The sequence below is a fragment of the Acetobacter estunensis genome, assembly GCF_011516945.1.
Taxonomy (GTDB): domain Bacteria; phylum Pseudomonadota; class Alphaproteobacteria; order Acetobacterales; family Acetobacteraceae; genus Acetobacter; species Acetobacter estunensis.
Genome location: NZ_WOTH01000021.1, coordinates 1 through 50,098, shown reverse-complemented (window position 1 = coordinate 50,098; position 50,098 = coordinate 1). Strand labels below are relative to the sequence as shown.

Sequence of the window (50,098 nt, the reverse complement as noted above, 5' to 3'; positions counted from 1 at the left end):
ATCTGCCTCCAGAGGCAAAATGCCGTTGTCATTCCAGATCAGACGCACAGGACACAGCTCTCAGAACAGAGAATAACACTCTTCAGACAAAATGTGAGAAATCCGCGTCGAGACCGTTGAGGCAGGGGCTTGGCGCTCTCCACAGAATCAGCTCTCACACATCATGACCGCGCCCGGCATGAATCTTGCAGGGCATCCCACCCAACCTGCGAATCCTGCTTTTTGCCGCGTGGCCCTCACCCTTCGTCCTTCTTCGGACTCCCAGATACGCACGGAAGTCTGGCTGCCTCTGAAAGGGTGGAACGGCAAGCTGCTGGGTGTCGGCAATTTCGGCTGGGCCGGTTCGCTGATGTATGACGGAATGATCACGGGTGTGGGTGAGGGATATGCCGTCGCCAGCACCGATACCGGCCATGATAGCGCCACGCCGGAAGGGCAGGGTGGACGCTTTACTCTCGGTCATCCGGAGAAGCTGATTGATTACGCGTATCGCGCCGATCATCTCATGACGACCACAGCCAAATCCCTGATTCACGCTTTCTATGGAAAAAATGCGTCCCACGCTTATTGGATCGGCTGTTCTCTCGGGGGACTGGAAGGTCTGATCGAAGCGAAACGCTATCCGGACGATTACGATGGCATCGTCGCGGGTGCGCCTCCCAATCCGATCGTCAATTTCAATGCCGAACAGCTTTGGGCGGGCTGGATGAGCTATCACAACCCGGCTTTGCGGGTGGCGCGTGAGAAATTCCAACTGCTCAATAAGGCGGTGATGAATGCCTGCGCCACGCCGGTTGGGAAAAAGCAGGGCTTTCTTGATGAGCCAGATGCCTGCACCTTCACGCCCAAGCAGCTTCTCTGCACAGGCGCGGACAGTTCTGAGTGTTTGACCGCATCGGAAGTTCAGGCGGCGGAACAGATCTACCGTGGTCCGGTCAACCCGCGTACGGGAGAGGTGATTTTCCCCGGACCGGCAAAAGGCAGCGAGGACGGTTTTTCCGCCGATGGAAAAGCGTTTCCAGTAGCGCTCGATCTTTTCAAATATGCCGCGTTTCAGAATCCGAATTGGGACTGGACGACTCTCAACTGGGACACGGACATCGCTGAGGCGACCAGAAAGGTCGGGCCGCTGCTGCACGTCGATGACAATCTGGAACCGTTCTTTCGTCATGGCGGCCGGTTGCTGATGTATATTGGCTGGAATGACGGCCACAATCCTGAGCAACTGGCAGGATATTATCAGTCCGTGCTCAAACATGCCGACCCGGCCGCAAAGGATGCGATGCGGCTCATTGTCATCCCCGGCATGGGTCATTGTTACGGCGGAGCCGGTTGCGACACGTTCAGTAAACTTGGCGCCATGGACAACTGGGTCAGCCGTCATCAGGCTCCGGAAAAACTCATCGCGTCCCGTGTGATGGATGGTAAAGTCGTGCGCACCCGTCCGCTCTGCGCGTGGCCGAGTGTCGCCCGCTATGACGGTCATGGAAACATGGACGATGCGGCGAGTTTTGCCTGTGTCGTGCCTGCGCGTCAGCCATAAGGGACACGGCGTTGCTCCGATAAAAAAAGGGCATCGGAAGGTTTCCCCTCCGACGCCCTTTTTCACAACCTGCGGCAGATCTCAGAGCTTGCGCTCGACCTGCAACTCCTTGATCCGGCCAATCGCCTTGGCCGGGTTCAGACCCTTCGGGCAGGTCTGCGTGCAGTTCATGATCGTGCGACACGCATAAAGCTTGAACGTGTCTTCCAGCGAGTCCAGCCGGTCTCCCTGATGCTCGTCACGGCTGTCCGCGATCCAGCGATAGGCCGCGAGCAGCGTAGCCGGGCCGAGGTAACGGTCCCCGTTCCACCAGTAGGACGGGCAGGACGTGGTGCAGCAGAAGCACAGGATGCACTCCCACATGCCGTCCAACTTGGCGCGTTCTTCCGGCGACTGACGGCGCTCGCCATCGGGCGGCGGAGCGCTGTCGGCTTTCATCCACGGCTCGATGGAGCGGAGCTGGGCGTAAGCACCGTCGAGGTTGGACACCAGATCCTTGACGATCGGCATGTGGGGAAGGGGGTTGATGAGAATGTCCCCCTTCATGTCGCGGATCGGCTTGAGGCACGCCAGCGTGTTCTCGCCATCGATGTTCATCGCGCACGAACCGCAGATGCCCTCACGGCAGGAGCGACGGAACGTCAGCGTCGGATCGACGTCGTTCTTGATGTGGATGAGCGCGTCCAGCACCATCGGTCCGATGGCGTCGATGTCGATCTCATAAGTGTCCATCACCGGATTGCTGTCGTCGTCCGGTGTCCAGCGATAGATCTTGAACGTCCGCACGTTCTTCGAGCCGGCGGGGGCAGGGAAGAACTGTCCCTTGCCCACCGTGCTGTTCCGCGGAAGTCTCAGTTCGACCATGTCCAGTCTCCCTTGGTCTGACGGCGGGTCAGTAGACGCGCTTCTTGGGCGGGAAGACCTGCACCTCATCGGTGAGGGTCTTCATGTGTACGGGGCGATACGTCATGTTCGTCTCACCCTTGTCGTTGAGCCACGACACGCTGTGCTTGAGCCAGTTCACGTCGTCACGATCGGGGTAATCGTCGCGGGCATGGGCGCCGCGGCTCTCGTGGCGAACAAGTCCGCTTTCCAGCGTCACGGTGGCGTTGGCAAGCAGGTTGTCGAACTCAAGCGCTTCCATCAGGTCACTGTTCCAGATCAGCGAGCGGTCAGCCACCGACATGTCGTCCTTGGCCTTCCAGATGTCGCGGATCTTGTCGCAGCCTTCCTTGAGGCTTTCTTCCGTGCGGAAGACAGCGGCGTGCGTCTGCATGTCACGCTGGAGGCGATCGCGCAGTTCGGACACGCGGGTGCCACCCTTAGCGTTGCGCACACGATCCAGACGATCCAGCGCTTCCTCGCCCGCGCCAGCCGGCAGCGGCTTGACGAAGTCGCTCGGCTTGACCACTTCGGCGGCGCGCTTGGCGGCGGCACGACCGAAGACGATCAGATCGAGCAGCGAGTTCGTGCCCAGACGGTTCGCGCCATGCACGGACACGCAGGCAGCCTCACCCACGGCCATCAGGCCCGGCACCACGGCGTTCACGTCGTCGGGGGTGGGACGCACCACTTCGCCGTGAATGTTCGTGGGGATGCCGCCCATGTTGTAGTGAACGGTCGGCAGCACCGGCACAGGCTCTTTTGTCACATCGATGCCGGCGAAGATGCGCGAGGTCTCGATGATGCCGGGGAGGCGTTCGTGCAGCAGGTCCGAGCCGAGATGCTCAAGATGCATCATCATGTGGTCTTTCTTCGGGCCACAGCCACGGCCTTCGCGAATTTCCACCGTCATGGCGCGGGAGACAACGTCACGTGACGCCAGATCCTTGGCCGTCGGTGCGTAACGCTCCATGAAGCGCTCGCCCTCGGAATTGGTGAGATAGGCGCCCTCACCACGACAGCCTTCCGTGAGCAGGCAGCCCGCCGGATAGATGCCGGTGGGGTGGAACTGCACGAATTCCATGTCCTGTGTCGGCAGGCCGGCACGCATGACCATGCCGCCACCGTCACCCGTGCAGGTATGGGCCGAGGTGCAGGACTGGTAGGCGCGGCCATAACCGCCTGTCGCCAGCACTACCATCTTTGCGTTGAAGCGATGGATCGTGCCGTCGTCCTGACACCACGCCATTACGCCACGGCACGCGCCTTCGGCGTCCATGATAAGATCGAGCGCGAAGTATTCGACGAAGAACTCGACGTTGTGCTTGAGGCACTGCTGATACAGCGTGTGCAGGATCGCATGGCCTGTGCGGTCGGCAGCGGCGCAGGCGCGGGGCACGGGGGCCTTGCCGAAGTCGCTCATATGGCCGCCGAAGGGGCGCTGATAGATCTTGCCATCTTCAGTGCGTGAGAAAGGTACGCCGAAATGTTCGAGTTCGTGCACGGCGGGGACCGCCTCGCGGCACATGAACTCGATCGCGTCCTGATCGCCCAGCCAGTCCGACCCTTTCACGGTGTCGTACATGTGCCAGCGCCAGTTGTCCTCGGCCATGTTGCCGAGCGACGCTCCGATCCCGCCTTGAGCGGCGACAGTGTGGCTTCGTGTGGGGAAAACCTTGGTGACGCAGGCGGTGGAGAGCCCTGCGGCGCCCATGCCCAGCGTGGCGCGGAGGCCCGAGCCACCGGCGCCGACCACCACCACGTCATAGGCGTGATCGACAATGCGGTAGGCTCCCCGCGAAGGAGAGGAAATTGCGTTCATCGTGACGGCGCTCCCGTTGTCTTGCGACCAGTCATAAGCAGCATGAAAGTCCGGCGATGCACGCCGGACATGATGGCGATCAGCCCTTGCGTCCGAGTGCGAGCTTCAGCACGGAGACGAGGCCCAGCAGACCGAAGATGCCGCAGCCAAAACGCACCAGCAGCTTTGCAGGCGCTGTGGCCTTGCCGTGCACGTAGTCGTCCACGATCACCTGAAGTCCGGCTTCGGCATGATAGAAACTGGTGGCGACGAGGGCTGCGAGCAGTGTGGCGTTGACGGGCTTGCCGCCCCATTTCGTCACGTCCTCGTAATCCGCGCCGCCAAGGCGGAACATCTGGATCACGAACCAGCCCGACAGCGGCAGCAGGCTGGCGGCCGAGACGCGCTCGACAATCCAGTATTCCGTGCCGGAGTGACCCGAGCCAAGGCCGCGGGCGCGACCGAGCTGGGAGCGCATCACGGTATGATGCGAAGGAGCCGTTGCGTTCATCTCAGGATGCCTTCTTCAGCAGCTTGGCGCGGTGGCGCGCACGGCAGCACGATGTGGCCAGAAGGGCGGTGGCCAGCGTAACGCCGACACCGGCGATCACGCCGATGGCCACGGGGCCGTCCTCGTTGAGTTCCTTCTTGTCGTAGCGGTGACCGGCATCCCAGATGAAGTGACGCAGGCCCCCGACCGTGTGCCACACCAGCGAGACGATCCAGCCGAACAGCACGAGCTGCCCCAGTGGATTGCCTGTTACCTTGCGTGCCTTGGCAAAGGATTTCGGACCGCGTGCAAGTGCTGCGAGCCATACCACTCCAAGCGCGGAACCGGCCGTCGCGACGACACCGGTGATGCGATTGGAAATGGAAAGAAACATCGACAGGCGCATCTTGTAGACCTGAAGATGCGGTGACATGGGCCGTCGTATTAGTTTGCCGTCGCTGCGGCTCCCGACATAGAGCGCTTCCCGAACATCCTGCATCGTCGCCTCGTCGTTTCGTCCAACCAGACGCCGTGCATGAACGGCGTCATTCCGAAATCGGTCCTACGCCCGGGGGTGGGGCGGGTCAATTCGAGGGAGAAACACGAGACCGAGAGGGCAGATCACGTTTCTTGAGAGCATGTATGGGATAGGCGCGAGGAGTGTCCGCCCTGATGGCGGACACATATGTCGCAAATCGAAACGATCAGTGTCGTTTCGGCAACAGATCGAGCGCGATCATGGTCTCGGCAATCTGAACCGCGTTCAGGGCCGCACCCTTGCGCAGATTGTCGGACACACACCAGAACGCCAGACCGTTGGGAACGGTGGGGTCGAGGCGCAGGCGGGAGACATAAGTGGCGTCTTCTCCCACACATTCGATGGGGGTGACGTAGCCACCGTCCTCGTGCTTGTCGAGCAGCACCACGCCCTCGGCTTCGCGCAGGGCTTCGCGGGCGCGGGCAAGATCCACAGGCTCCTCGAACTCTGCCACGATGGCTTCGGAGTGACCGATGAAGACCGGCACGCGCACGCAGGTGGCGATGACGGACACATCCGGGTCGAGGATCTTCTTGGTTTCGACCGCCATCTTCCACTCTTCCTTGGTCGCGCCGTCATCCATGAAACGGTCGATCTGCGGAATACAGTTGAAGGCGATCTGCTTCTGGAACTGCTCGATCACGGGCGGATCGCCCACGAAGGTGCCTTTCGTCTGCTGTTCCAGTTCGTGCATCCCGTCCGTGCCCGCTCCTGCTACGGCCTGATAGGTGGCAACGATCACGCGCTTGAGTGTGAACAGATCGTGCAGCGGCTTGAGAGCCACGACCATCTGGATGGTCGAGCAGTTCGGGTTGGCAATGATGCCGCGCTTGGCCTTCTTGAGATCGTTGGGGTTCACCTCGGGCACCACCAGCGGCACGTCCGGCTCCATACGGAACTGGGAGGTGTTGTCGATGACGATGCAGCCGGCCTTCGCCGCACGGGGGCCATGAATGGCCGACACGCTTGCGCCCGGCGAGAACAGACCGACATCCCAGCCGGTGAAATCGAAGGTCTCGAGATTCTGCACCTTCAGTGTGCGATCCCCGAAAGAGACTTCCCGTCCTGTCGAGCGTGGCGACGCCAGCGCCACGATATCATCGACAGGAAACTCCCGTTCATGCAGCGTCTTGAGGATTTCACGCCCGACAGCCCCTGTCGCGCCCACGACCGCTACGCGATAACCCATGTTCGTTCCTCTCTTCTCCACGTCCGACGCGGAATTGCGAGGTGACACCTATAGCACCGGGGCGTGCGACGAAAGGCCGGTATCCGCCGTCTGCCGCGTCTCCATCGAGGGAGTATCCCGTTCATGACGACCGCCACGACTGCCTCATCCACACCCGCCGCGACTCTTGTCCTGTTCGGCGCGCGGGGTGACCTCGTTCGTCGCCTGCTTGTGCCCGCACTTTACGATTTGCGGAGAAGCGGCCTGTTGCCGGAGGCTTTCCTCATTGTGGGAGTGGATCGGGTTGAGGGTGACACTGGGAACTGGCGGGATTCGCTGCGTGATTTCCTTGCCGAGACCACGCGCGATCCGCTGGCAGAGTTTCAGGCCACGGGCATTGATGCGGAGATATGGAACTGGCTGGCAGGCCGGTTGGAGTATGTGCGGCTCGACTTTGCCGAATCGGACGGGCTGGCGGGATTGCGGCCTCATGTAAGCGGCAATGCCATCTTCTATCTTGCGGTGCCGTCGCGTCTGTTCGGCCCGGTCATCGGAGAGTTGGCGAAGGCGGGGCTTCTGGATGAAACGCCAGCGAGTTTCCGGCGGGTTGTGGTGGAGAAGCCTTTCGGGCTGGATCTGGCCAGCGCGCAGGCGCTCAATCGTCAGTGCGCAGCGGTGATGAAGTCCGAGCAGATCTTCCGCATCGATCACTTTCTCGGGAAAGAGGAGGTGCGCAACATCCTGATCACCCGATTCGCCAATATGCTGTTCGAGCCGGTGTGGAACAGTCGCTTCATCGACAATGTTCAGATCTCCGCCACCGAGACGATCACGGTCGGCACCCGTGGCGCCTTTTACGAATCGACCGGCGCGCTTCGCGATATGGTGCCCAACCATCTCTTTCAGCTTCTCTCCCTCGTGGCGATGGAGCCGCCGACCTCACTGGCGGGAGCGGGATTGTCCGAGGCCCGTCAGGCGCTGTTTGAAGCCATTGAGCCAGTGCAGCCTGGTGATGTGGTGCGTGGACAGTATGAGGCTGGGGTCGTGGCGGGCGAGGCCGTTCCAGCCTATCGGGCAACACCGGGTGTCGATCCGCACAGTCGGGTCGAGACGTTTGTCGCTCTAAAACTGCATGTGGACACACCGCGCTGGGAAGGGGTGCCGTTTTATCTTCGCACCGGTAAGGCGATGGGCAGTCGCGTGACGGAAGTGGTCGTGACCTTCCGGGCCGCAGAAGCACTGGCGGAAGTAAAAGGAGCCGACCGACCGAATCGAATCATCTTCCGCATCCAGCCCGATGGGGGTGTGCGGATCGGATTTGAAGGGCTGGCGCAGGGGCCGGGACTGTCCAAGACGGCTATGGTGGCCCGCATGTTCGAGCGTGAGTTTTCGCCCGTGCATCCGGATGTGGGGTACGAGGCCCTTTTATATGGCTGCCTGCATGGAGACCACACGCTGTTTCAACGTGCGGACAACGTGGAACGGGCGTGGGCGGTGCTGGAGCCGGTTCTTCAGGCATGGAAAGACGGTGGCGCGCCGGAATCCTACAGTGCCGGCTCGGACGGTCCCGCAGGAGCGCGGGAACTCCTCGCGCGTGATGGTCGCGCGTGGGAAAAGGCGACGGAGACAGACGGGCAGGTGGGAAGCTGACATGCCTTCTCACGCCGCCTTTCTGCCGTATTGAACATTCATCACGACTGGCCATAGCGGAAGAGGGGCGCTCCCTGTTCCGGGATCGGTCGGACCGAAAGGATTATATTCATGATGATTCGTCGTTTTGCGGCTTTCGCGCTTGTTGGCGGTCTTGCTCTGACGGGTGCCTCGGCAGCGCAGGCTCAGGGATGGGGGAATGTCGCACAGGGTGCGGCGCAGGGTGCGCTCAACAGCGCATTGGGCGGTGGCAGCACGGCTGCCGGCAGCACAGCGGCCGGTACAACCGCAGCGGGAACCACGGCCGCTGGCACGACCACGGCTGGAACAGCGGCTACGGGAACTTCGGGTGTAGGTGGTCTGCTGCCGACCGGTTCCGGCCTGCTGGGTTCGCTGGGCATCCCGTCGCTCAGCTCGGTGGGCACAAGCAATCTCACGGGTGTGCTGAGCTACTGTGTGCAGAACCAGCTTGTGAGTAGCTCTGCTGCACAGTCCACCCTGAGCGCGCTGACGGGTCAGTCGTCTGTGACCAGCGATTCGTCCTATGCTGCCGGTCAGCAGGGACTGCTTCAGACGGGCAATGGCAATCAGATCTCGCTCGATTCGCTGAAAAGCCAGGTCCGTTCCAAGCTGTGCAAGATGGTTCTCAAGCAGTCCAAGTCGCTTATCTGATAAGTGCGACTGTCCGCCGTTTCTGAGCGGCGGACGGGACAAGAGGGCGCAGCAAGCCAGCATCGTGTCGGTGCTTGGCGGCTACGCCCTTTTTGCATTTTGCGGCGTAGCCCTGCGAAGCGGTGGATAAAGAAAAACCCCCGCGCAACGCACGGGGGCTGTTCAGAATTCTGTGGTGTCGCTGAAACTCAGAGCTTTTCGACCTGACTGTATTCCAGATCGACCGGAGTGGAACGGCCAAAGATCGAAACGCTGACTTTGAGGCGCTGCTTGTCCTCGTCCACTTCCTCAACCACACCGTTGAAGGAGGTGAAGGGACCATCGGCCACACGCACCTGTTCGCCGATCTCGAAGGTGACGGAAGAACGGGGACGTTCCACACCTTCCTGCGCCTGCTTCATGATCCGCTCGGCTTCCGCCTCGGGAATGGGGCTCGGGCGCGTCTTGGAACCGAGGAAGCCGGTCACGCGGGGCGTGTCCTTGACGAGATGCCAGGCTTCGTCCGTCAGTTCCATCTTCACGAGGATATAGCCGGGGAAGAACTTGCGTTCCGTGTTGACCTTTTGGCCGCGACGGACCTCGACCACTTCTTCCGAGGGCACCAGCACCTGTTCGATGTGATCGGAGAGGCCCTTCTGGGCCGCTTCTTCCATGATCTGGGTCGCGATCTTCTTCTCGAAACCCGAATAGACGTGGACGACGTACCAACGCTTGGCCATGCCGGTCTTCCTAGCCTCCCAGCCCGAAAAGTTCACGAACGCCGAGGCCGATGACCTGATCCACGACGAAGAAGAAAATGGATGCGAGCGAAGCCATCGCGAGCACGGCGCCCGTCGTGACCAGCGTCGCTTTCCGTGAGGGCCACGTAACCCGTCTGGCCTCGGCCTCCACGTCACGGAAAAATTTGACTGGACTCGCAGACACGAAAAAACCTTGTCGTTGCGGCTGTCAGGAGAACGGGCACAACGCCCGCACCCGTCAAGGCCGGGAAACCTCGCCCGGACCGGGCGAACCGGTCATCCCGCGGTCGCCTTGCACTGGCCGCCTTACAGGCTGGTCAATGCGCCGCGGATCGCGTCTGGCAGGGGTGGAGGGTCTCGAACCCACAACCTCCGGTTTTGGAGACCGGCGCTCTAGCCAATTGAGCTACACCCCTGCGAACTGCACCCGGTCATCACGCTCGACCCCGCCCGGGAGCGGGGAGCCGATGGTCAACGACCCGGTTACAGTTGGCGGAAAAGAATATGTCGGGAGGTCAAAGTCAAGGGGGTGAAACAAGATTGTCCTTCGAGGCTGCGCACTCTCCATTTGTAGCCTTGGAAAGATGTCGGAAATTTCTGTTTCTCGAATGCAAAGATGTTCGAATGGCTTGCCGTTTTGTGTGAAATGCAGTAAGGACCGCCACAGGATGCGGGCGTAGCATAGTGGTAATGCAGTAGCCTTCCAAGCTTCTGAGGAGGGTTCGATTCCCTTCGCCCGCTCCATTCTCCACCCATTAAAATAGAGGATGCAGGGTCCGTTGCCCGCAGAGCGGGATGCGTGTGGCATCCGGCGATACGAGGCTGGCCGTGTCATCTCCCCCTGTCCGTCCTTTTCTGGTGCTGGGCGCCTGTTGCCTGAGTCTGTTTCTCGTGATGATGGATGTCACCATCGTCAACGTGGCGCTCCCTTCGATCCGGCTGGCGTTCGACGCCGGGATTCCGGCTTTGCAGTGGATTGTGGATGCCTACACGCTGGTGGTGTCGGCCCTGCTCATGATGGCGGGCACCCTTGCCGACCGTTTTGGCAGGCGACGCATTTTTCTGACCGGAATTGTCGTTTTCTGTCTCGCCTCCGCGCTTTGCGGTATGGCGACCTCCAGCGGCGCTCTGATCGCTGCGCGCGCTCTGCAAGGGGTAGGGGGCGCCATGCTCAATCCCGTGGCCCTGTCCATCATTGCCAATACTTTCACGCAACCGGCGGCGCGGGCGCGAGCAATTGGGGTGTGGGGGATGATGTCGGGGGCCGCGCTCGCGATCGGACCTGTGGCCGGCGGCGCGATCAGTGATCTCTTCGGCTGGCGCATGGTGTTCTGGATCAACCTGCCCATTGGCGTGATGGCGCTGCTTCTGACGCTTCGTTTCATCCCGGAATCGCGGTCTCCGGTGCCTCGTCGATTCGACTTTCCGGGGCAGAGTCTTGCTGCATTGACGACGGTGGCTCTTGTAGCGGCTCTGATCGAAGGACCGGGATTCGGGTGGGGGTCGTTTCCGATTCGGGGGCTATTCGTTCTCGCGGCTGTCGGGAGCGTGAGCTTCGTGCTGATCGAGGGGCGCCGCGCCGAACCGATGCTGGATCTGCGCTTTTTCCGTTCGCCGCCCTTTGCTTCCTCCGTGGTTCTGGCTGTTCTGTGTTTTGCGATTTTCGCGTCGTTGCTGTTCCTCAATACACTCTATCTTCAGGAATATTGCGGCATGACGCCGGGGCGGGCTGGGCTTGAATTGATGCCGCTTGCCGTCGCGGTCATGATCGGTGCACCTCTGTCAGGCCGTCTGGTGGCCGCACGGGGGGCGCGTCTTCCGCTGTTGCTGGCAGCCGGAGGCCTTACTGTAGGGCCGCTGATGCTGACGGGATTGGACGCGGCGGTCTCATGGGAATGGCGTGCGGCCGGTTATGCTGTGCTGGGTGCGGGATTCGGGCTTTGTAACGCTCCGATCACCAATGCGGCGGTGTCCGGCATGCCGCGTCGTCAGGCGGGCGTGGCGGCGGCTGTTGCTTCCACAAGTCGCCAGATCGGGACGGCGCTGGGTGTGGCTATTGCGGGAAGCGTTGGTGCGGCTGAGGCGCTGCACGCATCTGTTGGTGGACGCCTTTCTGCGGATTTCCTTGGTCTGATGCGGTCAGTGTGTTGGCTGGCTGCGGGGGGCGGTGTCCTTGTGGGTGTGATTGCGCTTCTTGGAACAAGTCGTCACGCGCAGCGGGTGGCGCGCCGCATGGCGGATGGATTCGATTCTTCGCCGCAGGGCTGAAAAACCCCGATCACGGTGTTTCTTGGGGGAAATCAGTGCGTGCGCTGTCTGTTCTGTTGCGCCTCCGAAAGCTCCATGCTAGAGGCCGCGTCAATTAAGAATTGCGGCCGGGCGCGTTATCGGGCCCGGAAAAGAGCCGGGCCGGGAGCGCGTCTGCAGACGCCCCTGGGGAACGCAGAAGGAAGAAGCCGACAGTGGCCACTGCTGTTACAAGTACCCAATCCGCTGCCCGGTCCCCTGTCGGAACGGGTGGTCTCGCGGGTCGGTATGCGACTGCGCTTTACGATCTTGCGGCGGACCGTCGCAAGCTGGACGAGGTTCTGCCTCAGGTCGATATGCTGGCGCGCCTTATCGACGAAACGCCCGAGTTTCAGACGGTTCTGAGCGACACACGCCTCGACATCCGTGATTCGCGCAAGGCTGTCCTTGCCGTGCTGGAAAAGCAGGGTTTCGACACCTTGCTGAGAGATTTTGTGGGTGTGGTCGCGGACAACCGTCGTCTTCCGCGCCTTCGTCAGATTCTTGCGGCTGTGCTGGCTGTGGCTGCCGCCCGTCGGGGCGAGATTACGGCCGAAGTCGTCAGCGCAGAGCCGCTTACCACGACGCAGCGTGCCCAGTTGCAGGGCAAGCTGGCCGAAGCCGGTTATTCGCGTGTCAATCTTGATGAGCGGGTCGATCCCCAGATCCTCGGTGGTCTCGTGGTGCGCGTCGGTCCGCGTCTTGTTGACACCAGCCTGCAATCCCGCCTTGTTCGCTTGCATTATGCCATGAAGGGAGCCGCGTGATGGAAATCCGTCCCGCCGAGATTTCGGATATCCTCAAGCAGCAGATCGCTTCGTTCGACACGACGACCGAGACGGCCGAGACCGGCACGGTTCTGTCCGTGGGCGACGGTATCGCGCGCGTCTATGGTCTGCAGAATGTCATGGCGGGCGAGTTGGTGGATTTCCCCTCCGCCGGTCAGAAGGGCATGGCCCTTAACCTTGAAGACGACAATGTCGGTGTCGTGATTTTCGGCTCCGATGTCGAAATTCGTGAAGGTGACTCGGTCAATCGCTCTGGCACTGTCGTGGAAGTGCCTGTCGGCAAGGGGCTTCTGGGTCGTGTGGTTGACGGTCTCGGTAACCCGATCGACGGTAAGGGGCCGCTCACCGATGTAAAGATGACGCCGGCCGAGGTGAAGGCGCCGGGCATCATGCCTCGCCAGTCGGTCAGCGAGCCGATGCAGACCGGTATTAAGGCGATCGATGCGCTGGTGCCGGTTGGGCGTGGACAGCGCGAACTGGTCATCGGTGACCGTCAGACCGGTAAGACGGCGATTCTGCTGGATACGATCCTTGCGCAGAAGAACGTCAATGCTCTGGGTGACGACAAGAAGTCGCTCTATTGCATCTATGTAGCAATCGGACAGAAGCGTTCTACAGTGGCGCAGCTTGTTCGCACGCTGGAAGAGCAGGGCGCGATGCCTTACTCCATCGTTGTGGCCGCTACGGCTTCCGAGCCGGCTCCGTTGCAGTATCTGGCCCCTTATGCCGCCTGCGCGATGGGTGAGTTCTTCCGTGACAACGGCATGCACGCCCTGATCTGCTACGACGATCTATCCAAGCAGGCTGTGGCCTATCGCCAGATGTCCCTGCTGCTCCGTCGTCCGCCGGGACGTGAGGCTTATCCGGGTGACGTGTTCTACCTGCACTCCCGTCTTCTGGAGCGTGCGGCGAAGATGTCCGATAAGTTCGGTGCGGGTTCGTTGACGGCGCTGCCAGTCATTGAGACGCAGGCCGGTGATGTTGCCGCCTACATCCCGACCAATGTGATTTCCATCACTGACGGTCAGATCTTCCTTGAGACGGATCTGTTCTATCGTGGCATCCGTCCGGCTGTGAATGTCGGTGGGTCGGTGTCGCGTGTCGGCTCGGCCGCGCAGGTCAAGGCGATGAAGCAGGTTGCGGGCAAGATCAAGCTCGAACTGGCTCAATATCGTGAAATGGCCGCATTCTCGCAGTTCGCTTCCGATCTCGATCCGGCGACCCAGAAGCAGTTGGCGCGCGGCGCGCGTCTGGTCGAACTGCTTAAGCAGCCGGAATCTTCTCCGTTGGCATGGGAAGAGCAGGTGGTTGTCCTGTTCGCTGGCACACGCGGCTTTATCGACAATGTCGCTGTCGATCAGGTGGTGCCTTGGGAGACGAAGTTGCTGAGCGAACTGCGCGGTCCGGCAAAGGACATCATTCAGTCGCTGCGGACCGAGCGTCAGGTGACGAAGGATCTCGAAGCGAAGATTGGTGAGTTCCTGACGGACTTCAACCGTCGCTTTGCGGCCTGATAGCGAGTATCGCTCATGGCTTCCCTAAAGGAACTCCGCGCCCGGATCGGCAGCGTCAAATCGACGCGAAAGATCACGAGCGCGATGAAGATGGTCGCGGCGGCGAAGCTCCGTCGCGCCCAGTCACATGCTGAGGCAGCACGTCCCTACGCAGCGGCTATGCGCCAGATGCTGGGGGAGCTTGCAGGGGCGATGGCGGGTCAGGATGGCGCACCGCAGCTTCTGGCAGGCACGGGTAATGACCGTGTGCATCTGCTCATTCCGATCACGAGTGATCGTGGTCTGGCAGGTGGCTTCAACTCGAACATCAATCGCACGACAAAGCTGACGATCCGTCGCCTTCAGGCCGAAGGCAAGACGGTCAAGCTGCTTCCTGTCGGACGCAAGGGGTTCGATTTTCTTTCGCGCGATTACGCTGATCTGATCATTGATCACGTGATCGGTGTTGGCGGGAAGGAAATCCCTTTCTCGGCAGCAAGCGACCTTGGCGCGAAAATCACGAAGCGTCTTGAAAATGGCGAGTTTGACGTCTGCACTGTCATCTACAACCAGTTCCGCAATGTCATGTCGCAGGTGCCAACCCCCCTGCAACTGATTCCGCTGGGGCTTGACGCGACGGAAGCGAAGCCGGATCCGGATGCCGCCCAGTACGAGTTCGAGCCAGATGAGCAGACACTTCTAGAGCGTTTGTTGCCGCGTAATCTGCAGGTGCAGATTTATGCAACGCTGCTTGAATCCGCCGCTGGTGAGCAAGGTGCGCGCATGACCGCCATGGACAACGCGACCCGCAATGCTGGCAAGGCGATCGACCGGTTGACCCAGACCTACAACCGGACACGTCAAACCAACATCACCAACGAACTTATCGAGATCATTTCGGGTGCACAGGCGCTCTAAGCGTCTTCATCCGATCCCGCCCCATCCAGACCGTATTTGCCCGCAGGAGCTGATCCCATGTCGGACACCACCACCCAGACCCCGGCCCAGTCTTCAGCCTCGGGTTCCTCGAACAATGTTGGCCGTATCACGGAAATTCGTGGTGCAGTCGTTGATGTGCAGTTCGAGGGCACGCTGCCCAAGATTCTTGGCGCTTTGCACACGAAGCTTGGCGAACATACGCTGGTGCTCGAAGTGGCGCAGGAAATTGGTGAGCACGAGGTTCGTTGCATTGCCATGGACACCACGGACGGTCTCGTTCGTGGACAGGAAGTGGTTGACACCGGTGCGCAGATTTCCGTGCCTGTCGGTCCCGAGGTTCTTGGCCGGATCATGAACGTGATCGGTGAGGCCATCGACGATCAGGGGCCGATCAAGACGGCTCGCCGGGCTCCGATCCATCGTGAGGCTCCGTCTTTTGAGGATCAGGCTGCCGCGTCCGAAATTCTGGTTACGGGCATCAAGGTGGTCGATCTGCTTTGCCCCTACCTGAAGGGTGGCAAGATCGGACTGTTCGGCGGTGCTGGCGTTGGCAAGACCGTTATTATTCAGGAACTGATCAACAACATCGCCAAGGCCCATGGCGGTGTGTCAGTGTTCGCCGGTGTGGGTGAGCGTACCCGTGAAGGCAACGACCTGTATTACGAAATGCAGGACGCGGGCGTCATCAAGATCGGTGAGAATGGCGACACCGAAGGTTCCAAGGTGGCGCTGGTCTACGGCCAGATGAACGAGCCGCCGGGAGCACGTGCCCGTGTTGCTCTCTCCGGCCTGACGCAGGCGGAATATTTCCGCGATGAAGAAGGTCAGGACGTCCTGTTCTTCGTGGACAACATCTTCCGCTTTACGCAGGCGGGTTCGGAAGTGTCCGCTCTGCTGGGTCGTATTCCTTCGGCTGTTGGTTATCAGCCGACGCTGGCGACGGAAATGGGCGCCCTGCAGGAGCGCATCACCTCCACGAAGAAGGGTTCGATCACCTCGGTTCAGGCCGTTTACGTGCCGGCTGACGATCTGACCGATCCGGCTCCTGCCGCGACCTTCGCGCATCTTGATGCCACGACGGTTCTAAATCGTTCGATCGCGGAAATGGGCATCTATCCTGCGGTCGATCCGCTGGATTCCACGTCGCGTTCGCTCGATCCGAAGATCGTGGGCGAGGAGCATTACAAGGTTGCGCGTGATGTGCAGCGTATCCTGCAGACCTACAAGTCACTGCAGGACATCATCGCGATCCTGGGCATGGACGAACTGTCGGAAGACGACAAGCTGATCGTTGCTCGTGCGCGTCGTATCCAGCGCTTCCTGTCGCAGCCGTTCCATGTGGCCGAAGTCTTCACCGGCGCACCGGGCAAGCTGGTGGCGCTCGAAGACACCGTTCGCTCGTTCAAGGCGATTGTGGCTGGCGAATATGACGATCTTCCCGAAGGTGCCTTCTACATGGTTGGTTCCATTGAGGAAGCAGTCGCCAAGGCCGAAAAGATGAAGGAAGCGGCGTAAGACCGCGCACGTCGGAAGGGACCGTTCAGAATGCCGATCAAGGTCGAAATCATCAGCCCCGAAAAGGTTCTGGTGTCCCGCGACGTGGATATGGTCGTGATGCCGGGCGAGGAGGGCGACATCGCCGCCATGCCCGAGCATGCGCCCATGATGCTCCTTCTGCGTGGCGGCATTGTCACGCTGTATGATGGCGAGACGCCGAAAGAGCGCTACTTCGTGGGTGGTGGTTTCGCGGATATGACGCCAACACGCTGCACCATTCTCGCGGATGAGGCTGTGCCGGCTACGGAAATTTCCATTGATGAGGCGACGGCGCGTCTGGAGGAATTGACCGAGGCTTGGGGTGCGGCGGACAAGACCGATGTTGCCCGTCTGGAAGGACTCATGGCCAAAATCCAGTCGGTGCAGGCGGAGATCGACGCGGGCAGCGGCAATCATCCCTGATCCACTTTTCTATAGCGGTAGAGTTTAAAACCCCGAAGCGGTGTACCGCTCCGGGGTTTTTCTTTGAGCGTCAGCCGCGCCCTCGATAACCCGGTACATCCTGATCTGGAATCCACACGCCTTCTGGCGGGGCTCCTGTTTGCCAGAAGACATCGATGGGCATGCCGCCGCGTGGATACCAATAGGCTCCGATCCTCAGCCACTCCGGGTCGAGGAGATCCACAAGTGTCTTGGCGATGGTGACGGAGCAATCCTCGTGGAAAGCCCCATGGTTGCGGAAGCTGGTGAGATAGAGTTTGAGGGACTTGCTCTCCACGATCCAGTCGCGCGGGATGTAGTCGATCACGATATGCGCAAAATCGGGTTGTCCCGTCACTGGGCAGAGGGAGGTAAACTCCGGCGCCGTGAATCGCACGACGTAGCGTGTGCCTTTATGCGGAGCGGGAACCCGTTCAAGCTGGGCTTCTTCAGGCGAGGCAGGCATGGGAGTGGCGCGACCGAGTTGTGTAAGTGCCTCGGTCCCGTTGTCTTTCGTTGTCATGTGGCGGCTCCATCAGGACGTGTTTTCGGGGATGTGTCACCGGTGGAAAGGTGGGTCAACCCGACAGGTTCTTCCGCTTCGCGGCCTGTCTGTGTATGGAAGCTCATGGCAAGAACTCCGAAGCACAGTTTTCCGGCTCCTCGTCTTGTGACCACATCCGAGGATCTGTCCGCCACCGTGACCCGCTTGCGGTCCGAGCCGTTTGTGACAGTGGACACGGAGTTCATGCGCGAACGCACGTACTGGCCGGAGCTGTGCCTCGTTCAGGTGGCCGGGCGTGAAGAGGTCGTGCTCATCGATGCGCTGGCCCCAGGCCTTGACCTGACACCGCTTGCGGAACTGTTTGACGACCGTGATGTAGTGAAGGTCTTCCATGCGGCCCGACAGGACATGGAAATCTTTCTCCATCTTTTCGACCGTCTGCCTTCGCCAGTGTTTGACACGCAAGTGGCAGCCATGGTGGCCGGTTATGGCGATCAGGTGGGGTATGACAACCTTGTCGGCGCCCTCACGGGAGCGGCGATCGACAAGAGTCATCGTTTCACGGACTGGTCCGCGCGACCTTTGTCCGAAGCCCAGCTTGCTTATGCTGCAGCGGATGTGACGTGGCTGCGGCTCGTGTATCAGGCGCTGGTCAAGCAGTTGGCACGCGAAGGTCGAACGGAATGGGTGGCGGCCGAGCAGGCCGCCATGGCGGACCCGGCGCGGTTGCGTGTGGACCCGCAGAAGCAGTGGGAGAAGCTGCGCGCACGCACGGGCAATCGGCGCATGCTGGGTATCCTTCGTGCCATTGCGGCATGGCGTGAGGAGGAAGCCCAGGCGGCGAATATTCCCCGTCAGCGGCTGTTGAAAGATGAAAGCCTTCTGGAGATCGCCGCGACCGTGCCGCACACGGTCGAGGCTCTGACCCGTGTGCGCGGTGTGTCGCGTGGGTTTGCCGAAGGAAAAATGGGAGCAGCACTCCGAGAGGTCATCGCAAGGGCTGAAGCCCTGCCCGAGTCTGAACTGCCACGTCCCACGCGCGCCAAGGGGCAGGACAGTCCGAAGCCTCCCGCGGCTCTGGTGGCGCTTCTGAAGGTGTTGCTGGTGCATCAGTGCGAGCGGCACGATGTCGCCCCCAAGCTTGTCGCCAGCAGTGATGATCTGGATGCCTTTGCGCTTGATCCCGATCCATCGGGGCCGCTTCTGTCAGGCTGGCGGGCGGAAGTGTTTGGAAAGGAAGCGCTTGCGTTGTGTGAGGGACGGCTTTCGCTGGGAGTGGAAAAAGGACAGCTCTGCCTGAACCATGGACAGGAAGAGGCGTGATCTCCGGATTCCGTGAAGGCTTTCTTGAGTGTGCGGGGTTAAACCCCTATGTGTTCGCCGTAATTGCGGAGTGGCTCGACCGTTCCGATGTTGGGAGACCGTGTCATGGAATGGACTGACGAGACGATAGGCCGCCTCAAGGCGTTGTGGCAGGAAGGTCTTTCGACGGCAGAAATCGGACGTCAGCTTGGAATCACCAAGAACGCGGTGGTGGGCAAGGCGCATAGGCTCGGCCTGCCGCCGCGCCCGTCTCCAATCCGTCGGCAGGATGCCAAGACCGCGAAGAGCGGTGAGAAAAAAGCATCTTCACGTCGTGCGACAAAGACGGAAGCGCCAGCTGATGGTGAAAGTGTGGCTCCCGTAGCGTCTGCGCCAGAGGAAAAAACGGCTGCTCCGGTTGAGGAGGCGGTAAAGAAAGCCCCCGTTGTGTCCTCGGTGGCGGCTGAGGTGGCTCAGACAGTGGTTACGCCTGTTGCGCCATCGCCTGTAGCGGAGAAGAAAGCCGCTGTTTCGGTCGTTGCCGAAGATGTTGCTCTTGAAGAGAAGCCGGCGAGTGATGCGCCTAAAAAGAAAGCGGCATCTCGTCCTGCCTTTCGTCCAACGGCTACGACCAGCGGTGTGGAGCCGCGTCGGCGTGGGGCAAGCTGCTGCTGGCCGATCGGTGATCCGGGCACGCCAGAGTTCCATTTTTGTGGCGCGACACCTTTGCCCGGCAAGCCGTATTGCGCGGAACACGCGGCGCTGGCTTACGTGAAGCTGCGGGATCGGCGCGACAGTTAGGTCGCTGCGTCACATACACTATGGAATGATGGCACAAGGCGCGGATCCGTAGGTTCGCGCCTTTTTGGTCTAAGAGCAATGACATAGAAAAACCCGCCATTGAGGCGGGTTTTTCTAACGATCGCTTCGAATGCCGGACGTTGTTCCGGCATTCGGAAGGCAAATCGGCGTCAGTCAGCTTTCGGGGACGGCGAAGTGCTGTCCTTGGCGGCTTCCGACAGCATTTCCAGCTGACCGGTGATCTGGCCACCGTCTTCAACACGCAAGCGCTTGCAGGTCGCCTTGCCGAGCAGACGGCCTGTGGCTGCAACGGTCAGGCTGCCACGAACCGTGAGCGTGCCGTCGACCGTTCCTGCGATTTCCGCGTCCTCAACCTCGACGCCGCCACGGAACAGACCACCCGGAGCCACCGAAAGCTCCTTGGCATTGATCATGCTGGACTCGACCGTGCCCTCGACAACCAGACGCTCGGCGTCCTGCACGGAGCCCTGAACGCTGATGCCACGGCCCACAACCAGTGTGCGGCGGTCGTCACGCGGAGCGTGTACGGCCGAAGGACGCTGGCCGGGCATGACGCCCTGAGGTGCAGCCGCTGTGGGCGTCGGCCCCGTTGCGGGAGTGCCGGGAGTCGGAGGAAAGGGAGCGCGACCCATGCTTGCGGAATCCTTTGATGGTGTGATGGTGCCAGCCTGACCGGCAGGCGTTGCGGCCGGACGCCCCGAAGGGAAGATGGAACCGTGTCCACTTGATGGCGTCGTGGTGGAGGCGCCCTCCGGCTTGCCGGATGTTGCGGGCCGGACGCTGTCCGTCTTCGGAGACGGGGTGGCCTGACCCTTGGCGGCCGTGCTGGAGGTGTCAGGTTTGTGTCTCTTGAACAGCAAGAAGGAACCCCGTCACTCTGGAATTGAGGGCCACACAGGTGGCCGGACCATCGACGTACAGCGATTGCGAAGATCCTTCTGGAACCCTCACTGCGTCTCTCTGACATCGACTCTGTTCGTTACACGGTTATACGCATAAGGATTGTCACGACAAGCGGCAGCGAGCAATTTTGTGGCGGTTTTCCGCAGGTTTTTGCGATGAAGACGTTAAGTGTCCTTCTGCCGCGCCATGGACGGGATGGGCTGCAAGCGGATAGAGGAAGGCAGCATTCATCATCGGAAGACGCATATGAGCATTCTCTACGACCTCTGCGGCATCGGAAATGCCATCACGGATGTGCTGGCAAAGGTCGAGCCCGAGTTCCTCAGTGAGCAGGGACTTGTGCCGGGCAGCATGACGCTGATCGATACGGACCGTGAAAAAAGCCTGCGCGAACTGATCCATGTGCAGCAGCAGACGGGCGGCGGTTCGGCGGCCAATACCTGTGCCGTGGCAGCGCAGCTCGGTGCGCGCGTGGCGTATCTCGGCAAGGTGGCGGGCGATGCGGCCGGCGAGGCGTTTGCCGATGATCTGCGTGAATGCGGCATCACGTTCCCGTCCGCTCCATTGGACGGGCGCATGAACAAAAATCTCTCCACGGCGAGTTGTCTCGTGCTGGTGACGCCCGACGGGCAGCGTACGATGAACACCTATCTGGGCGCATGCACCGAGTTCACACCTGAAGATGTCTTGCCCGATATCATCGCAGCCTCTTCCATCGTCTACCTTGAAGGTTATCTCTTCGATCCGCCGCATGCGCAGGAAGCGTTCCGTCGCGCCGCGACGCTGGCGCATAAGGCAGGGCGTCAGGTGGCGCTGTCTTTGTCCGATCCGTTCTGCGTGGGACGTCATCGCGAGGCGTTCCTCGATCTCGTACGCGGGCATATCGACATCCTGTTCGCCAACGAAAACGAAATCTGCGCGCTTTATCAGACGGAGAGTTTCGACACGGCCGCGCGTCATGTGGCGCAGGACACAAAGTTCGCGGCCCTCACACGCTCGGAGAAGGGCAGCGTCATTATCCGGGGTGGCGAGAAGATCGTTGTTTCCCCGGTCCCGACACAGGTGGTGGACACCACAGGAGCCGGAGATGCCTATGCGGCAGGCTTCCTCGCCGGGTTGACGTCCGAACGCACGCTTGAGGAATGCGGGCGGTTGGCTTCGGTCGCAGCAGCCGAAGTGATCTCGCATTACGGCGCACGTCCACTGGCGAATCCGTGGAAAGACGCGGGTTTCTGAGAAACCTTTTCAGGGTTCAGGGCGAAAGACCGAACCCTGAAAGAACCCGTGCGGCGCAATCGCGCCATGATGGCGGGGTGAACTCCGCGCGGATGCGGCGGCGCCACTGAGCAAGTCCTTTGGGGGCGTCGAGCAGGGCTTCGATCTGTCGCAACGCATCATGTGCGTCTTCAGGATCGAAATGCCGCGTGAACATGCCACCGGCTTCGGGCATGGCGGTTGTGCTGGAAGCAAGGCAGGGCTGTCCGAAGGTAAGGCTTTCGGTGACGGGCAGCCCCCATCCTTCCGCCAGTGAAGGGAAGAGCGTGAACAGACAGCCATCATAAAGCGCTGCCAGTTCGCCGTCGCCCGGATCGGCCACATGCACGATGTGGCCATCCAGCCAGTTGGCGTTTTCCAACTGCTGCATCAGGTCATTGACCCGCCATCCCCGTCGTCCGGCAAAAACGAGTGTCGGCACAGCGTCCGGCCCCCGCTTGTCCAGAAGCTTTCGCCACACGCGCAGAAGAAGGGCATGGTTTTTTCTTGCTTCGAGCGTGGAGACGAACAGCACGTAGCTTCCGGCGGGCGGAAGGCGTTCAGGGCGTGGCGTGAGAGGAGTGGGGAAGTTCGACACACCCATGCCGATACGTGTGACGGGGTGCGGCAGGGGGATGCCGATGCGTGCGGCATGGGCCGTTACGTCGTCTGCGACGGCGCGGCTTGTGGTGAAGATACGGTCCGCCAGTGGAAGCACAGTAGCGTGCCATTGCGTGAAGGTGCGGATCACGCCGCGATCGCACCATTGCGGATACAGAAGCGGGACGAGGTCGTGGATGAGCAGACCGAAGGCTACCCGTCGGTCGTCGCGCAGCCAGCGCACCGTGTCGGCATAGTCATCCAGTTCCCAAGGTGAACCGGGCACGAAAAAGGCGTCGCCGGGACGCAGCAAGGTGTCAAGAGCTTGTCCGGGACTGCGTGTGCGGTCGGGTGTGACGGAGCGAGACATCCGCTGCCGCAGGGCCTGAAGGCCGCGCTCGGTGGCACGGTGCCCCACACGGCCAATATCCTGCAAGACGCGGGCTTGTGTACGTAAGGATGCGCCCAGCAGCGCAAGGCGGCCTTCAGGTGGCGTGAAGGAGGAAATGCCATCCGTTTCGGGTGTGCGGATCGGACCACGCGGCGTGGTGTTGGTCAGTGTGGCGAAACGGGCGCGGAGGCGGTTCCAGTCGAATGTTTCATACTGGCGCGGACCGCCCGTGCGATGAACGAACCGCACTTGTTCCGGCGCCAGCGTGGCGAGGGCGGTGCCGAGTTCGAACACCACGCGCTGGATGCCGCTGGGGCGGCTGTGACGGTCAAGGTAGTCGCGCAGATCGGTGGCGTCGATCCAGAGTTTCCGGCTCATGACGTTGCGCCTTTCGCATGGACGGCAAGGCAGGCGTCGAGCAGCGCATCGGCTGTGGCTTCCCATGGCACTGGCTGGAAGTCGCGGGCGATATGAGCGCGCCAATGGGCGAGGTCGTCGCGGTTGAGGAGCGTTTCACGGATGACGCGCGTGGCATCCGGCACGCTGTCAGGATCGAAATAGCGGGCGAACGCGCCTCCTGCCTCGGGGATGGCTGTGGCGTGCGAGGCGATGCAGGGCACGCCCATGCGCAGGCTTTCGGTGACAGGCAGGCCCCACCCTTCAAAAAAGGAGGGAAAAACGGTGAACAGGCAGTCACGGTAGAGTTGCCGCAGTTCCGCATCGCTCGGGTCGCGCAGGAGGCGCACGCGGCCGTCCAGCCAGTTTGTCGTTTCAAGTTCCTGCATCAAATCGCTCACCAGCCAGCCTTCACGTCCGGCAAAAATCAGTGTCGGTACCTGCTCCGGCGGCAACTCCCTCAGGAGGCGCTGCCAGACACGCACGAGAAGCGCATGATTTTTCCGGGCTTCGAGCGTGGAGACGAACAGCACGTAGCTGCCGGGTGCGGGCAGGCCGAGTTGGTCCGGCTCCTGTGCGATGGCGTCTTCGCCGGTAAAGCCGGTGCCGATGGGAATGATCTTGATGGGAGCGGTTAGAGGGAGAGCGTTGTCGTGGGCGTAGCGCTCCACGTCCTGCGCAGTCGTGCGGCTGATGGCCAAAAGTTCGGCGCAGTGGGGCAGCGTCGTTTCGATCCAGTGACGGAAATCCCGAACGAGCGAAGGATGGCACCACTCCGGGCGGCGCAGCGGGATCAGATCGTACATCAGCAGAACGGGACGCAGGCCATGACACTCGCGGGTAATGCGCAGGCGCTCACCGAACAGGGGATCGGACCATGCGGCACCGGGAATAAGGAGGACGTCGCCATCCGCTTTTGCGTGAGAGACCGAAGGCTCGCTCGGTAATGACGCGAGATCGGGGGCAGGCTCTTTCCGTGGTGAGGCAGGCGCACGGAAAAGACGGCGCAGAAGCCGCAGAACCCGGATCTGTGACACACCGGCGGCGATCAGGGGGCGACCAAGGTCGGGCGGCAGCGTCTCGAAAAAATCCAGCACGACGCGACGGGGGGAGAAAGCTCGGGGCGGTGTGGGGAGCGGACGAAGCGGTTGTGAGATTTGCACCGGGTGTGCGGGGGAATTGCCGACAAGGCGCGCGAAGAGTGCGGCTATGTCGGCAGATGTCACCTCGACCAGCATCTGATCATTCCGCCCGCGACGCGCGAAACGGATATGAGGGGGCTGTGCCCTGCGAGCGGCGCAGGCTTCCACAACACGCACGATTTCGTAAACCTGTCGCTGGATGCCACTTGGTCTGGGGTTGTTCGTGGCATAGTGGAACAGGTCGTCCACATCGATCCAGATCGTGCAGGAAGAGGAGGTGCGCGTCATGGGGTCCGTGTCCGGCGGCGTGTCAGGATCGGGGCATCCACCACCACCATCAACAGGCCGTCAACCCATGCTTTGCTCCGCACTTTGGTCGTGAAGGGAAAACAGACGCATGACGGCGCGGCAGGAACGCGAGATCATTCTGCGGGTGGCGGCGGTGTTTCGTGTGGGTCTTGGGCGTGATCCTGAGCCGCAAGCGCTTGCGCATTTTACACATCGTCTGAAGTCTCTGCCGGGGGGCGGCCAGGATGAGAAAGGATTGGCGCAACTCGCGGAATGGGTCGTGGCCTCACCGGAGTTTCGGGCGCGTCATGAGGGAACAGATGTCCTCGCGTCGGAATGGGGGCCGGCGGTGTTCAGAGCGGCGACGGGCCGTTTTCCTGTGGCTGAGGAGTACCGGGATTTGCGTGCGTGCATCTCGCCTTCCGCAATCGTCGCGTATGTGGCGGCACGGTCCGAACTGCGTGAAGATATCGATGTCTTTCGGCTTCGTTATTCCTTGGGAGCGCCCCCATGGGACGATGGTGCGTATGCACTGTGGACGTTGCAGCACGCGACTCTGCCGCTTTGCTCCTGCGTGGTGAGACCGGAAATTACGGTGGATCTCTGCCTGAGCGTGCAACCGGGAGAAGAGGCGGCAGCACGGGCAACGCTGGCATCTCTTGCGACAAATTCGGACGTTGGGTGGACACTGTATCTCGTGGGCTCGTTTGCCGTTCTGGCGGCATTGGAGTGGGAATCTGTCGCGTCATGCGGACAAGGGCGCATCGTTCCGATTCTGCCTGACGTGGCTTCGCTCTGTCCCGGTGAGGCGCCTTTTTTCGGGTGGCTGGAAGCGGGTGACCGGCTTGCGGATGGGGCGCTGTCCCGGATCGTGGACGCACTGGCGGCGCATCCACAGGCCGTATTCCTTTTTGCCGATGACGATCGGATCGATGCGATGGGAGACCGTGGGGACGCGCGGCTACATTCCGGGTGGAGCATGGATCAGTTGCTTGTGGGAGAGGCGACGGATGGCTTCTGTCTTTTTTCTCGAACACGTCTGGACGAATTGAGACAGGAGGATTGGCTTTCTGTCGCCTCGGAAGGTGACATGGCGGCAAAGCGACTGCGGCTGGCGCTGGCTGTCACGGAAGAAATCGCACCTGAACGGATCGTCCATTTTCCCGGCGTGGCCTGTCATCGCGCGTCGGACAGGAGAGGGTTGGGCACGGAGCAGGAAATGCATCTGGTGCGGCGGTATCTGGCGTCTCACCGGCCCGAACTGCGGCTGGAGCAGGCGCGGCTTGTCGGGGGACGGGCAGAGCATCCGCGTGTGATCTATCCATTGCCGACACGCAGGCCGCATGTGTCCATCATTGTTCCGACACGTGATCGTGCCGAGTATCTGCGCACGTGTCTGCAGGATGTGCTGCATGAGACGGCTTGGGAAGAACTGGATGTTCTAGTGCTCGACAACGGCAGCCGGGAAGACGAGATGCTCCGCCTTCTGGACGATGTGGCACGTGATCCACGCGTGCGGGTGCTGACATGCGATGAACCGTTCAACTGGTCACGCCTGAACAACGCAGGCGTGGCGGCGACACGGGGTGAACTGGTCCTGCTGCTCAACGACGATGTGGCCATCCGTCACCCGGACTGGCTGGAGGAGATGGTGCGTCAGGCGCTGCGTCCCGGTGTGGGGATCGTGGGCGCGCGACTGCTCTATCCTGATGACACGATCCAGCACGCGGGCGTTGCGCTGTCAGAAGACGGTGCTGCGCATCTTCTTCGGGGGGCTGCGGCGGATGATGCGGGTTATCTGGGGCAGCTTGCGCGACAACGCGATCTCATGGCGGTGACGGGGGCGTGCCTGATGGTGCATCGGGATGCACTCGAGCAGGTCGGTGGACTGGATGAGGAGTTGGAGGTGGCATGCAACGACATCGATCTTTGTCTGCGCGTTATCGCGGCAGGCCGACGCGTGGTGTGGACGCCGTTTGCCACACTCACGCATGTCGATGGCGGCACACGAGGCACCACGCAGACACCGGAGACGATTGTGCGGCACTGGCGCGAGACGGCGCGGCTTGTCGGGCGGTGGGGCGCATGGATGCGGCGTGATGCGGTGGTATCGCCCTTCCTGCGCGTGACGGAACACTCTCTGCTTTTGCGTGAGAATGAATGAGGCGGATGGTTGCGGCGGGTGCGGCGTGCGAGAACCATCTGGTGATGGTTTTGCTCTAGGATGCGCCGCACCGACCATGGAACGAGAACGATGCCCGAGATGACTGCTCCGAACCTGAACGCAGATGCAACCGCTGCCGTGCGCGATGATCGCGGCTTCATGACGGATTATCTCCGGCAGTCTGCCGAAGCCATGGCGGCGTTTGCGCAGGATGCGGCCGCGCAGGAGGTCATGCTGGATATGACCGCGCGGATCGTGGCCGCGCTGGAGGCTGGAGGGCGGCTGCTGATCGCCGGCAATGGGGGAAGTGCGGCGGACGCGCAGCACATCGCGGGCGAGTTTACGGCGCGGCTGATGTATGACCGGCGTCCGTTGAGCGCAGTGGCGCTGACGACCGACACTTCCAGCCTGACAGCCATTGGCAACGATTACGGCTTTGTCGATATTTTCTCGCGGCAGGTGCTGGCGCTTGGACGTCCCGGCGACGTATTCCTTGGTATCACCACCTCAGGAACATCCCCCAATATCCTGCGCGCTTTCGAGGTGGCGCGAGAGGCAGGGCTGGTGGCGGCGGCCTTCACCGGACATGCGGGCGTGCGGGGTTCCCCATGCGATGTGACGCTGGCCGTCCCTTCCGTGTGGACGCCGGTCATCCAGCAGCTTCACATCACGGCGGCGCATATCGTGTGCGGGCTGGTGGAGCGCGCGTTGTGCCCGCGTTCCAGCTAGATCGAACATGACGGGCGAGAGTGGCTTTGCCCTGTCCCCGGTCGATCCGGAGGTGGAAAAGGCGTTTCTGGAGCGGCGTCTGCTGGGCCTGTTGCGTGAGGTCGAAGGATTGAAGGGCCACGCGCACGGGCTTGAGGAGCAGATGGCGCGGCTGGAACGCGAATTGAGGGCGGCACGTGCGGCTCTTGAGGAAGAGCGCACGCGCCCACTCGCCATCACATTGCTGCGCCGCATACGGAGGCGAGCGGGGCGCGTGGTGGGACGCCTCAGAGGGGGGTGAGAATGTGGACTTCCAGTGGCGCGCCCAGAAGCGGCTCGATGATGGCGGCCATCTTCTTGAAGTGCGGGGTCTCCATGTGCGCGGCGAGTGCCTCACGGCTGACCCAGCGCTCAATGAAGATGAATGTGTTGGGATCGTCGAGATCGCGGTGTGGCGTATAGAACAGGTTCGTTGCCTCTGTGCGTGAAGGCGCTTCGCAGGCCTTCATGGCTGCGGCCACGGCTTCGGCCTGACCGGGTTTTGCCTTCACGATTGCAACAACTTCGATCTGTGACATGGGCTGTTCTCCCTCTGGCGCGTGTTTTCGGCGTCGTTTGCGCTCAAAAATGACGGTGTAACGGCGGCCCACTGTGTACCCGACGAAACGGTCTGCCAAGAAGCCGCGCCTTATAGGCGTTGGGTCGTGGGGCACGTATGATCTGAAGTCATCGCTGGGGACAATACGGGATTCTGGCGGTGAGCAGATGCAAGGGAGGGCCCATGGCCACATCACGTAACGGAACAGCTTCATGAGTCAGGACGCGGCCTGTCTGGTCTTTCTCGTGTTCTGCGGTGGCATGGCGGCGCAATGGGTGGCGTGGAAGTTTCATCTCCCCGCCATCGTGCTGTTGTTTGGTCTGGGGCTTCTGCTTGGGCCGGGCTTGGGCGTCCTTCATCCCGATGAGTTGATCGGTCCGCTGTTTCATCCGGTCGTCTCGCTTGCGGTGGCGCTGATTGTGTTCGAGGGCGGACTAGCACTCGATTTTCGCCAGCTTGGGGAGGCGGGCGAGGGGGTTCTGCGGCTCACGCTGGTGGCGCTGCCCATCAACTGGGTGTTGGGTTCGGCGGCGGCGCATTACGTGGGTGGACTGACATGGGGGCCGTCATTCCTGTTCGGCTCCATCGTCGTGGTGACGGGACCGACGGTGGTGCTGCCGCTGCTGCGACAGGCCAAATTGCGGCCTCGGATTGCGGCCTTCCTGCGATGGGAAGCCATCGTGAACGATCCGATCGGCGCGATTCTGGCTACGCTGGTGCTCGAAGTTCTGTTGATGCGGCCGAGCGAGGACACCTCTGTCCATTTCGTCAGCATCTTCCTGCATGTGGTCATCAGTCTGGTGGTGGCCATCGGTCTTGGAGTGGGCGGCGGCTGGAGCGTGCGCGAATTATTCGTGCGCGATCTCATGCCCGAGACGCTCAAGATGCCGCTCCTTCTTACGATGGCGCTGGCGATGTACGGCCTCGGTTCCCTGTTCATGGACGGCGCGGGGCTGGCGGCGGCGACGGTGTTCGGCATGGCGCTGGCGAACATGAAGGTGCCGGGGCTGAATGAGTTGCAGCGAATGAAAGAGAGCCTCGTGGTGCTCATCGTCTCGCTCCTGTTCATCCTGCTGACGGCGGATCTGCATCGGGTCGTGCTGGAGCGACTGTCATGGTCGATCTTCGCGCTCACCTGTGCGGTGACCTTCCTTGTCCGCCCTCTTGGCATTTACCTTGCCACGCTCCGCAGCGGTCTGAGCACGGGCGAGCGCATCTTCGTGGGCTGGATCGCGCCACGCGGCATCGTGGCGGCGGCCGTGGCCGGTGTATCGGGCATCCGCCTGACGGAAGGGGGATTTGCCGACGCGGAATTCGTCATGCCGGCCGTGTTCGCGGTTATCGCGGCGACCATGCTTTTGCATGGATTCTCGTTGCGGCCTCTCGCCCGGAAACTGCATCTGACGCTTTCCAACGTACCGGCTCTGGCGATCGTGGGCGCCAGCCCGTGGTCACGCGATCTGGCGGTGGTCACGCAGAAAGCCGGGACGCCTGTGACGGTGGTGGACACGTCGGCCCGGGCGCTGGTTCCGGCCAAGCGGGCAGGCGTGGCCGTGCTGCATGCTGAGATGCTGTCGGAGGCCGGTGCGGAAAGTCTGGAAGAACTTCCGGCGGATTATCTGATTACCGTAACACCCGATGCCATCTACAACGGCATGGTCTGCGCACATCTCATGCCGCATTTCGGGCGGGCGCGGGTGTATCAGGTCAGCCCCGGCATCAAACGTCTGGATGAATATCGGGGTCTCAGCCGGGATGCGCGCGGCAAGGTGCTGGGCGAACCGGCGTGGAATTTCACGTTGTTGGACACTCTCTGGCAGGACGGCTGGCGCTTTCGCGCCGAGCCTGTGACGGAGGCCAACATGGCGGTGCTGGCTCAGGCTTCCGATGAACGTCTGGACTTTCTCGTTCTCAAACCCGGCTCGGGGTTCAGTATCCGCTCAGTGGAAGACGGTCCTTCTGCATCTCTGACGGAGGGAGATGTGCTGGTGTCCTTCATGCCCCCGGCGGTTGCACCGTGATGGAGGCAAGTCCCATGGCGAGCACCAGCCGCAGATCCGGCTCCGTCAGAGCGATGCAGCCCTCCGTCGGTTTGCGGTCGGGTGACTGGAGGTGAAGGAAGATCGCCGACCCGCGTCCCGGCACAGGTGGGGCGTCGTTGTATCCCAACACGCCCACGAGGTCGTAGAGGTGGTCCTCGCGCCATAAATCTTCATGACGGGCTGGGTGGGGAAGCGCGATCTGCCGGTTGTAATCGGGAGATGTCGGATCGTCGCACCAGCCATCGTGTCGGCCGATGGGTTCAAGCAGAAGGGGGCGCCCGTCCGGTGTGACAGCGCCCATCTCCGGGCGACTGGTACGATCCGCGCGATAGAGCACCTTGCGCAGGGCAAGCAGGCCCACGGGGGTTGCATGATCGCCTTCCTGCTTGTGCAGAGTGACGCCTGCGGCCCCGATCACGGCGGGGAGAATCCGATCCGCGCAATGCAGTCGTGCAGTGCTGCCGCTTTCGGGGATGAGAGTCGCATGTATCATAAGGGAATGATCCGGGCTTTTCTGGGCGATGTTATTCCCGGAAATGTCCGGCCTCCGACGCGCAGAGGCGGAGGAAGACGGTTTGCCGGGAACAAGGCTGATCGCTTTGCAGGCGGAATGGTGGCGGACGGAAATGGCGTTGTCATCCGTTTCGTGCCAGTCTGTCACGACACCGTGATAGGGTGTTGAAGGGCGGTTGTCTGCTGTTTGGTGCGGCAGGGCAACCAGATGCTCTTGTCGCGGGGAAGCAGGGCGCTTAGGTGGGTCCCAAGAAGAAAGAGGTACCGAATGTCGGGCGCACGTCCAATTCTGATCGTCGATGATGACCAGACGCTACGGCAGATGCTTGTCGAGCAGCTCCAGGTCGATGGTGAATTTCAGGCTGTGGAAGCCGCGTCCGTAGCGGAAGCGTGGGAGGCGATCAGAGCTCCCGACTCCCGCTTCGATGCGATCATTCTGGACGTTACCCTGCCGGATGGTGACGGTCGTGACTTCTGCATGGAGTTGCGGCGCGAGGGCATCCGCATGCCCATCATCATGCTGACCGGATCGGACGATGAGGCGGACGTTGTGCGTGGGCTTGATGCCGGTGCGAACGATTACGTCGCCAAGCCGTTCCGCATTGCCGAGTTGCTGGCCCGCCTGCGTGCGCAGCTTCGTATTTTCGAGAACAGCGAGGACGCGGTCTTCACGGTGGGGCCTTACACGTTCCGTCCCTCCGCCAAGCTGCTGGTCGAGACGGCCCGTAACCGCCGTATTCGCCTGACGGAGAAAGAAGCGGCGATTCTCAAGTTCCTCTATCGCGCGGGCACCCGTCCGGTGCCGCGTCAGGTGCTGCTCAACGAGGTGTGGGGCTACAACGCTGCCGTCACCACACATACGCTTGAGACGCACATTTATCGCCTGCGTCAGAAGATCGAGCCCGATCCGTCCAATGCCACGTTGCTGATTACGGAAGGCGGTGGTTACCGTCTCGATCCTGAAGGTGGCGTGCCACCAGCAGTGTGAGAGCGAAAGTTTTTGCATGTCAGCTGTCCTTCCGAAAGGAAGGGCGGTTTTTTTATGTTGTCTGCACGTTTTCTGTCGTCTGAAAAGCTGGTCTGTTGTCGGGTAAGATTGAAGTGACGACGGGGATGCACGCCTATGCCACATATCATCAGCGGTCGGCTCCGACAGGATACTGTCACGCCGGAATATTCGCGCCGAACATTCGGCCAGCTTGCTGGTCTGTTCAGTGTGGGCGCATCCTTTTCCAGTCTCGTGCCGTCAGCCCACGCACAGACACCTCCTTCGCCGACCGACTCTGTTTTCCTGGACAAGAATGAATACTGGACCGGGCCATTTCCGCAGGCAGTTCAGGTGGCGCAGCAGGAAATCCTTCAGGGCAACCGTTACGATCCGGGTCATGTACATGAGGCGTTTCTGAAAACTGTAGCCGTGACCGAACGGGTGCCGTTGGATCATGCTCTTGTCTGGCAGGGGTCGATGGACCCTCTCATCCGCAGTGTGGCATCGTTCGCCTCACCACAGCGCGGATTGGTGACGGTCGATCCCACCTTTGAAGTGCCGTGGGCGGTGGCGAAATATCTCAACATACCGGTGCAGCGCGTGCCGCTGACGGCAGAGGGACGTTATGCGACGCGTGCGAGGAGTTTGCTGACGGCCAATCCGCAGGCTGGCCTCTATTATATATGTTCGCCCAATAACCCGACGGGAACGCCGACACCTCTCGATGAGATCAGGTGGCTTCTGGAGCATAAACCTGTCGATGCGGTCGTTCTGGTGGATGAGGCTTATATCCATTTTTCCGAAAATCCGAGCGCGTTTCCATTACTCAAGGATCGTAAGGATCTGCTGATTCTCAGAACGTTTTCCAAATTGTTCGGCATGGCCGGATTGCGGGTGGGACTGAGTTTCGCGCATCCGGAGTTGCACAGCCGCATGATGCGCTACGATGGGGAGACCGCCACCAAACTGATCAATGTCGCTGCGCTGGCGGGTGCACGGGAAAGTCTTCTGTCACCGGAGAAGATACGACAGCGGCGCGAGGACATGGCGTCGGTGCGCCGGGAGGTGGAAGCGCATCTGACGAAACGTCGCATCGCGTTTGTCCCCGGCAGTGTGGCCAACATGATCATGGTGGATTGGGGCCATCCCGCAAAGAATGTCGCGGCAGCTTTTGCGAAGGAGGGCGTCATCATCGGTCGCAACTGGCCGATCTGGCCGAATGTGTCGCGCATCACTCTCGGGTCACGTGAGGAGATGCAGGTGTTCTTTCAACAGGTGGACCGGTTGTTTCCTGCGTGAAGTCAAAAGAGGGAGCATTACGGCTCCCTCCAAGGTTGGATCAGGCGTGGTTTTGGCTGTAGATACCGCGTGGCAATCCACCTTCAATGCGCTTATCCCAGTAGGACCAGAGAAAAGCCACATCTTCCAATGGAACGAACGTGATGTCGTGAGCATCTGGGAAAGCCTCTTCTGCTTTCTTAAGAACATCTTTTCGTACAAAGCCGAGAAAACGAGGCGGCTTGTCGAAGGACGCAGTGATGGCTGTTTGTTCCAGTTTGCGAAGAATGGGCTGATACCAACGCGTTTCACGTTCTCTAATATTTTTTAGAAGCGTGTTGATGTTCGCGTTTGCTGTTACTTCTACAACAATAATTTCTTTATTTTCGAGGTCAAGAGCCACGAAATCCGGACAAGTGCCGCCCTCTTGACGCTCCTTGTCGTATGCAATGGCAAATTGTGGTGCAATAAAGACCTTGCCGTCTAGCGTAAGGTAGGTAGCGACGTTGCTTTCCCAATCGCACATAATCAAAAGCTCCTGTTGAATTTACGCGCCCAGATTGATCATCACCGGCACATGGTCCGAGGGAGAGGCCCAGTCTCGCGTCTCACGGATCACCTGCATGCCGTGCAGTGACGCGACGAGATCGGGCGTGATCCACACATGGTCCAGCCGCCGCCCGCGGTTGGACGCGCTCCAGTCGCGGTTGCGGTAGGACCACCACGTATAGAGTTTCTCATCCGACGGGATGAAGTGGCGCATGGCGTCCACAAAGCCGGTGTTCAGCCATGCATTCAGACGTGTCGTTTCGGGCGGTGTGTGGCTGACGACCTTGAGGAGCTGTTTGTGGCTCCACACGTCATTTTCCAGCGGGGCAATGTTGAGGTCGCCCACGATGACCGTTCGGGCGAGGTGGTGTGTTTCGAACCACGCCGTCACCTGATCCACAAAGGCCAGCTTGTGGGCGTATTTGGGGTTTTCGTCCTCGTCGGGAATATCACCACCTGCCGGGACATAAAAATTATGAATCTCGACAGGACCGTCTTCGCCCTCGATGCGGGCGGCAGCGTGACGGCAGTCACCTTTCTCGCACCAGTCCGGCGTGTCCAGAACCGGCTCCAGCGCCTGTCGGGCGAGGATGGCCACGCCGTTATAACCCTTCATGCCGCGCCGGACCTGATGCGGATAGCCCAGTTCCTTCAGAGCTTCGTGAGGGAACAGAGGGTCGGGCACCTTCGTTTCCTGAAGGCAGATCACGTCCGGCCGCAATTGCCGGTCGAGTTCGGCCAGCAGCGGCAGACGAAGGCGGAGGGAGTTGATGTTCCAGGTCACGATGCGCATGGGGCGGCGTTGATCGCTCAAACGGGGCCGGGGGGCAAGGGTGATTCCGTCACCTCTGGCCAGCGTCACATGCGTCGGGGCAAGGTGCGGAACTTAGCCCATGTTGCGGGCGCGCCCTTGCAAACCTTCTCGCCGGATACGATTTCCCAGTCATGACCTCTTTTTGCTCTCCCGCGCCCGTCACCGAGGACGTGCTCGCCCTGCATCGTTCGCTGCTCACGCTGGACAGCCACATCGATATCCCGTGGCCGGATCGTGACGATGCGTTTCTCGATACGACAGATCGCTTTGTCGATTTTCCCAAGATGAAGCGGGGTCATCTCTCGGCAGGCTGCTTCGTGGCGTACATCCCGCAGGGGAAGGTCGATGCTCAGGGTCATGCGGCGGCACAGGAGCAAACGCTGGCCATGCTGGATGCCATCAACCGCATGCAGGGCACGCGCAATGGCATCACGGTCCGCGTGTGTCCGACAGTGGATGAGATTGAGGCGGCCTATCGGGATGGGGTGCTTGCGGTCGTGCCGGGTGTGGAGAACGGCTACGGCATGGGCGATGATATCGGGATGCTGGCGCAATTCCGTGCCCTCGGCGCGCGCTATGTGACGCTCACCCATAATGGTCACAACGCACTGGCCGATTCCGGGCAACCGAGCCGTGTTCTGGGTGACGCCGAAGCACGGCATGGCGGCCTGTCGGCGCTGGGGCGCGAGGCGATTGCCGAGATGAACCGGTTGGGGCTGCTGGTGGACGTGTCGCACACGGCCCGCGCGACCATGTTGCAGGCGGTCGAGGTGTCATCCGTGCCGGTGGTGGCGACACATGCCTGCGTGCGGGCGTTGTGCGATCACCCCCGCAATCTGGACGATGTGCAGCTTGATGCGCTCAAGGCCAGTGGCGGTCTGATCCAGATTACGGCGATCGGCGGCTTCCTGCGTCCACGGTCCGAGCTTCAGGGGCGCAGGGCGACGGTGGCGGATTACATGGATCATCTCGATTATGTGGTGAAGCGGCTTGGGCCGGAATATGTGGGGATTTCATCGGATTTCGATGGTGGCGGTCAGCTCGATGGCTGGGCGAATGCGGCGGAGTCGCCCGCTCTCACGGCTGAATTGATGCGTCGTGGATATGACCGGAGCGAGATCGCGGCCTTCTGGGGCGGCAACTTCCGACGTCTTCTGCGCAAGGGCGAGGAGGCTGCGGAGAAAGGTCTCTGAAAGGGTGGATTCGCGGCATGGAACAAAGCGGGACCGTGCCCGGTCAAGGACGTTCGACTGTATTCGGTGAATTTTGTCCACGTCCGGGATTGACTCGGGTTGTTTCAATGCGTTTCCAGCGATTCGAGGGGTGTCTTTTGGATGTCAGCCTTCAAAACAAAACAAAATCAATAGGTTGATTGGTCTGATTAAATTTTATGCAATCCAGTGTTCGAGGCAGAAAACCAAGGGGTCCATCAATCTGTCATCTTATCTCCCACAGACTTATCCACAGCTTCGGTGGATGAATGGCCATGACTGAGGAAACCCTTGGAGGAACGGGCGAAAAATCCGTGCAGCCTGATCCCGCGACTCCTGTAACGGGGGTTGAGGTCATTCACGCCGCTCTCAAGACCATGCCGCTTTCGCCGGGTGTCTATCGGATGCTCGGCGCGAAGGGGGAGGTGCTTTATGTCGGCAAGGCGCGCGCGCTCAAAAAGCGCGTGACGTCCTACACGCACGTCTCGCGCCTGCCGGAGCGGCTGCGGCGAATGGTGTCCGAGACGGCGTCGATGGAGATCGTCACGACGCACACCGAGGCCGAAGCCCTGCTGCTTGAGGCCAACTACATCAAGCGCATGAAGCCGCGCTTCAACATTCTGCTGCGCGACGACAAGAGTTACCCGTGGCTGATGCTGAGCGAGCAGCACCCATTTCCACAACTCGCCAAGCATCGCGGCAAGATGGAGAAAGGGGCGAGCTATTGGGGACCGTTTGCCTCGGCTTGGGCGGTGAACCAGACCATCACCATCCTCCAGCGGGTCTTTCGGCTGCGGACCTGCGCGGACTCGGTCTTCTCCTCCCGCACGCGGCCCTGTCTGCTGTTCCAGATCAAGCGGTGCTGCGCGCCGTGCGTGGATCGGATCAGCGAGGAGGACTACGCGCGACTTGTGAAGGAGGCGAAGGAGTTTCTCTCAGGTGAAGACAATGCCCTGAAGGCTCGCTTTGCTCAGGAAATGGAAGAGGCGGCCGCCACGCTGGACTATGAGAAAGCGGCGGTTCTGCGTGACCGGATTCGCGCGCTGGCTTCCATGCAGGATTCGAGCGTCATCAATCCATCCTCCATCCGCGACGGTGATGTCATCGCTGTCTGGCAGCAGGCGGGACAGGCCTGCATTCAGGTGTTTTTCATCCGGGGTGGGCGAAACAACGGCAACCGTTCGTTCTTCCCGGTCCACACAAAGGATGAGAGTGAAGGCGATATTCTCGCGGCGTTTCTCGCGCAGTTCTATGACGACAAGCCGCCGCCAGCGCTGTTGCTGGTCAATCGGGACGTGCCCGAAGCGGCCCTGCTGGCCGAGGCTCTCTCCATCCGACGCGGACACAAGGTGGAGATCCTGCGCCCCCAGCGTGGCGAGCGGCGCGACGTGGTCGAACATGCCGAAACAAATGCCCGCGATGCGCTGGAACGCAAGCTGGCCGAGAGTGCTGGGCAGGCAAAGCTTCTGGAAGGTGTCGCGCGGGTCTTCGGGCTGGACGCACCGCCTCAGCGGATCGAAACCTACGATAACAGCCACATCATGGGCACCAGCCCGTATGGTGTGATGATCGTGGGCGGGCCGGAAGGCTTCGATCGTCGCTCGTACCGGAAATACGCCATCAAGGGACCGATCACGCCGGGCGATGACTTTGCCATGATGCGCGAGGTGCTTGAGCGGCGTTTCGGGCGGGCGCTGAAAGAGGCGGCGGAGGAAGGTGTGGCGCGTTCGGCGGACTGGCCCGATGTGCTGTTGATCGATGGAGGCGCGGGGCAGTTCTCCGCCGTGCGCGAGGTGCTCGATTCGCTGGGTGTGCAGGATGTGAAGCTGGTGGCCATTGCCAAGGGACCGGATCGCGACGCTGGGCGGGAGTGGTTTCATACGGGCGATGCGCCGCCATTCCAGTTGGAGCCGCGCGATCCGGTGCTCTACTACCTCCAGCGTCTGCGCGATGAGGCGCACCGTTTCGCCATCACCACCCACCGGGCCGGACGCTCGAAAAAACTGGTGAAGTCAGAACTCGATGAGATTTCCGGTGTGGGACCGGCCCGCAAACGGGCGCTGTTGAACCACTTCGGTTCAGCACGTGGGGTAAGTCAGGCGGGGCTTGCGGAACTGGAGGCGGCGCCGGGCATTAACCGTGAGACGGCGCGCACGATCTATGGACACTTCCATCCGGATTGGGCGCCATCGTGAGGCGCGCGTATTGCGTCACGCGATTGCCATTGCATAGGACGCATTTCTCGGGGCAGAGCCGTTTCGGTTCGTCTGCAAGTGGAGTAACGTGCGGAGAATGATAACCGATCTGCCGAACCTCCTGACTCTGTCGCGGATCGTCGCGATCCCGGTGCTGGTGGCTCTTGTGGCCATGAATCGGCCGGAAGCGTCGGCTGCGGCGTGTCTGCTGTTCATCGCTGCGGCGGTGACAGACTGGTTCGATGGGCATCTGGCCCGTTCGCGCAAGCTTCAGTCCGATCTCGGGCGTATGCTGGACCCCATTGCCGACAAGTTGCTGGTGGGCGCATCGCTCATGACACTGGCGGGTCTGGGGGGACTTTCCCAGTTCGGCGCATTGTGGCCGGCCATTGTCATTCTTTGTCGCGAAATACTTGTCAGCGGTTTGCGGGAGTATCTGGCGGGCACGCGGGCCAGTCTGCCGGTCACACGGCTGGCCAAGTGGAAGACCGGTTTTCAGATGACAGCCATCGGTTTTCTGCTGGCGGGGGACAGCACGGGCGTGCTGCTCCATATGCCGTGGCTGCCGGTCACCCTCATGGGATCGCTGATGCTGTGGATTGCCGCCGTGCTGACATTGATCACGGGGTGGGATTATCTCATGGCGGGGCTGCGACATGTGGAGCGGCCCGCGGGAGCTTCCAACGGTGGGTCCGTGGGCTGAGTTCCCCTGTGAGCAGGCGTGCCGGATATGCGACACTGTTGCGAAAAGGCGCCTCATAACCGCATGGTGGGTAAGTGGTAATTTACCTGAGACGGTCATCCTTGTATCAGGTGTGAGCAAACAGGGCGGCGGTGGTGCCGCGCGTCAGTCATCTGGACGAGGTACGACCTTATGCGGAGAGCCGCTCTCGTAGCGACATTACTGGTTCTGAGCGGCTGCTCCGGCTTTGATAAATGGCTGACCGACACGGCAACCCTGCCGGGAGAGAACCCCAACACGCCAGCGGGTACTTCGGAGACGATCCGTCGTGTTCGCGGCCAGTCCTTCGCGGAGGCTCCCATCCTGCCGGATGGCGGCAACATCTGGCCGGGTGCGCCCAAGCCGCTGCCGTCTCTTTCCGATGTCGCGTCCGATCATGATACGGTGGCGGGGATGGACGGTCAGAAGGGGGAACTGCCCGATGGCGGTCATCTCTCTCTGGGCGAGGACGTGGACGATTCCTTCTCCGGGAAAGGGGCTACGGCTTCTCTGCCGAGTGTGGAACCCGATGTGGCCGGAAAATATGGAGCGGGTGCGAAATCACCCAATTCCACCATCGAAATTCCGAATGGCGATGGCACGACAACGGTCATTCATCCCGATGGTTCGATCAGCACTGTAAAGAGTTCAACGCTGCATCATGACAGAGGGGCCGTGGGCAACGGGTCCGTTGACAAGGCCGTCAAACATTCGGCGACGACGCCCGGTTCCGGTCAGACCGAAATGGTGGTGCCTGTCACGCCGCTTGTGCCGGGTGAGACAACGGTGACGCCGCCGCCTCAATAAGAGGGACGTATGCGGAAGGGAGCGACATGAGCGCAGATGTTACTGTTCTTTATTTCGCAGCCCTGCGTGAACGTATGGGGCGTTCCCGCGACATTCTGACTCTGTCGGAAAATACGCGGACAGTGGGCGCTCTTCTTATGGAACGCCGTAAAGTGGACCCGACACTGGATGCAGCACTTTCTGGACCCGGAACCTTGCGGGTGGCGGTCAATCGTCAATTGTCCGATCTGAGCGCTCCAGTGCAGGCCGGAGATGAGGTGGCGGTTTTCCCTCCTATGACGGGGGGGTGAGCGCACCATGCCCTTGATCAGAATTGTGGTGGGTGAGTCTGCCTTTGACATGGGGAAAGAGACCGCGCGCCTGCTGACGGAAAGTGACGGTGTGGGTGGTGTCGGCTCGTTTCTGGGGGTGGTTCGTGGCGGTAATGGTCTCGTGGCGCTCACATTGGAACACTATCCGGGTATGTGCGAAGACGTGCTGACGGCACTCGCCCAAGAAGCCGTGGCCCGGTTTTCACTTGCCGGATGCATCGTCATTCACCGGGTCGGGCGTCTGGTGGTGGGTGAGCCGATTGTGCTGGTGTTGACGGCGGCGGCACATCGGGCGGCAGCGCTCAATGGCACCCGTTTCCTGATCGATCGTCTCAAGACGGGCGCGCCTTTCTGGAAGATGGAAGAGTTTGCGGATGGACGGCGCGTTTGGGTGGAAAGCCGCGCCGAAGATGAGGTTGCCGCCGCTAACTGGTGAGCCGATCGTTCCGATACGCTGATCCGTATTGGCTGCTGGTTCTCTGCGGACGTTGCCGGAACCCGACTGTTCATGAATTGTTATGTTTGGAAAAGCGGAATAACGGTCGCGCGATCCTGCTCATGTCCGTTCTTGCCGCCCGGAGGCAAAGATGACGGGAATCGTCTATCGCAACGGCATGTTTTTCGATGGTACGGGGCGTCTGCCGGTCGTTGCCGATGTGGCTGTGAAAGAGGGTCGGATTTCTGCCATCGGTCCGCATTTGGACGTTGGTCCTGACACACAGGAAATAGAATGTCAGGGTCAGTGGGTCATGCCGGGGATGCTCGACATTCACACCCATCTCGATCTGGAAGTGGAACTTGCACCGGAATTACCTGAAGTGGTGCGTCACGGCACCACGACGGTCATCATGAGCAACTGTTCCATCGGCGTGACTTATGGGCATCAACGTCGCGACGGGGAAGATCCCATCGTGGATTGTTTTGCCCGTGTCGAGAACATGCCTAAAACTGTGCTGAAACGTGTGGCCGACACCTGTACATGGTCGAATTCGCGGGATTATCTGCAACATTTAGAGAGCCTGCCGCTCGGTCCCAATGTCGTTCCGATGATTCCCCATTCGATGCTGCGGATCGAAGTGATGGGGTTGTACGGATCCGTCAGCCGATCTCCAACCCGTAAAGAACTCGCGCGGATGGAATCCCTGCTGGAGATGGGGATGGAGGAGGGCTATGCCGGATTTTCGACTGACGCTTTGCCGTTTCATTTTCTCGCGAATGCACCGAATAAACGTAAAAGAATCCCAACACAGTATGCGGGCTTCCGTGAACTGAAACGTCTGACGGACATCGTGCGGCGTTATGACCGGTTATGGCAGGCTACGCCGCCCAAGGATGACTTTGTTGCCGCCATTCGCAGTTTTCTGCTGACCAGCGGACGGTTATACGGTCGACCGCTGCGGACGACGGTGCTGGCGGCATTGGATCTTCAGACCAACCGGACGGCCCGCCATCTGTGCATGCTGCTCTCACGTATCCTCAATTCATGTGCGTTGCAGGGGAAGTTTCGGTTTCAGGCGTTGACGGGCATATTCCGCATCTGGAGTGACGGCGCCATCAATCCTCTGGCCGATGAGATTCCGGAGTTCAGAGAACTCAATGAAATGGAATTCGAGGATCGGGAAGGACGGGCACGTATTCTGAATGATCCTGCATGGGTAAAGTCTTTTCGGCATATGTGGTTGAAAGGAAAGGCGGGTTTTTCCCTTGCGCGTCTGATGCGGGCGTTGCGTCTGGAAGATGTTGTGCTGACACGTGATCTTGCCGATATGCGTGTGGCCGGTTGTCCGCTTCCCGAATGGGTTGGGGAAACGCTGCAACAGCCCTATCGGCGACTGGTGATGTTTCAGGCGTCCAGCGGGCGGGAAGGGGCCATCAGTCCGGCAGAGAAAGATTTTTTCGCGACTTTTCCCGATCCCATAGGCGATGACGCCGCTTTTTTGATTCATCTTTTTCGGCAATGGGACACGGATTTGCGCTGGGAGACCATCATTGCCAATCGGGATGGAAAGGTTCTGCGGGATCTGTTGTTCCATGAACAGACATTGCCCGGTTTCAATGACAGTGGCGCGCATCTGGCCAATATCGGTTTTTATGATGGAAATCTGCGCGTTTTGAAGATCGCGCAGTCAGAGGGACTGGAGCGAGTGGCGCAGGCCATTCATCGTCTGACGGCGTTGCCGGCGGAGTTTCTGGGTCTGAACACAGGGCGGCTGAAGGTGGGGGCGCAGGCCGATATCTGCGTGGTCGATCCAGTGGCGCTGGAAAAATGGGATCCTGAGGCGACCTATCGTTTTGTCGAGCGTGAGCAGTTTGGGTGCAAACAGGTGATCAATCGGCCAGACAATGTGGTGCGCAATGTCATGATTGGTGGTCGCGTGGCATGGGACGGCGCGGAGTATGCGGATGAGTTTGGTCGCACGGCTTATGGACGTGTGATGAAGGGTCATAATCATCCGTCTGAACAAACATTCGCCTGAAGCGAAGATCGGTTCGCTCAGAAAGATCCATCGCGCCGGGACGGGATAGATCTTTCTGGAGTGAACTATGTTTGTCTGTTCAGGGTGTTTTAGAAGACTTAGATAGAGATCCTGATCTTTGTCTAAGCGCGGGAAGGAACGGCTCCCGACGACTCATCTCTCATTTCGTTTGGCATTATCAGTCGCGAGCACGTGTTCGATAGCGCGCGTCAGTGAGCGCAGTTCATCGGGCTGAATGGTAAAGGCCGGTGTCAGGTAAACGATATTACGGAAAGGTCGGATCCACACGCCTTCCGAGATGAAGCGCGTGCGCAGGGCCGCCGGATCGTTGATTTTGTCCATTTCCACTACGCCGATTGCACCCATCACACGCACATCTTTCACGCCGGGTAATGCGCGACAGGGTTCGAGTTGTTCATGCAAGGCGGTTTCGATGGCGGCCACCTGTTCCAGACGTGGCGTGCTTTCAAACAGATCAAGCGATGCGTTGGCGCAAGCACAGGCGAGGGGATTGGCCATGAAAGTCGGCCCATGCATCAAGGCATGTTCCGGATTATCCGAAAGAAACGCCTCATATACATGACGGCGCGCAACGGTGGCCGCCAGCGCCATGGTGCCGCCGGTCAGGGCTTTTGAGAGAGTGATGATATCTGGCACAATGCCGGCCTGTTGGCAGGCGAACATGCTGCCTGTGCGACCAAACCCCGTGAAAATCTCGTCGAGAATCAGAAGGAGGCCGTGACGGTCCGCGCTTTCGCGCAATCTGCGCAGCACGGCGGGAGAATGAAAGAGCATTCCGCCCGCGCCCTGTACGAGCGGTTCCACGATGATGGCGGTGATTTCGTGCGCGTGAGTTGTAACGAAGGCTTCGAACGCTGCCGTACTGGTCTCATCGCGGGGCAGATCCACCACATGCTGTGCAGGCATCACGCCCGCGAAAAGATGGTGCATGCCTTCTTCGGGATCGCAGATGGCCATGGTGGCCAGCGTGTCGCCATGATAGCCGCCGCGGAAGGCCAGCATTTTCACACGCCCGACCTCGCCTCGGTTGATGCGGTACTGGATCGCCATCTTCATGGCGACTTCCACGGCAACGGAGCCGGAATCCGTGTAGAACACGCGTTCCAGATCGCCCGGCAGCATGGCGGACAGACGGCTGGCCAGACGCAGCGCGGGTTCGTGCACCATGCCGCCGAACATGACATGCGGCATGGTGGCAAGCTGTGCTTCGGCATGGGCGCGAATATGGGGATGGTTGTAGCCATGGCAGGCCGTCCACCACGCGGCGACGCCATCGATTAGTTCACGGCCATCGGTGAGAGTGATGCGGCTTCCGTGCGTGGCGCTGGCCGCCAGCGGTGCGGGGGCGGTTTTCATCTGGGCGTAAGGCAGCCAGATGTGTGGCAAGCCGGCTTCATACCAATCGGGCGCGGACAAGGGGCATCTCCATCGGGGAACGCGGTGTGGGACGTCTTTCTAGCATGGATAGTGGACAGTCACGATTGACCCGATGCACGCCCTCCGGCACCACTTTCGTGTCATGCAGCAGTTCGACCTCCTTTTCCAGCAGGCCCTCGATGGGCTGGCCGCCACCCACCGCCGACGCGTGGTGCGGCCGTTCACGCCTTCGGGTGCGGATGTGCTCGTGCGCGCAGATGGAACGCGACTGATCGATTTCTCGTCCAACGATTATCTCGGTCTTTCCCGGCATCCAGTCCTGCGCACCCGTGCCATCGAGTGGACGGAGCGGTATGGCACCGGTGCCGGAGCGTCCCGGCTTGTGACTGGTACGCGTCCGCTGCATGAACAGGTGGAACAAAAGGTTGCGCGCCTCAAAGGGACGGAGGCAGCACTGTTGTTCGCCTCCGGGTGGCAGGCGAATGCCTCGCTTGTGCCGGCCTTGGCGCGATTGTCCGTGGAGCAGATGGGCGCGTCTCCTCTGGTGTTCATGGACCGGCTGAATCACGCCAGTCTGCATCAGGGATGTGCGGCGGCGGGTGTGCGGCAGATACGCTTCCGGCACAATGATCTGGAGCATCTGGAAACGCTTTTGCGCGCGCGCCTCGACCAGCCGGGGTTGCGGCTGATTCTGACGGAAAGCGTGTTCAGTATGGATGGAGATCGCGCCGATGTGCCGGGACTGGCGGCGCTGGCGGAACGATACGGCGCGTTCCTGTGTCTGGACGAGGCGCATGCGACGGGTGTTCTGGGAAAGAACGGCGCCGGATTGGCGTGTGAGGCGCCGGGCGGAGTGCATCTGGTCATGGGAACGTTCAGCAAGGCGCTGGGGGGCATGGGGGCGTACGTCGCCGGGTCCGCTCCTCTGTGTGACTGGCTGCTCAACGCGGCTTCGGGCTTCATCTATTCCACGGCGCTGCCGCCTGCCATTCTGGGGGCAGCGGATGCGGCGCTCGATTTGTTACCGTCTCTGGAAAAGGACCGCCAGCGTGTCGCCCGCTATGGAGAAATACTGCGCTCCCATCTGCAGAGTGCGGGATTCGATACGGGCGCGTCCAGCACGCAGATCGTGCCGGTCATGATAGGAGAGGCATCCGAAGCCCTGCGGATCGCAGCAGGATTGGAGGCGGAGGGTATGCTGGCCGTTGCCATCCGGCCGCCCACTGTTCCGCAGGGTGAAAGCCGCCTGCGGATCAGCCTGTCCAGCGCACACGATGAGGAAGCTGTCATCCGTCTGGCGAAGGCGATCATCCGCTTGTGCGGGAGAGCGTGATGCGGGTGGTTCTGGTGCACGGCTGGGGGTTTGATGCCACCATGTGGGGCAGGGTGCGTCAGGTTCTTTCTTGTGAACATCAGACTGTTGATCTTGGGTTTTTTGGGTCTCCCGATATGCACATGCCCACGGATGAGCCTGTTCTGGCGGTGGGACATTCTCTGGGGCTGTTGTGGTTGCTCACGCAGGCCGAACTGCCAACTGGCAGTCGGGTGATTGGGATCAACGGCTTTGCCCGTTTTTCGCAGGCACCGGATTTTCCTCAGGGCGTTGCGCCACGGGTGCTGGAGCGTATGCAGCGGGGACTGACGCGGGACACCGGTGCCGTTCTGACTCAGTTTCGGAAAAACTGTGGAAATGAAACGGCCCAGACGGAAGATGTTCTTCCAGAACATTCTCCAGATATTGAGAGGCTTTCCGAAGGATTGCGTCTGCTGCGTGAGGGTGACGCGCGCGCGCGGATAGGAAGTGTGCATGCGCTTCTGGCCAGTCGTGATGATACGATTGTTGCACCGGCCATGACAGAAGCAGGCGTGACGCCTTCGTGCATTCGATGGGAAGAGACCGGCGGACATCTCCTGCCTCTCACCGCGCCGGCCCTCTGTGCGACATTCATTTCCGATATCCTGAACGAGGCGCGTGCCGATGGTCATTCCTAACCACCACCAGACCGCGCAGGACCGTGCTCTCATCGCGCAACGATTCGATCGGGCGCAGGATTATGACGGAGCGGCAATGGTGCAGCGTGTGACCGGACGCGCTCTTATGGAGCGTATCCGTGTGGCACAGGATGGCTGTGAGGTTCGGCGTATTCTGGAGTTCGGTTGCGGCACGGGATTCTTCACATCTCTGCTCCGTGCCATATGGCCGGAGGCGGAAATTGTGGCGACCGACCTCTCGGCCGCGATGCTGCGGCGTGCGGCGGAGCGTGGTCTGCACAATGTGACATTCATCCGCATGGATGCGGCTGACCCAGACGGAAGTGCCGAAGTGACAGGGGCGTTCGACCTGATCTGTGGTAATCTGGCCGTGCAGTGGGTGGAGCCTCCAGAACAGGCTTTGGCCGCATTGGCGAAGCGATTGGCCCCGGGCGGGCTGCTGGCGGTCAGCACGCTGGCGGGGGACAGTTTCCATGAGTGGCGCGCGGCACATGACATGTCGGATTGCATCCCCGCCATCCGGCGTTATCCATCGCGTGATCAGTTGCGGAACGGTTGGCCCTGTGGTCGGCTGGCCACGCAGTGGTCGTTCGAAACGCTTGTCGAGCGCACAAATGGAGGCATGGCTTTTCTGCGGGGGCTGAAGCAGATCGGTGCGACCGAGCCGGATGCGCGCAACATCTCCGCGAACCTGTCGCCGCGCCTGTTGCGAAACGTGGTGAGGGCGTTCGATCGCACGGGAGCCGTGCTGACATGGGATCTGGCGTTTGGCCTGTTTCGTGCCCCTCCACGTGCGGGCGTGTTTGTCACGGGCACGGACACTGGTGTGGGGAAAACTTTTGTCTCCGCCTGTCTGACGCAGGCATGGGACGCTCTTTACTGGAAACCGCTCCAGACAGGACTGGCTGACGAAGCGGGCGATACGCCCGAAGTGATCCGCTTGGCAAAGGTGGGTGCGGACCGGATCGTTCCACCCGCCATGACGTTTCTCGCTCCTCTTTCCCCGGAAGCGGCGGCTGAAAAAGAAGGGCGCAGCGCCGATGTGTCGGCTTTGCGTCTGCCGATGGAGCAGTCCGAGCGGCCTCTGGTTGTGGAAGGTGCGGGCGGACTGGATGTGCCGGTGACAAAGGACACGATGATGATCGATCTGGCGGAGCGTTTCGGTCTGCCTGTGGTGCTCGTCGCGCGCAGCGGACTGGGCACGCTCAATCATACATTGCTCAGTTTGGAAGCGTTGCGGCGGCGGGGAATGGTCGTGGCGGGTGTGGTGCTCAACGGATCTCCCAACGCAGGAAATCGGGACGCGATCGAGCGGCATGGGAAGGTGCGTGTGCTGGCGGAGATCCCGGCCTTTTCCGGGGTGACGTCGGAAATTGTGGCTGATGTAGCGCGCGGTTTTCCAGCATGGTCGGCCATTGCGGGGCAAGCGCAATGACAAAGCGATCGGGGATGCTCCTTCGTCGTGCGGCATGGCTACGGAGCGAGGCGGCGGGACGTGTTCGCTCATTCGGGCAGGTGGCTTTTCTCAAGACCGCTACGCCCGCGCTTTTACGTCTGAGCATTGGGCGCTGGCCGACGGCTCAGGAGCAGGAGGCTTTTGCCAAGGGGTTCAATTCCGGTGCTTATGGGCTGCCACCTCTGTTGCGTGGTGTCGCGATGGTGGAAGCAGCGCGGCCCTATCTTGGGCGGGCGGCAATGCTGGCGGCCGATCCACAGGCGCTGGAGCGCGGACGCCTGACGCACGGCCAGATGCTGGGCGATCCTCAGCAGCATTGGACGGGCCGGAAGGTGCGTTTTCTGCATCTGGAAAAGACAGCCGGTTCCTCGCTGACCACATGGCTTGCCGCGAAGTTTCATCCGCGTCAGATCGACCCGGACCCTCATCGGAACATCCCGCCACACATTCAACCCGCGCATGACGGAGAGGGCGCCCGGCAGGCGGCTCATGCGGCCGCGTTGGTGTGGGGGCACTATGATCTGCCCGCCTTGCGGCAGATTGACGAGGGAACGGAAGTGCATCCGTTCACGTTCACCATCCTGCGTGACCCCAACGAGCGGATACTTTCGCTTTATTACTACTGGCGGGCCAACACGGTGGATAGGGCGCCGGAAGTGCAGTTTGCGCACGAGCATGGGCTGGCTGATTTTCTGGCGCATCCCACGGTCCGCGTGCGAAACTTCATTGATAATCTCTATGTCCGACGCTTGACCGGACTGTACGCGACGGAGAAATCAGACCCGCTTCGCGACGATCCGGAGCGGGCGGTTGCTTTGGCGTGCGCTGCTCTGGACAGTCTGGATTTCGTGGGCTTTGCGGATGATCTCGATGCGTCATTGCAAAGTCTGGCGCATAGGCTGGGTACGGATGCGCCTGAGCGTGCGCCGCGGGTGAACGTGCTGGAACACTCCATTCGCAACCCGGTCACACCGTTCCGTGCGGTGAAGTATGAGGCCCTGAGCGCCGATATTCTTGGCCTTCTGGACGATTTTACCTGTTATGACCGGCGTGTTTGCGAACATGCGCGTCAGCGTTTCGATGGTCCCAAGAACGCCTGAGCGCATTTTTTAACGACTGCGGGAGAGGGGTTCCGGGGTGGGAAGCACTTTCAGCTTTACGCCAAGAGACGCTTCGATATTGCGTAGAGCGCGGCGTTCCTCCGGGGCGCAGAGCGTTACCGCCCAGCCTTTGCGGCCCGCGCGTCCTGTTCGACCGATGCGGTGCAGGTAAGTATCGGCCTGTTCGGGAGGGGCCGCGTTGATGACCTGTTCCACCTGCCCGATGTCCAGTCCACGGGCGGCAATGTCCGTGGCGACAAGAATGGACGCCTTGCCGCTTGAAAAGGCCGAGATGGCGGCATTACGGGCTGGTTGTCCTAATTTGCCGTGCAGTTCCGCGACGTTGAGCTTCTGCTTGCGAAGATGGCGGGTCAGGGTGTGGACGTCGTCACGGGTGGCTACGAACACAATGGCGCTGCGGTCAGGGTGTTTGCGAAGCAGTGCTTCCAGAACAGCGGGTTTGCGCGTCTGATCGACGAAGATCATGGCTTGGCGCACCTGCGGCCGTTCTTCCTCCAGGGGTTCGATCTGCACGGGTTTATGCAGAAACGAGCGAGCGGCTTCACGGGTCTGGGGGGAGCCTGTTGCAGACACGAGGACTGTTTGTCGTTCGCGCGGAAGCAGAGCTTCGATGGCAAGCATTTCCTCGCGGAACTCGCCGGACATCAGACGGTCCCCTTCGTCCAGAACGATAAAACGGCACGACGTTGCGTCCAGACGTTCGCTGCGCAGCAGATCGAGCAGGCGACCGGGGGTGGCCACGATCAACCGTGGATCTTCGGTCGGGGGGGCGCCCTCCTGTTCGCCGCCATAGACGGCCCAGGGCAGCAACTCCTGCGAAGGAGCAAGGGTTTTCCCCATTTCGGAGACCTGCCGGGCCAGTTCGCGCGTGGGCACGATGACGAGGGCGCCTGCATTTTTCCGACGTTCGAGAAAATCGAGGACGGGAAGAAGGTAGCTTGCCGTTTTGCCTGTGCCGGTGGGGGCTAGGATTTCGGCATCTTTGCCCTCCAGAAGAAGAGGAATGGCCACCTTCTGTATGGGCGTGGGTTCTTTCAGTCCGGCCCTGCGTGTTTGCGCGATAAGCTTGGCGGACAGGCGGAACCCATCGAAGTTTTCGACGGACGAGGGAGCGGGGGCAGAAGAAGAGGCGGCCATGCGGGCTTCCTGACGAGGTCGAAACACGGGTCCGAAGCAGAGGCGGACACGATCGGATCATGAAGAAGTTCCTGCATATGCCAGAAGGGCGGGAGGGATGCCATGCGGCTTTCCCTCCATGGGGAGACACCCGCCCCGAGGCCCCATTGTTCTCCCACGCGATAGATCGGGTTCCCGGGGTGCGAAGTGTGTCCGTGTAATGGTGGTCTTCAGGCGGCCAGAGGAAGTTCTGTCCGGGCTTGGCGCCGCGTCTGGATGGCGCGCCAGCTTATGGGATGTCCAACGGCCAATGGTTCCAGCCCGGCCTGTTCCCGTACACTACTGCAAGCACGAAAATGGGTTTCTCGTTGCATTTTCTGGGAACGGCGATGGATGAAACTCCGGCTTACCCCCAATTCCTTGGCAGCATTACGGAGTGTCATCTTCTTTTTCTCAAGAAGAAAGGAAAGTTTTTCGTCCTGTTCCGAAGACCATTTCAGTGCACGAGGCATAAAATACTCTCTTTCTTGTGTGATCGTGGTGAACATCTCCATTATTGCGGTGCCTATTGAAAAACGAAGGTGATAATCCGATCGCTTGGCATGTTAAGCTTGGTGTTGCCGTAATTAGTCATAGAAATAGATTTTATGGATCGTGTTTCGACCGGATATTCAGGGATTTTGATTGGTATTTTTGTAAGAGAACTATGTCGAATAATAAGTTTTTATTTTATGTATATCGTATATAAAAAAGTACAAAATCCACAAAAGCACGCAATGTACAGCCACATTTCTCACTTCTGAAAAGGGGAGCGTGGCTGTATTCCATTGAATTGTATGGGTTAATTTTGGGTCGTCGGTTTCAGTGGTCTCAAGGGGCTGTATGGCCAGAAAAGTTTCATTGAAAAATGATGAAAAAGAACGGTTTCGTTCGTTTCATTTGATCGACATATGAAGCTTAAAGGGTGTTATGTACTTTCTGGCGTGAGTGTTGCAGAACAGATTGATGAATACTGCACGCAAACCATATCCGTCTGATATCAGCGACGAAGAATGGTCTCTGATTGTTC

The 50,098-nt window shown here is 60.7% G+C and carries 46 protein-coding genes, 2 tRNA genes and 1 pseudogene; 30 read left to right on the top strand and 19 right to left on the bottom strand.

Annotation, left to right across the window (positions count from 1 at the left end; all coding sequences use genetic code 11):
* Positions 1-106 precede the first annotated feature (106 nt).
* A pseudogene (locus tag GOB87_RS10600) lies at positions 107-1,543 on the top strand (tannase/feruloyl esterase family alpha/beta hydrolase); the annotation flags it as partial.
* Positions 1,544-1,624: 81 nt separating this feature from the next.
* On the opposite strand, the gene GOB87_RS10595 reads toward GOB87_RS10600, so the two are convergent.
* From GOB87_RS10595 to GOB87_RS10575, 5 genes are all read right to left on the bottom strand, one after another.
* The gene (locus tag GOB87_RS10595; RefSeq protein ID WP_166316395.1) at positions 1,625-2,407 is read right to left on the bottom strand and encodes a succinate dehydrogenase iron-sulfur subunit; all 783 of its coding nucleotides are present in this window, start codon (positions 2,405-2,407) and stop codon (positions 1,625-1,627) included.
* A 28-nt stretch (positions 2,408-2,435) separates the two neighbouring features.
* The gene (sdhA, locus tag GOB87_RS10590; protein ID WP_166316392.1) at positions 2,436-4,247 is read right to left on the bottom strand and encodes a succinate dehydrogenase flavoprotein subunit; all 1,812 of its coding nucleotides are present in this window, start codon (positions 4,245-4,247) and stop codon (positions 2,436-2,438) included.
* A 79-nt stretch (positions 4,248-4,326) separates the two neighbouring features.
* The gene (gene sdhD / locus GOB87_RS10585; RefSeq protein ID WP_166316389.1) at positions 4,327-4,737 is read right to left on the bottom strand and encodes a succinate dehydrogenase, hydrophobic membrane anchor protein; all 411 of its coding nucleotides are present in this window, start codon (positions 4,735-4,737) and stop codon (positions 4,327-4,329) included.
* A 1-nt stretch (position 4,738) separates the two neighbouring features.
* Entirely contained in the window at positions 4,739-5,215 is a 477-nt protein-coding gene (sdhC, locus tag GOB87_RS10580; RefSeq protein WP_166316386.1) for a succinate dehydrogenase, cytochrome b556 subunit, read from the bottom strand.
* Positions 5,216-5,420: 205 nt separating this feature from the next.
* Complete coding sequence (locus GOB87_RS10575) at positions 5,421-6,443, bottom strand: aspartate-semialdehyde dehydrogenase (RefSeq protein ID WP_166316383.1); 1,023 nt, start codon at positions 6,441-6,443, stop codon at positions 5,421-5,423.
* A 123-nt stretch (positions 6,444-6,566) separates the two neighbouring features.
* On the opposite strand from GOB87_RS10575, the gene zwf reads away from it, so the two are divergent.
* Together zwf and GOB87_RS10565 are read left to right on the top strand one after the other, a co-directional pair.
* The gene (zwf, locus tag GOB87_RS10570; RefSeq protein WP_166316380.1) at positions 6,567-8,072 is read left to right on the top strand and encodes a glucose-6-phosphate dehydrogenase; all 1,506 of its coding nucleotides are present in this window, start codon (positions 6,567-6,569) and stop codon (positions 8,070-8,072) included.
* 111 nt (positions 8,073-8,183) lie between these two features.
* Positions 8,184-8,744, top strand: a complete 561-nt coding sequence (locus GOB87_RS10565; RefSeq protein WP_166316377.1) for a DUF2501 domain-containing protein — start codon at positions 8,184-8,186, stop codon at positions 8,742-8,744.
* A gap of 188 nt (positions 8,745-8,932) precedes the next feature.
* Here GOB87_RS10565 and nusG read toward each other — a convergent pair whose 3' ends face one another.
* From nusG to GOB87_RS10550, 3 genes are all read right to left on the bottom strand, one after another.
* Positions 8,933-9,463 carry a transcription termination/antitermination protein NusG gene (gene nusG, locus GOB87_RS10560; protein ID WP_166316374.1) on the bottom strand — a complete coding sequence of 177 codons (531 nt, stop codon included), beginning with the start codon at positions 9,461-9,463 and terminating at the stop codon, positions 8,933-8,935.
* A 10-nt stretch (positions 9,464-9,473) separates the two neighbouring features.
* Positions 9,474-9,668 carry a preprotein translocase subunit SecE gene (gene secE, locus GOB87_RS10555; RefSeq protein WP_166316371.1) on the bottom strand — a complete coding sequence of 65 codons (195 nt, stop codon included), beginning with the start codon at positions 9,666-9,668 and terminating at the stop codon, positions 9,474-9,476.
* A 155-nt stretch (positions 9,669-9,823) separates the two neighbouring features.
* A tRNA-Trp gene (locus GOB87_RS10550) sits at positions 9,824-9,900 on the bottom strand.
* A gap of 254 nt (positions 9,901-10,154) precedes the next feature.
* On the opposite strand from GOB87_RS10550, the gene GOB87_RS10545 reads away from it, so the two are divergent.
* The 7 genes from GOB87_RS10545 to atpC all read left to right on the top strand — a co-directional run bounded on the left by GOB87_RS10545 (position 10,155) and on the right by atpC (position 16,949).
* Positions 10,155-10,228 (top strand) — tRNA-Gly (locus GOB87_RS10545).
* A gap of 51 nt (positions 10,229-10,279) precedes the next feature.
* Entirely contained in the window at positions 10,280-11,752 is a 1,473-nt protein-coding gene (locus GOB87_RS10540; protein WP_166316368.1) for an MFS transporter, read from the top strand.
* 194 nt (positions 11,753-11,946) lie between these two features.
* On the top strand, positions 11,947-12,537 hold the full coding sequence (locus tag GOB87_RS10535) for a F0F1 ATP synthase subunit delta (RefSeq protein WP_264805326.1): 591 nt from the start codon (positions 11,947-11,949) through the stop codon (positions 12,535-12,537).
* Complete coding sequence (gene atpA, locus GOB87_RS10530) at positions 12,537-14,072, top strand: F0F1 ATP synthase subunit alpha (RefSeq protein WP_166316362.1); 1,536 nt, start codon at positions 12,537-12,539, stop codon at positions 14,070-14,072. The genes GOB87_RS10535 and atpA overlap by 1 nt, the downstream gene beginning before the upstream one ends.
* Before the next feature lie 15 nt (positions 14,073-14,087).
* The gene (locus GOB87_RS10525) at positions 14,088-14,969 is read left to right on the top strand and encodes a F0F1 ATP synthase subunit gamma (protein WP_166316359.1); all 882 of its coding nucleotides are present in this window, start codon (positions 14,088-14,090) and stop codon (positions 14,967-14,969) included.
* 57 nt (positions 14,970-15,026) lie between these two features.
* Complete coding sequence (atpD, locus tag GOB87_RS10520; protein ID WP_166316356.1) at positions 15,027-16,505, top strand: F0F1 ATP synthase subunit beta; 1,479 nt, start codon at positions 15,027-15,029, stop codon at positions 16,503-16,505.
* A gap of 30 nt (positions 16,506-16,535) precedes the next feature.
* On the top strand, positions 16,536-16,949 hold the full coding sequence (atpC, locus tag GOB87_RS10515) for an ATP synthase F1 subunit epsilon (protein WP_166316353.1): 414 nt from the start codon (positions 16,536-16,538) through the stop codon (positions 16,947-16,949).
* Between the two features lie 70 nt (positions 16,950-17,019).
* On the opposite strand, the gene queF is transcribed toward atpC, so the two are convergent.
* Entirely contained in the window at positions 17,020-17,490 is a 471-nt protein-coding gene (queF, locus tag GOB87_RS10510) for a preQ(1) synthase (RefSeq protein WP_166316350.1), read from the bottom strand.
* Positions 17,491-17,595: 105 nt separating this feature from the next.
* On the opposite strand from queF, the gene rnd reads away from it, so the two are divergent.
* Both rnd and GOB87_RS10500 read left to right on the top strand, forming a co-directional pair.
* Positions 17,596-18,795, top strand: coding sequence for a ribonuclease D (rnd, locus tag GOB87_RS10505; protein WP_166316347.1), 1,200 nt, complete (start codon positions 17,596-17,598; stop codon positions 18,793-18,795).
* A 105-nt stretch (positions 18,796-18,900) separates the two neighbouring features.
* Complete coding sequence (locus GOB87_RS10500) at positions 18,901-19,575, top strand: GcrA family cell cycle regulator (RefSeq protein WP_166316344.1); 675 nt, start codon at positions 18,901-18,903, stop codon at positions 19,573-19,575.
* A gap of 170 nt (positions 19,576-19,745) precedes the next feature.
* Here GOB87_RS10500 and GOB87_RS10495 read toward each other — a convergent pair whose 3' ends face one another.
* Positions 19,746-20,453: a bactofilin family protein gene (locus GOB87_RS10495; RefSeq protein ID WP_373320667.1), complete on the bottom strand. Its 708-nt coding sequence runs from the start codon at positions 20,451-20,453 to the stop codon at positions 19,746-19,748.
* Positions 20,454-20,745: 292 nt separating this feature from the next.
* Here GOB87_RS10495 and GOB87_RS10490 point away from each other — a divergent pair, with 292 nt between their 5' ends.
* Positions 20,746-21,735, top strand: a complete 990-nt coding sequence (locus tag GOB87_RS10490) for an adenosine kinase (RefSeq protein ID WP_166316341.1) — start codon at positions 20,746-20,748, stop codon at positions 21,733-21,735.
* Between the two features lie 16 nt (positions 21,736-21,751).
* On the opposite strand, the gene GOB87_RS10485 is transcribed toward GOB87_RS10490, so the two are convergent.
* Positions 21,752-23,122: a glycosyltransferase family 4 protein gene (locus tag GOB87_RS10485; RefSeq protein ID WP_166316338.1), complete on the bottom strand. Its 1,371-nt coding sequence runs from the start codon at positions 23,120-23,122 to the stop codon at positions 21,752-21,754.
* A complete protein-coding gene (locus GOB87_RS10480; RefSeq protein WP_166316335.1) occupies positions 23,119-24,570 on the bottom strand; it encodes a glycosyltransferase family 4 protein in 1,452 nt (483 codons plus the stop codon). Before GOB87_RS10480 ends, GOB87_RS10485 begins: the two co-directional genes overlap by 4 nt.
* Positions 24,571-24,679: 109 nt before the next feature.
* Between GOB87_RS10480 and GOB87_RS10475 the strand changes: the two genes are divergently transcribed.
* From GOB87_RS10475 to GOB87_RS10465, 3 genes are all read left to right on the top strand, one after another.
* Positions 24,680-26,734, top strand: coding sequence for a glycosyltransferase family 2 protein (locus tag GOB87_RS10475; protein ID WP_166316332.1), 2,055 nt, complete (start codon positions 24,680-24,682; stop codon positions 26,732-26,734).
* Between the two features lie 99 nt (positions 26,735-26,833).
* Positions 26,834-27,463 (top strand): SIS domain-containing protein, encoded by a 630-nt coding sequence (locus GOB87_RS10470; RefSeq protein WP_166316398.1) that lies wholly within the window; start codon positions 26,834-26,836, stop codon positions 27,461-27,463.
* A gap of 7 nt (positions 27,464-27,470) precedes the next feature.
* Positions 27,471-27,743 (top strand): hypothetical protein, encoded by a 273-nt coding sequence (locus GOB87_RS10465; protein ID WP_166316329.1) that lies wholly within the window; start codon positions 27,471-27,473, stop codon positions 27,741-27,743.
* Here GOB87_RS10465 and GOB87_RS10460 read toward each other — a convergent pair.
* Entirely contained in the window at positions 27,730-28,020 is a 291-nt protein-coding gene (locus GOB87_RS10460; protein WP_166316326.1) for a putative quinol monooxygenase, read from the bottom strand. The genes GOB87_RS10465 and GOB87_RS10460 overlap by 14 nt on opposite strands.
* Positions 28,021-28,252: 232 nt before the next feature.
* On the opposite strand from GOB87_RS10460, the gene GOB87_RS10455 reads away from it, so the two are divergent.
* Entirely contained in the window at positions 28,253-30,061 is a 1,809-nt protein-coding gene (locus tag GOB87_RS10455) for a cation:proton antiporter (RefSeq protein WP_166316323.1), read from the top strand.
* Here the strand turns inward: GOB87_RS10455 and GOB87_RS10450 are convergent.
* A complete protein-coding gene (locus GOB87_RS10450; protein WP_166316320.1) occupies positions 30,036-30,575 on the bottom strand; it encodes a L,D-transpeptidase family protein in 540 nt (179 codons plus the stop codon). The genes GOB87_RS10455 and GOB87_RS10450 overlap by 26 nt on opposite strands.
* A 288-nt stretch (positions 30,576-30,863) precedes the next feature.
* Here GOB87_RS10450 and GOB87_RS10445 point away from each other — a divergent pair, with 288 nt between their 5' ends.
* The gene (locus tag GOB87_RS10445; protein WP_166316317.1) at positions 30,864-31,583 is read left to right on the top strand and encodes a response regulator transcription factor; all 720 of its coding nucleotides are present in this window, start codon (positions 30,864-30,866) and stop codon (positions 31,581-31,583) included.
* A gap of 135 nt (positions 31,584-31,718) precedes the next feature.
* The gene (locus tag GOB87_RS10440; RefSeq protein ID WP_166316314.1) at positions 31,719-32,882 is read left to right on the top strand and encodes an aminotransferase class I/II-fold pyridoxal phosphate-dependent enzyme; all 1,164 of its coding nucleotides are present in this window, start codon (positions 31,719-31,721) and stop codon (positions 32,880-32,882) included.
* A 40-nt stretch (positions 32,883-32,922) separates the two neighbouring features.
* On the opposite strand, the gene GOB87_RS10435 is transcribed toward GOB87_RS10440, so the two are convergent.
* Positions 32,923-33,387: a hypothetical protein gene (locus GOB87_RS10435; RefSeq protein ID WP_166316311.1), complete on the bottom strand. Its 465-nt coding sequence runs from the start codon at positions 33,385-33,387 to the stop codon at positions 32,923-32,925.
* A 21-nt stretch (positions 33,388-33,408) separates the two neighbouring features.
* Positions 33,409-34,203: an exodeoxyribonuclease III gene (locus GOB87_RS10430; RefSeq protein ID WP_166316308.1), complete on the bottom strand. Its 795-nt coding sequence runs from the start codon at positions 34,201-34,203 to the stop codon at positions 33,409-33,411.
* Between the two features lie 152 nt (positions 34,204-34,355).
* Between GOB87_RS10430 and GOB87_RS10425 the strand changes: the two genes are divergently transcribed.
* From GOB87_RS10425 to GOB87_RS10395, 7 genes are all read left to right on the top strand, one after another.
* Positions 34,356-35,417, top strand: a complete 1,062-nt coding sequence (locus GOB87_RS10425) for a dipeptidase (protein WP_166316305.1) — start codon at positions 34,356-34,358, stop codon at positions 35,415-35,417.
* 293 nt (positions 35,418-35,710) lie between these two features.
* Complete coding sequence (gene uvrC / locus GOB87_RS10420) at positions 35,711-37,630, top strand: excinuclease ABC subunit UvrC (protein ID WP_166316302.1); 1,920 nt, start codon at positions 35,711-35,713, stop codon at positions 37,628-37,630.
* A 97-nt stretch (positions 37,631-37,727) separates the two neighbouring features.
* Positions 37,728-38,333: a CDP-diacylglycerol--glycerol-3-phosphate 3-phosphatidyltransferase gene (pgsA, locus tag GOB87_RS10415; protein WP_166316299.1), complete on the top strand. Its 606-nt coding sequence runs from the start codon at positions 37,728-37,730 to the stop codon at positions 38,331-38,333.
* Positions 38,334-38,504: 171 nt separating this feature from the next.
* The gene (locus tag GOB87_RS10410) at positions 38,505-39,158 is read left to right on the top strand and encodes a hypothetical protein (protein ID WP_242006306.1); all 654 of its coding nucleotides are present in this window, start codon (positions 38,505-38,507) and stop codon (positions 39,156-39,158) included.
* A 26-nt stretch (positions 39,159-39,184) separates the two neighbouring features.
* Positions 39,185-39,448, top strand: coding sequence for a molybdopterin converting factor subunit 1 (gene moaD, locus GOB87_RS10405; protein ID WP_166316296.1), 264 nt, complete (start codon positions 39,185-39,187; stop codon positions 39,446-39,448).
* Positions 39,449-39,455: 7 nt separating this feature from the next.
* Positions 39,456-39,905, top strand: coding sequence for a molybdenum cofactor biosynthesis protein MoaE (locus GOB87_RS10400; protein ID WP_166316293.1), 450 nt, complete (start codon positions 39,456-39,458; stop codon positions 39,903-39,905).
* A 151-nt stretch (positions 39,906-40,056) separates the two neighbouring features.
* Positions 40,057-41,946, top strand: a complete 1,890-nt coding sequence (locus tag GOB87_RS10395; RefSeq protein WP_166316290.1) for an N-acyl-D-amino-acid deacylase family protein — start codon at positions 40,057-40,059, stop codon at positions 41,944-41,946.
* A gap of 153 nt (positions 41,947-42,099) precedes the next feature.
* On the opposite strand, the gene GOB87_RS10390 is transcribed toward GOB87_RS10395, so the two are convergent.
* Positions 42,100-43,383, bottom strand: a complete 1,284-nt coding sequence (locus GOB87_RS10390) for an adenosylmethionine--8-amino-7-oxononanoate transaminase (protein ID WP_166316287.1) — start codon at positions 43,381-43,383, stop codon at positions 42,100-42,102.
* Positions 43,384-43,486: 103 nt separating this feature from the next.
* Here GOB87_RS10390 and bioF point away from each other — a divergent pair, with 103 nt between their 5' ends.
* Genes bioF through GOB87_RS10370 form a run of 4 tightly spaced genes read left to right on the top strand, consistent with a single transcriptional unit; the run spans position 43,487 to position 47,892 of the window.
* Entirely contained in the window at positions 43,487-44,677 is a 1,191-nt protein-coding gene (gene bioF / locus GOB87_RS10385; RefSeq protein ID WP_166316284.1) for an 8-amino-7-oxononanoate synthase, read from the top strand.
* The gene (locus tag GOB87_RS10380; protein ID WP_166316281.1) at positions 44,677-45,336 is read left to right on the top strand and encodes an alpha/beta hydrolase family protein; all 660 of its coding nucleotides are present in this window, start codon (positions 44,677-44,679) and stop codon (positions 45,334-45,336) included. The genes bioF and GOB87_RS10380 overlap by 1 nt, the downstream gene beginning before the upstream one ends.
* The gene (gene bioD / locus GOB87_RS10375; RefSeq protein WP_166316278.1) at positions 45,323-46,771 is read left to right on the top strand and encodes a dethiobiotin synthase; all 1,449 of its coding nucleotides are present in this window, start codon (positions 45,323-45,325) and stop codon (positions 46,769-46,771) included. The genes GOB87_RS10380 and bioD overlap by 14 nt, the downstream gene beginning before the upstream one ends.
* Positions 46,768-47,892 (top strand): sulfotransferase family protein, encoded by a 1,125-nt coding sequence (locus GOB87_RS10370; protein ID WP_166316275.1) that lies wholly within the window; start codon positions 46,768-46,770, stop codon positions 47,890-47,892. The genes bioD and GOB87_RS10370 overlap by 4 nt, the downstream gene beginning before the upstream one ends.
* Positions 47,893-47,901: 9 nt before the next feature.
* On the opposite strand, the gene GOB87_RS10365 is transcribed toward GOB87_RS10370, so the two are convergent.
* Positions 47,902-49,050 carry a DEAD/DEAH box helicase gene (locus tag GOB87_RS10365; RefSeq protein ID WP_166316272.1) on the bottom strand — a complete coding sequence of 383 codons (1,149 nt, stop codon included), beginning with the start codon at positions 49,048-49,050 and terminating at the stop codon, positions 47,902-47,904.
* 209 nt (positions 49,051-49,259) lie between these two features.
* On the bottom strand, positions 49,260-49,583 hold the full coding sequence (locus tag GOB87_RS10360; protein ID WP_166316269.1) for a hypothetical protein: 324 nt from the start codon (positions 49,581-49,583) through the stop codon (positions 49,260-49,262).
* Positions 49,584-50,098: the final 515 nt, after the last annotated feature.

Coding starts and splice junctions, on each gene's coding strand:
- GOB87_RS10595 (WP_166316395.1), bottom strand. CDS start 2,407: ATGGTCGAACTGAGACTTCCGCGGAACAGCACGGTGGGCAAGGGACAG.
- sdhA (WP_166316392.1), bottom strand. CDS start 4,247: ATGAACGCAATTTCCTCTCCTTCGCGGGGAGCCTACCGCATTGTCGAT.
- sdhD (WP_166316389.1), bottom strand. CDS start 4,737: ATGAACGCAACGGCTCCTTCGCATCATACCGTGATGCGCTCCCAGCTC.
- sdhC (WP_166316386.1), bottom strand. CDS start 5,215: ATGCAGGATGTTCGGGAAGCGCTCTATGTCGGGAGCCGCAGCGACGGC.
- GOB87_RS10575 (WP_166316383.1), bottom strand. CDS start 6,443: ATGGGTTATCGCGTAGCGGTCGTGGGCGCGACAGGGGCTGTCGGGCGT.
- zwf (WP_166316380.1), top strand. CDS start 6,567: ATGACGACCGCCACGACTGCCTCATCCACACCCGCCGCGACTCTTGTC.
- GOB87_RS10565 (WP_166316377.1), top strand. CDS start 8,184: ATGATGATTCGTCGTTTTGCGGCTTTCGCGCTTGTTGGCGGTCTTGCT.
- nusG (WP_166316374.1), bottom strand. CDS start 9,463: ATGGCCAAGCGTTGGTACGTCGTCCACGTCTATTCGGGTTTCGAGAAG.
- GOB87_RS10540 (WP_166316368.1), top strand. CDS start 10,280: ATGCGTGTGGCATCCGGCGATACGAGGCTGGCCGTGTCATCTCCCCCT.
- atpA (WP_166316362.1), top strand. CDS start 12,537: ATGGAAATCCGTCCCGCCGAGATTTCGGATATCCTCAAGCAGCAGATC.
- GOB87_RS10525 (WP_166316359.1), top strand. CDS start 14,088: ATGGCTTCCCTAAAGGAACTCCGCGCCCGGATCGGCAGCGTCAAATCG.
- atpD (WP_166316356.1), top strand. CDS start 15,027: ATGTCGGACACCACCACCCAGACCCCGGCCCAGTCTTCAGCCTCGGGT.
- atpC (WP_166316353.1), top strand. CDS start 16,536: ATGCCGATCAAGGTCGAAATCATCAGCCCCGAAAAGGTTCTGGTGTCC.
- queF (WP_166316350.1), bottom strand. CDS start 17,490: ATGACAACGAAAGACAACGGGACCGAGGCACTTACACAACTCGGTCGC.
- rnd (WP_166316347.1), top strand. CDS start 17,596: ATGGCAAGAACTCCGAAGCACAGTTTTCCGGCTCCTCGTCTTGTGACC.
- GOB87_RS10500 (WP_166316344.1), top strand. CDS start 18,901: ATGGAATGGACTGACGAGACGATAGGCCGCCTCAAGGCGTTGTGGCAG.
- GOB87_RS10490 (WP_166316341.1), top strand. CDS start 20,746: ATGAGCATTCTCTACGACCTCTGCGGCATCGGAAATGCCATCACGGAT.
- GOB87_RS10485 (WP_166316338.1), bottom strand. CDS start 23,122: ATGAGCCGGAAACTCTGGATCGACGCCACCGATCTGCGCGACTACCTT.
- GOB87_RS10480 (WP_166316335.1), bottom strand. CDS start 24,570: ATGACGCGCACCTCCTCTTCCTGCACGATCTGGATCGATGTGGACGAC.
- GOB87_RS10475 (WP_166316332.1), top strand. CDS start 24,680: ATGACGGCGCGGCAGGAACGCGAGATCATTCTGCGGGTGGCGGCGGTG.
- GOB87_RS10470 (WP_166316398.1), top strand. CDS start 26,834: ATGACTGCTCCGAACCTGAACGCAGATGCAACCGCTGCCGTGCGCGAT.
- GOB87_RS10465 (WP_166316329.1), top strand. CDS start 27,471: ATGACGGGCGAGAGTGGCTTTGCCCTGTCCCCGGTCGATCCGGAGGTG.
- GOB87_RS10460 (WP_166316326.1), bottom strand. CDS start 28,020: ATGTCACAGATCGAAGTTGTTGCAATCGTGAAGGCAAAACCCGGTCAG.
- GOB87_RS10455 (WP_166316323.1), top strand. CDS start 28,253: ATGAGTCAGGACGCGGCCTGTCTGGTCTTTCTCGTGTTCTGCGGTGGC.
- GOB87_RS10450 (WP_166316320.1), bottom strand. CDS start 30,575: ATGATACATGCGACTCTCATCCCCGAAAGCGGCAGCACTGCACGACTG.
- GOB87_RS10445 (WP_166316317.1), top strand. CDS start 30,864: ATGTCGGGCGCACGTCCAATTCTGATCGTCGATGATGACCAGACGCTA.
- GOB87_RS10440 (WP_166316314.1), top strand. CDS start 31,719: ATGCCACATATCATCAGCGGTCGGCTCCGACAGGATACTGTCACGCCG.
- GOB87_RS10435 (WP_166316311.1), bottom strand. CDS start 33,387: ATGTGCGATTGGGAAAGCAACGTCGCTACCTACCTTACGCTAGACGGC.
- GOB87_RS10430 (WP_166316308.1), bottom strand. CDS start 34,203: ATGCGCATCGTGACCTGGAACATCAACTCCCTCCGCCTTCGTCTGCCG.
- GOB87_RS10425 (WP_166316305.1), top strand. CDS start 34,356: ATGACCTCTTTTTGCTCTCCCGCGCCCGTCACCGAGGACGTGCTCGCC.
- uvrC (WP_166316302.1), top strand. CDS start 35,711: ATGACTGAGGAAACCCTTGGAGGAACGGGCGAAAAATCCGTGCAGCCT.
- pgsA (WP_166316299.1), top strand. CDS start 37,728: ATGATAACCGATCTGCCGAACCTCCTGACTCTGTCGCGGATCGTCGCG.
- GOB87_RS10410 (WP_242006306.1), top strand. CDS start 38,505: ATGCGGAGAGCCGCTCTCGTAGCGACATTACTGGTTCTGAGCGGCTGC.
- moaD (WP_166316296.1), top strand. CDS start 39,185: ATGAGCGCAGATGTTACTGTTCTTTATTTCGCAGCCCTGCGTGAACGT.
- GOB87_RS10400 (WP_166316293.1), top strand. CDS start 39,456: ATGCCCTTGATCAGAATTGTGGTGGGTGAGTCTGCCTTTGACATGGGG.
- GOB87_RS10395 (WP_166316290.1), top strand. CDS start 40,057: ATGACGGGAATCGTCTATCGCAACGGCATGTTTTTCGATGGTACGGGG.
- bioF (WP_166316284.1), top strand. CDS start 43,487: ATGCAGCAGTTCGACCTCCTTTTCCAGCAGGCCCTCGATGGGCTGGCC.
- GOB87_RS10380 (WP_166316281.1), top strand. CDS start 44,677: ATGCGGGTGGTTCTGGTGCACGGCTGGGGGTTTGATGCCACCATGTGG.
- bioD (WP_166316278.1), top strand. CDS start 45,323: ATGGTCATTCCTAACCACCACCAGACCGCGCAGGACCGTGCTCTCATC.
- GOB87_RS10370 (WP_166316275.1), top strand. CDS start 46,768: ATGACAAAGCGATCGGGGATGCTCCTTCGTCGTGCGGCATGGCTACGG.
- GOB87_RS10365 (WP_166316272.1), bottom strand. CDS start 49,050: ATGGCCGCCTCTTCTTCTGCCCCCGCTCCCTCGTCCGTCGAAAACTTC.
- GOB87_RS10360 (WP_166316269.1), bottom strand. CDS start 49,583: ATGGAGATGTTCACCACGATCACACAAGAAAGAGAGTATTTTATGCCT.